This window comes from Burkholderia sp. DN3021 (assembly GCF_049805555.1).
GTDB lineage: Bacteria > Pseudomonadota > Gammaproteobacteria > Burkholderiales > Burkholderiaceae > Burkholderia > Burkholderia pyrrocinia_C.
Genome location: NZ_JBNCAB010000039.1, coordinates 1 through 57062 on the forward strand (window position 1 = coordinate 1; position 57062 = coordinate 57062).

General features: G+C 67.3%; 51 protein-coding genes and 1 tRNA gene (1 of these 52 running past the window's edge). 22 read left to right on the forward strand and 30 right to left on the reverse strand.

Annotated elements, in window-relative coordinates; genetic code table 11:
- From ACPUER_RS19700 to nagE, 7 genes are all read left to right on the forward strand, one after another.
- Positions 1-1055 (forward strand): Y-family DNA polymerase (locus ACPUER_RS19700; RefSeq protein WP_425131916.1); only part of this gene is annotated, 1055 nt, incomplete at its 5' end.
- Positions 1056-1061: 6 nt separating this feature from the next.
- Entirely contained in the window at positions 1062-4268 is a 3207-nt protein-coding gene (locus ACPUER_RS19705) for an error-prone DNA polymerase (RefSeq protein WP_425131917.1), read from the forward strand.
- A 327-nt stretch (positions 4269-4595) separates the two neighbouring features.
- On the forward strand, positions 4596-5330 hold the full coding sequence (locus ACPUER_RS19710) for a GntR family transcriptional regulator (RefSeq protein WP_425131918.1): 735 nt from the start codon (positions 4596-4598) through the stop codon (positions 5328-5330).
- 98 nt (positions 5331-5428) lie between these two features.
- On the forward strand, positions 5429-6532 hold the full coding sequence (gene nagA, locus ACPUER_RS19715; RefSeq protein WP_175963633.1) for an N-acetylglucosamine-6-phosphate deacetylase: 1104 nt from the start codon (positions 5429-5431) through the stop codon (positions 6530-6532).
- Positions 6525-7541, forward strand: coding sequence for an SIS domain-containing protein (locus ACPUER_RS19720; protein ID WP_175963664.1), 1017 nt, complete (start codon positions 6525-6527; stop codon positions 7539-7541). Before nagA ends, ACPUER_RS19720 begins: the two co-directional genes overlap by 8 nt.
- 15 nt (positions 7542-7556) lie before the next feature.
- Complete coding sequence (ptsP, locus tag ACPUER_RS19725) at positions 7557-10139, forward strand: phosphoenolpyruvate--protein phosphotransferase (protein WP_310135245.1); 2583 nt, start codon at positions 7557-7559, stop codon at positions 10137-10139.
- An 87-nt stretch (positions 10140-10226) separates the two neighbouring features.
- Entirely contained in the window at positions 10227-11990 is a 1764-nt protein-coding gene (gene nagE, locus ACPUER_RS19730; protein WP_175963635.1) for an N-acetylglucosamine-specific PTS transporter subunit IIBC, read from the forward strand.
- A 143-nt stretch (positions 11991-12133) separates the two neighbouring features.
- Here nagE and ACPUER_RS19735 read toward each other — a convergent pair whose 3' ends face one another.
- The 5 genes from ACPUER_RS19735 to cydP all read right to left on the reverse strand — a co-directional run bounded on the left by ACPUER_RS19735 (position 12134) and on the right by cydP (position 18383).
- On the reverse strand, positions 12134-14617 hold the full coding sequence (locus ACPUER_RS19735) for a family 20 glycosylhydrolase (RefSeq protein WP_425131919.1): 2484 nt from the start codon (positions 14615-14617) through the stop codon (positions 12134-12136).
- 572 nt (positions 14618-15189) lie between these two features.
- On the reverse strand, positions 15190-15312 hold the full coding sequence (gene cydX, locus ACPUER_RS19740; protein WP_124862559.1) for a cytochrome bd-I oxidase subunit CydX: 123 nt from the start codon (positions 15310-15312) through the stop codon (positions 15190-15192).
- A gap of 54 nt (positions 15313-15366) precedes the next feature.
- Positions 15367-16503 (reverse strand): cytochrome d ubiquinol oxidase subunit II, encoded by a 1137-nt coding sequence (cydB, locus tag ACPUER_RS19745; RefSeq protein WP_175963637.1) that lies wholly within the window; start codon positions 16501-16503, stop codon positions 15367-15369.
- A 31-nt stretch (positions 16504-16534) separates the two neighbouring features.
- Positions 16535-18115: a cytochrome ubiquinol oxidase subunit I gene (locus tag ACPUER_RS19750; protein WP_175963638.1), complete on the reverse strand. Its 1581-nt coding sequence runs from the start codon at positions 18113-18115 to the stop codon at positions 16535-16537.
- Positions 18105-18383 carry a cytochrome oxidase putative small subunit CydP gene (cydP, locus tag ACPUER_RS19755; RefSeq protein ID WP_425131920.1) on the reverse strand — a complete coding sequence of 93 codons (279 nt, stop codon included), beginning with the start codon at positions 18381-18383 and terminating at the stop codon, positions 18105-18107. Before cydP ends, ACPUER_RS19750 begins: the two co-directional genes overlap by 11 nt.
- Positions 18384-18601: 218 nt before the next feature.
- Here cydP and ACPUER_RS19760 point away from each other — a divergent pair, with 218 nt between their 5' ends.
- A complete protein-coding gene (locus ACPUER_RS19760) occupies positions 18602-18739 on the forward strand; it encodes a hypothetical protein (protein WP_175963639.1) in 138 nt (45 codons plus the stop codon).
- 20 nt (positions 18740-18759) lie between these two features.
- On the opposite strand, the gene rpoH is transcribed toward ACPUER_RS19760, so the two are convergent.
- Entirely contained in the window at positions 18760-19695 is a 936-nt protein-coding gene (gene rpoH / locus ACPUER_RS19765) for an RNA polymerase sigma factor RpoH (protein WP_175963640.1), read from the reverse strand.
- 360 nt (positions 19696-20055) lie between these two features.
- Between rpoH and ACPUER_RS19770 the strand changes: the two genes are divergently transcribed.
- Both ACPUER_RS19770 and ACPUER_RS19775 read left to right on the forward strand, forming a co-directional pair.
- Positions 20056-20625, forward strand: coding sequence for an acyloxyacyl hydrolase (locus ACPUER_RS19770; RefSeq protein WP_072444709.1), 570 nt, complete (start codon positions 20056-20058; stop codon positions 20623-20625).
- A 45-nt stretch (positions 20626-20670) separates the two neighbouring features.
- A complete protein-coding gene (locus ACPUER_RS19775; protein WP_425131921.1) occupies positions 20671-21054 on the forward strand; it encodes a nuclear transport factor 2 family protein in 384 nt (127 codons plus the stop codon).
- A gap of 131 nt (positions 21055-21185) precedes the next feature.
- Here the strand turns inward: ACPUER_RS19775 and leuA are convergent, their stop codons facing one another.
- Complete coding sequence (gene leuA / locus ACPUER_RS19780) at positions 21186-22835, reverse strand: 2-isopropylmalate synthase (RefSeq protein WP_425131922.1); 1650 nt, start codon at positions 22833-22835, stop codon at positions 21186-21188.
- A 380-nt stretch (positions 22836-23215) separates the two neighbouring features.
- The gene (gene ybiB / locus ACPUER_RS19785; RefSeq protein WP_175963642.1) at positions 23216-24190 is read right to left on the reverse strand and encodes a DNA-binding protein YbiB; all 975 of its coding nucleotides are present in this window, start codon (positions 24188-24190) and stop codon (positions 23216-23218) included.
- Between the two features lie 193 nt (positions 24191-24383).
- Here ybiB and maiA point away from each other — a divergent pair, with 193 nt between their 5' ends.
- Positions 24384-25028 (forward strand): maleylacetoacetate isomerase, encoded by a 645-nt coding sequence (maiA, locus tag ACPUER_RS19790; protein WP_072444701.1) that lies wholly within the window; start codon positions 24384-24386, stop codon positions 25026-25028.
- Between the two features lie 71 nt (positions 25029-25099).
- Here maiA and ftsY read toward each other — a convergent pair whose 3' ends face one another.
- On the reverse strand, positions 25100-26254 hold the full coding sequence (ftsY, locus tag ACPUER_RS19795) for a signal recognition particle-docking protein FtsY (protein WP_175963643.1): 1155 nt from the start codon (positions 26252-26254) through the stop codon (positions 25100-25102).
- A 215-nt stretch (positions 26255-26469) separates the two neighbouring features.
- On the opposite strand from ftsY, the gene rsmD reads away from it, so the two are divergent.
- From rsmD to ACPUER_RS19810, 3 genes are all read left to right on the forward strand, one after another.
- Positions 26470-27084: a 16S rRNA (guanine(966)-N(2))-methyltransferase RsmD gene (gene rsmD, locus ACPUER_RS19800; protein WP_175963644.1), complete on the forward strand. Its 615-nt coding sequence runs from the start codon at positions 26470-26472 to the stop codon at positions 27082-27084.
- Positions 27085-27195: 111 nt separating this feature from the next.
- Positions 27196-27693 carry a pantetheine-phosphate adenylyltransferase gene (coaD, locus tag ACPUER_RS19805; RefSeq protein ID WP_031403077.1) on the forward strand — a complete coding sequence of 166 codons (498 nt, stop codon included), beginning with the start codon at positions 27196-27198 and terminating at the stop codon, positions 27691-27693.
- A gap of 59 nt (positions 27694-27752) precedes the next feature.
- Positions 27753-28019, forward strand: coding sequence for a YfhL family 4Fe-4S dicluster ferredoxin (locus ACPUER_RS19810; RefSeq protein WP_034179073.1), 267 nt, complete (start codon positions 27753-27755; stop codon positions 28017-28019).
- Positions 28020-28100: 81 nt separating this feature from the next.
- On the opposite strand, the gene hisC is transcribed toward ACPUER_RS19810, so the two are convergent.
- The 8 genes from hisC to ACPUER_RS19850 all read right to left on the reverse strand — a co-directional run bounded on the left by hisC (position 28101) and on the right by ACPUER_RS19850 (position 35260).
- The gene (gene hisC / locus ACPUER_RS19815; RefSeq protein WP_204424579.1) at positions 28101-29168 is read right to left on the reverse strand and encodes a histidinol-phosphate transaminase; all 1068 of its coding nucleotides are present in this window, start codon (positions 29166-29168) and stop codon (positions 28101-28103) included.
- Positions 29169-29286: 118 nt separating this feature from the next.
- Positions 29287-29886 (reverse strand): aminoacyl-tRNA hydrolase, encoded by a 600-nt coding sequence (gene pth / locus ACPUER_RS19820; protein ID WP_175963646.1) that lies wholly within the window; start codon positions 29884-29886, stop codon positions 29287-29289.
- A 120-nt stretch (positions 29887-30006) separates the two neighbouring features.
- Entirely contained in the window at positions 30007-30615 is a 609-nt protein-coding gene (locus ACPUER_RS19825; RefSeq protein WP_175963647.1) for a 50S ribosomal protein L25/general stress protein Ctc, read from the reverse strand.
- A 160-nt stretch (positions 30616-30775) separates the two neighbouring features.
- Complete coding sequence (locus ACPUER_RS19830) at positions 30776-31732, reverse strand: ribose-phosphate pyrophosphokinase (protein WP_034179069.1); 957 nt, start codon at positions 31730-31732, stop codon at positions 30776-30778.
- 44 nt (positions 31733-31776) lie between these two features.
- Positions 31777-31853: transfer RNA gene (locus ACPUER_RS19835), tRNA-Gln, on the reverse strand.
- A gap of 55 nt (positions 31854-31908) precedes the next feature.
- Positions 31909-32790, reverse strand: a complete 882-nt coding sequence (ispE, locus tag ACPUER_RS19840) for a 4-(cytidine 5'-diphospho)-2-C-methyl-D-erythritol kinase (RefSeq protein ID WP_034179068.1) — start codon at positions 32788-32790, stop codon at positions 31909-31911.
- Between the two features lie 26 nt (positions 32791-32816).
- Positions 32817-33437: a lipoprotein insertase outer membrane protein LolB gene (gene lolB / locus ACPUER_RS19845; protein ID WP_072444691.1), complete on the reverse strand. Its 621-nt coding sequence runs from the start codon at positions 33435-33437 to the stop codon at positions 32817-32819.
- Entirely contained in the window at positions 33437-35260 is a 1824-nt protein-coding gene (locus ACPUER_RS19850) for a tetratricopeptide repeat protein (RefSeq protein WP_425131923.1), read from the reverse strand. The genes lolB and ACPUER_RS19850 overlap by 1 nt, the downstream gene beginning before the upstream one ends.
- A gap of 367 nt (positions 35261-35627) precedes the next feature.
- Here ACPUER_RS19850 and mutM point away from each other — a divergent pair, with 367 nt between their 5' ends.
- Positions 35628-36455 (forward strand): bifunctional DNA-formamidopyrimidine glycosylase/DNA-(apurinic or apyrimidinic site) lyase, encoded by an 828-nt coding sequence (gene mutM / locus ACPUER_RS19855; protein ID WP_034179065.1) that lies wholly within the window; start codon positions 35628-35630, stop codon positions 36453-36455.
- 24 nt (positions 36456-36479) lie between these two features.
- Positions 36480-37586: an A/G-specific adenine glycosylase gene (mutY, locus tag ACPUER_RS19860; RefSeq protein ID WP_425131924.1), complete on the forward strand. Its 1107-nt coding sequence runs from the start codon at positions 36480-36482 to the stop codon at positions 37584-37586.
- A gap of 89 nt (positions 37587-37675) precedes the next feature.
- On the opposite strand, the gene ACPUER_RS19865 is transcribed toward mutY, so the two are convergent.
- The 11 genes from ACPUER_RS19865 to kdsD all read right to left on the reverse strand — a co-directional run bounded on the left by ACPUER_RS19865 (position 37676) and on the right by kdsD (position 46914).
- On the reverse strand, positions 37676-38311 hold the full coding sequence (locus ACPUER_RS19865; protein WP_111016078.1) for an LON peptidase substrate-binding domain-containing protein: 636 nt from the start codon (positions 38309-38311) through the stop codon (positions 37676-37678).
- Positions 38312-38338: 27 nt separating this feature from the next.
- On the reverse strand, positions 38339-39247 hold the full coding sequence (gene rapZ / locus ACPUER_RS19870) for an RNase adapter RapZ (protein ID WP_425131925.1): 909 nt from the start codon (positions 39245-39247) through the stop codon (positions 38339-38341).
- 75 nt (positions 39248-39322) lie between these two features.
- Entirely contained in the window at positions 39323-40291 is a 969-nt protein-coding gene (gene hprK, locus ACPUER_RS19875; RefSeq protein ID WP_006483133.1) for an HPr(Ser) kinase/phosphatase, read from the reverse strand.
- A 129-nt stretch (positions 40292-40420) separates the two neighbouring features.
- Positions 40421-40933, reverse strand: coding sequence for a PTS sugar transporter subunit IIA (locus tag ACPUER_RS19880; protein WP_034195643.1), 513 nt, complete (start codon positions 40931-40933; stop codon positions 40421-40423).
- Positions 40934-41129: 196 nt separating this feature from the next.
- The gene (gene hpf / locus ACPUER_RS19885) at positions 41130-41489 is read right to left on the reverse strand and encodes a ribosome hibernation-promoting factor, HPF/YfiA family (protein ID WP_006477786.1); all 360 of its coding nucleotides are present in this window, start codon (positions 41487-41489) and stop codon (positions 41130-41132) included.
- A gap of 159 nt (positions 41490-41648) precedes the next feature.
- Positions 41649-43157, reverse strand: coding sequence for an RNA polymerase factor sigma-54 (locus ACPUER_RS19890; protein WP_175963651.1), 1509 nt, complete (start codon positions 43155-43157; stop codon positions 41649-41651).
- A 160-nt stretch (positions 43158-43317) separates the two neighbouring features.
- Positions 43318-44094, reverse strand: coding sequence for an LPS export ABC transporter ATP-binding protein (gene lptB / locus ACPUER_RS19895; protein ID WP_034179059.1), 777 nt, complete (start codon positions 44092-44094; stop codon positions 43318-43320).
- Positions 44091-44756, reverse strand: a complete 666-nt coding sequence (lptA, locus tag ACPUER_RS19900) for a lipopolysaccharide transport periplasmic protein LptA (RefSeq protein ID WP_111016082.1) — start codon at positions 44754-44756, stop codon at positions 44091-44093. Before lptA ends, lptB begins: the two co-directional genes overlap by 4 nt.
- Positions 44757-44776: 20 nt before the next feature.
- Positions 44777-45391, reverse strand: a complete 615-nt coding sequence (gene lptC / locus ACPUER_RS19905) for an LPS export ABC transporter periplasmic protein LptC (RefSeq protein ID WP_175963652.1) — start codon at positions 45389-45391, stop codon at positions 44777-44779.
- A 3-nt stretch (positions 45392-45394) separates the two neighbouring features.
- On the reverse strand, positions 45395-45931 hold the full coding sequence (locus ACPUER_RS19910; RefSeq protein ID WP_072444673.1) for a KdsC family phosphatase: 537 nt from the start codon (positions 45929-45931) through the stop codon (positions 45395-45397).
- The gene (gene kdsD, locus ACPUER_RS19915) at positions 45931-46914 is read right to left on the reverse strand and encodes an arabinose 5-phosphate isomerase KdsD (protein WP_175963653.1); all 984 of its coding nucleotides are present in this window, start codon (positions 46912-46914) and stop codon (positions 45931-45933) included. Before kdsD ends, ACPUER_RS19910 begins: the two co-directional genes overlap by 1 nt.
- Positions 46915-47040: 126 nt before the next feature.
- Here kdsD and ACPUER_RS19920 point away from each other — a divergent pair, with 126 nt between their 5' ends.
- From ACPUER_RS19920 to purU, 5 genes are all read left to right on the forward strand, one after another.
- Positions 47041-49047 (forward strand): monovalent cation:proton antiporter family protein, encoded by a 2007-nt coding sequence (locus ACPUER_RS19920; protein ID WP_111017820.1) that lies wholly within the window; start codon positions 47041-47043, stop codon positions 49045-49047.
- A gap of 77 nt (positions 49048-49124) precedes the next feature.
- Positions 49125-49691, forward strand: coding sequence for an adenine phosphoribosyltransferase (locus tag ACPUER_RS19925; RefSeq protein WP_175963654.1), 567 nt, complete (start codon positions 49125-49127; stop codon positions 49689-49691).
- A 26-nt stretch (positions 49692-49717) separates the two neighbouring features.
- Positions 49718-50332: a LysE family translocator gene (locus ACPUER_RS19930; protein WP_204424573.1), complete on the forward strand. Its 615-nt coding sequence runs from the start codon at positions 49718-49720 to the stop codon at positions 50330-50332.
- A gap of 5 nt (positions 50333-50337) precedes the next feature.
- Positions 50338-51192: an NUDIX hydrolase gene (locus ACPUER_RS19935; RefSeq protein ID WP_175963656.1), complete on the forward strand. Its 855-nt coding sequence runs from the start codon at positions 50338-50340 to the stop codon at positions 51190-51192.
- Positions 51193-51266: 74 nt separating this feature from the next.
- Complete coding sequence (gene purU, locus ACPUER_RS19940; protein WP_034179051.1) at positions 51267-52151, forward strand: formyltetrahydrofolate deformylase; 885 nt, start codon at positions 51267-51269, stop codon at positions 52149-52151.
- A 128-nt stretch (positions 52152-52279) separates the two neighbouring features.
- Here purU and ACPUER_RS19945 read toward each other — a convergent pair whose 3' ends face one another.
- Together ACPUER_RS19945 and uvrA are read right to left on the reverse strand one after the other, a co-directional pair.
- Entirely contained in the window at positions 52280-53362 is a 1083-nt protein-coding gene (locus ACPUER_RS19945) for an AI-2E family transporter (protein WP_175963657.1), read from the reverse strand.
- A 250-nt stretch (positions 53363-53612) separates the two neighbouring features.
- The gene (uvrA, locus tag ACPUER_RS19950; RefSeq protein WP_072444665.1) at positions 53613-56498 is read right to left on the reverse strand and encodes an excinuclease ABC subunit UvrA; all 2886 of its coding nucleotides are present in this window, start codon (positions 56496-56498) and stop codon (positions 53613-53615) included.
- Between the two features lie 264 nt (positions 56499-56762).
- Here uvrA and ACPUER_RS19955 point away from each other — a divergent pair, with 264 nt between their 5' ends.
- Positions 56763-57062 carry the beginning of an MFS transporter gene (locus ACPUER_RS19955; RefSeq protein WP_175963658.1) on the forward strand. Its footprint extends 888 nt past the window's final position, so the window shows 300 of its 1188 coding nt (coding positions 1-300); the start codon lies at positions 56763-56765; its stop codon lies beyond the right edge, outside the window.

Below are 57062 nucleotides of genomic sequence, written 5' to 3' on the forward strand. Positions count from 1 at the left end.
GCGCGTGGCTGCTCGCGCGCACGTCGGCGCGCGCGCGCATCCGGCGCCGCGTCGCCGGCCACGCGTCGCTCGTCCGCTCGCTCGACGGGCTGCCCTGTGTGCTGCTGCCCGATGCGCGCCCGTATGCGGGCTGGTTCGACGGCCTCGGTTGCCGCACGCTCGCCGATCTGCGCCGCCTGCCGCGCGCGGGGCTGCAGCGCCGCTGCGGTCCCGCGCTGCTGGCCGCGCTCGATCGTGCATACGGCGAAGCGGTCGAGCCGCTTGCGTGGATGGCGGTGCCGCCCGTGTTCGACGTGCGGCTCGAATTGCCGGAGCGCGTCGAATACGCGGAAGCCGTGCTGTTCGCCGCGCGCCGGCTCGTCGTGCAGCTCTGCGGCTGGCTGGCCGCGCGGCAACTGTCGCTGGCCGCGATGACGTTCGATCTCGAGCACGAGCGCGGCCGCCAGGCCGTGCCGCCGACGCCGCTCGAACTCGCGTTCGCCGCGCCCGTACGCGACGAGGCGCACTTCATGCGGCTGCTCGGCGAGCGGCTCGCGCGCGTCGAGTTGCCGGCCGCGGTGATCGCGGTGCGCCTGAAGGCCACGCGCGTCGAATCGGTCGCGCCGCCGGCCGACGATCTGTTTCCCGAGCCGGGCGGCACGCGCGAGACGCGCGCGCGGCTGTTCGAGTTGCTGGTCGCGCGGCTCGGCGCGGAGAACGTGCTGCGCGCGGCGCCCGTCGCCGATCACCGGCCCGAAGCCGCGAACCGCTGGCTGCCGTTCGATGCGCAGGCCGGCAAGCCGGCCGCTGGTCCGCCGGCCGTGCCGCCGCGTCCCGCGTGGCTGCTGGCCGAGCCGCTGCCGTTGCTGATGCGCGGGGAGCGGCCGGTATTTCATACGCCGCTCAGGATGATGTCGTCGGCGGAACGGATCGAGGCCGGGTGGTTCGATGGTCAATTGGCCGCGCGCGATTACTACGTTGCGCAGGGCGAAGAGGGGGCGTGCTACTGGGTATTCAGGGAGCGGACGAGCAGTCGGTCGGCTCCGCACTGGTTTCTGCACGGCCTGTTCGGGTGAGCGGTGATGGCTGCGCAATACCAGTTTCTTCCCGACTACGCGGAGTTGTTCTGCCGCTCGAACTTTTCGTTCCTGCATGGCGCGTCGCATGCGGAGGAACTGGTCGAGCGCGCGTTCGAGCTCGGCTATCGCGGGATCGCGATCACCGACGAATGCTCGCTCGCAGGCGCGCCGCGCATGCATGTCGAGGCGAAGGCGAAAGGGCTGCCGCTCGTCATCGGTTCGTATTTCGAAGTCACACCGGATGAAGTCGCACCTGGCCACGATCCGGGCCCCGGCGCGTTCGGACTCGTGCTGCTCGCGCAGAACCGCGAGGGTTACGGCAACCTGTCCGAGCTGATTTCGTGGCGGCGGATGGCATCGCCGAAGGGCACGTATCGACTGACGTCGAGGATGCTGTCGGTGCCGCCCGAGGCGTTTGCACACTTGCGCGGAATGCCCGACTGCTTCGCGATTCTCGTGCCCGCGTATCCGGTGCGTGCGGACGTACTCGATGCGCAGGTCGCATGGTTTCGCGCGACATTCGGCGAGCGTGCGCGGCTGGGGCTCGTGCAGTTGCAGCGCGCGCTGGACGGTGCGCAACGCGAGGAGATTCGTGCGGCCGGCGCGCGGCGTGGGGTGCGCATCGTTGCGCTTGGCGACGTGACGATGCACCGGCGGTCATGCAAGCCGCTGCAGGACGTGATGACGGCGATCCGGATCGGGATGCCGGTCTCGGAATGCGGCTATGCGCTCGCGCCGAACGCGGAGCAGCATCTGCGCAGGCGACAGCGAATCGCAGAACTGTTCTCGCCGGACGAGATCGCGCAGACGTGCGCGATTCTCGATGCGTGTCATTTCGAACTCGATTCGCTGCGCTACGAGTATCCCGACGAGATCGTGCCGAAGGGGCTCACGCCGACGAGCTATCTGGAGCAGGAAACCAGGGCAGGGGCGGCCGGGCGCTATCCGCAGGGTATTCCGGAGAAAGTGGCGAAGCAGATCCGGTATGAACTCGACCTGATCGCGAAGCTGAACTACGAACCGTTCTTCCTGACCGTCTACGACATCGTCAAATACGCGCGCAGCCAGAACATCCTGTGCCAGGGCCGGGGCTCGGCCGCGAACTCGGTCGTCTGTTACTGCCTCGGCATCACCGAAGTGAATCCCGATCAGAGCACGATGCTGTTCGAGCGTTTCATCAGCGAGGAACGCGGCGAGCCGCCCGACATCGACGTCGACTTCGAGCATCAGCGTCGGGAAGAAGTGATCCAGCATATCTACGAAAAATACGGACACGATCGCGCCGCGCTCGCCGCCGCCGTATCGACGTATCGCCCGCGCGGCGTGCTGCGCGAAACCGGCAAGGCGCTCGGCGTCGATCCGATGCTGGTCGATCGCGTTGCGAAAGGGCACCGCTGGTTCGACGGCAGCCGCGATCTGCTGCAGAAGTTCGCGACGACCGGGCTCGATCCCGAAACGCCGCTGATTCGCGCATGGGCCGAACTGGCGGGGCGATTGCTCAATTTTCCGCGCCACCTGTCGCAGCACTCCGGCGGCTTCGTGATCAGCCGCGGCAAGCTCACGCGGCTCGTGCCGGTCGAGAACGCGGCGATGGACGGGCGGCGCGTGATCCAGTGGGATAAAGACGATCTCGAGGCGCTCGGACTGATGAAGGTCGACGTGCTGGCACTCGGCATGCTGTCGGCGCTGCATCGCGCATTCGACATGCGCACCGCGTGGCGCGGGCCGCCGGAGCCGGGCGGCGAGCCATTCACGCTGAAACACATTCCGCAGGATGATGAAGCGACCTACGACATGATCTGCCGCGCCGACACGGTCGGCGTGTTCCAGATCGAATCGCGCGCGCAGATGTCGATGCTGCCGCGCCTGCGGCCGCGCAATTATTACGATCTGGTGATCGAGGTGGCGATCGTGCGGCCGGGGCCGATTCAGGGCGGAGCGGTGCATCCCTATCTGAAGCGGAGGCAGGGCATCGAAAAGGTCAGTTACCCGAAGGAAGATCTGAAGCCCGCGCTCGAACGCACGCAGGGTGTGCCGATCTTCCAGGAGCAGGTGATGCAGGTCGCGATGATCGCGGCCGGCTTCACGCCCGGCGAAGCCGACCAGTTGCGTCGCGCGATGGCCGCGTGGAAGCGCAAGGGCAATCTGGAGCAATATCACCGCAAGATCGTCGACGGGATGCGCGAGCGCGACTATCCGCCCGAATTCGCCGAACAGATCTTCGAGCAGATCAAGGGCTTCGGCGATTACGGTTTCCCCGAAAGCCACGCGGCGAGCTTCGCGAAGCTCGCCTACGCCAGCAGCTGGCTCAAATGCCACGAACCGGCGATCTTTCTCGCCGCATTGCTGAACAGCCAGCCGATGGGTTTCTACCCGCCGTCGCAACTCGTGCAGGACGCGAAGCGCCACGGCGTGCAGGTCCTGCCGGTCGATGTCACGCAAAGCGACTGGGAAGCATCGCTCGAAGCGCTGCCCGGCCAGCCGCCGCCGCCGCACGGCCAGCCTGCCGTGCGGCTCGGCCTGTCGCTCGTGCGCGGCCTCGGCGAAGCCGCCGCGCGCCGCATCGAAGCCGCACGCGCGGCGGGTCCGTTCGAGAACGTCGACACCCTTGCGCGTCGCGCGCAGCTCGAACGCCGCGACCTCGAAGCGCTCGCCGCCGCGAACGCGCTCGCGACGCTCGCCGGCCATCGCCGCGATGCACTGTGGCAGGCCGTCGCCGCGGCGCCGGAGCGCGACCTGCTCGCCGCCGCGCCGATCGACGAAGCGGAGAAGCCCGTGCTCGGCGCGCCGTCGGAGGCCGACGACATCCTCGCCGACTATCACACCACCGGCCTCACGCTGAACCGCCATCCGGTCGCGCTGCTGCGGCCCGCGCTGCGCGCGCAGCGGCTGTCGTCCGCGGCCGAACTGCGCGACCGACCTGACGGCCGGCTCGCACGCGCGTGCGGGCTCGTGACCGCGCGGCAGATGCCAGGCACCGCGAAAGGCGTGATGTTCATGACGCTCGAGGACGAAACGGGTTGCGTGAACGTGATCGTCCGGCCCGAACTGCTCGCGCGGCAGCGCCGCGAAACCCTCGATTCGCGGCTGCTCGCAGCGTCCGGCGTGTGGCAGGTCGTGAGCGACGTGAGGCACCTCGTCGCGCAGCATTTCGAGGATCTGACGCCGCTGCTCGGCGGCCTGCGCACGTCGAGTCGCGAATTCCACTGACTCCCCCGACGCGTGCCGCCCGCCTGCGCGGCGCTTCGCCCCACGATGCATACCAGTCGGCTCAACTGGTTCTATCCCGGTCTCATATTCGCACCCGAAACCTGGCTGAACCGGGCACTGGAACTGTCCCCTTGCATACCACATCGGGTAAATCCCTATCCCGTACAGCATTGTAAACAAAGGCTTTCCCGGCACTAAAACGCTTGCGCGGCAAGGCTTTCGGCGATTTTCACGCCGCTAATACCAGTTCGTTGACTGGTATTATGGTGGTTATATAATGCGTTCACTTTCGACGGCCCGAGGTCGTCGTCCGACACCCGGAGGCACATGGAAACCGGCTGGTCCGAACTGGCGCCCGATCCCCTCAGCGACACGCCGCTCTACCTGCAGCTCGCCCGCAACCTGGCGAGCGCGATTCACGGCGGCGCGTGGCGGGCCGGCGAGGCGCTGCCGTCGGAGCGGCTGCTGTCGGTGTCGGTCGGCGTATCGCGGATCACGGCCCGCCGCGCACTCGCGCTGCTGGTCGAACAGGGGCTGATCACGCGGGCGCGCGGTGCGGGCAGCTTCATCACGCCGCGCGTCGCCGATCCGCTGTCGCGTCTCGTCGGCTTCACCGCGAAGATGCAGCAGCGCGGCTTCATGCCCGATTCGGTGTGGCTGTCGCGCAGGCTGCGTGCCGCGAGCCGCGACGAGATCGTGCATCTCGGCCCCGCGCCGGGCGCGACGGTTGCTCGGCTCGAACGGCTGCGCCGCGCGGACGGCATCGTGATGGCCGTCGAGCATTCGACGCTGCCGGCCGCGGTGGTGCCCGATCCGCAGGCGCTCGGCGCATCGCTGTACGAATACCTGGAAGCGCGCGGCATGGTTGTCGTGCGCGCGCTGCAGCACTTTCGCGCGGTGAACGCGACGCGCGAGATCGCGAAATGGATGGCGGTGAAGCCGGGCGCGGCGCTGCTCGTGATCACGCGCATCGGCTACGGTGCCGACCAGCGCGCGATCGAAGTGACCGAATCGTATTGCCGCGACGACTACTACGACTTCGTCGCCGAACTGAAACGCTGACGCGCGCGACTGCCCGCGCGCGACATGCGCGAAGCAACGACACGGATTTGCAAATCACGACGCGGATGCCCGCGTCACCAGATCATCAAGAGAACGTCATGCTGACTGGAAACATCCTCACCCCCGCCGGCTGGATTCACGGTTCGCTCGATAGCGAGAACGGCCGCATCACCACGCTCGACGGGACGCCCGCCGATCCCGCGAAGAACGACGCGCCGTACATCCTGCCCGGCTTCATCGACCTGCACGTGCACGGCGGCGGCGGCGCCGACGTGATGGAAGGCGGCGACGCGATCGAGACGATCGCCCGCACGCACGCGCAATTCGGCACGACGAGCCTGCTCGCGACGACGATGACCGCGCCGCGCGACGAACTGATGAAGGTCGTCGGCAATCTCGGCAGCGTCGCGCGCACCCGCACGCCGGGCGGCGCGCGCGTGCTCGGCGTGCACCTCGAAGGGCCGTACATCAACCCGGGCAAGCTCGGCGCGCAGCCCGACGCGGCCGTGTCGGCCGTGCTCGACGAAGTGCTGAAGTACCTGTCGATCGCGCCGATCCGCGTCGTCACGCTCGCGCCGGAAATCGCCGGCCACATCGAGATCATCGGCGAGATGGCCGCGCGCGGCGTGCGCGTGCAGCTCGGCCACTCGCTCGCGACCTACGACGATGCCGTCGCCGCGCTCAAGCACGGCGCATGCGGCTTCACGCACCTGTTCAACGCGATGTCGCCGCTGCATCACCGCAACCCGGGCCTGGTGGGCGCGGCGCTTGCGCATGCCGAATACGCGGAAATCATTCCCGACCTGCTGCACGTGCACCCGGGCGCGATTCGTGCTGCGCTGCGCGCGATCCCGCGCCTGTACGTCGTGACCGACAGCACGTCCGCAACCGGCATGCCCGACGGCGAATACCGGCTCGGCAGCCAGCACGTGACGAAGTGCCTCGGCGGCGTGCGGCTCGCCGACGGCACGCTCGCCGGCAGCACGCTGACGATGGACCAGGCGCTGCGCAACCTCGTGTCGCTCGGCCTGCCGATCGCCGACGTGTCGAACCGGATGTCGCGCTATGCGGCCGACTACCTCGGCGTCGCCGATCGCGGCCGCCTCGAGCGCGGCGCATGGGCCGACCTCGCGGTGTTCGATCGCGACCTGAACCTCACCGCGACCTATGTCGAAGGAGAATCGATTGTCGAATATGCTTAAGGAAGCGCGCGAGTCCGCCCAGGTCGTCGCCGCGCAAATCGCCGACACCACGCGCGTCGAAGCGCTCGCCGGCCAATTGCTCGATCACCCGCCGGCCGTCGCGCTGACGGTCGCGCGCGGCAGCTCGGATCACGCCGCGAGCTATTTCGCGAGCCTGACGATGAGCCGCCTCGGCGTGCCGGTCGCGTCGCTGCCGATGTCGGTCGCGACGCTGCAGCAGGCGCCGCTGAAGGTGCAGGATCAACTCGCGATCGCATTCTCCCAGTCGGGCAAGAGCCCCGACCTCGTCAACACGATGGCCGCGCTGCGCGAAGCCGGCGCGCGCACCGTCGCCGCCGTGAACGTGCTGCCGTCGCCGCTCGCCGATGCGTGCGAGCACCAGTTGCCGCTGCTCGCCGGCCCCGAACTGTCGGTCGCCGCGACGAAGAGCTATATCGCGATGCTGTCGCTGTCCGCGCAGATCGTCGCTTACTGGCAGCGCGACGCCGCGCTGATGACCGCGCTGCGCGGCTTGCCCGACGTGCTCGCGCAGGCCGGCCGGCTCGACTGGTCGCAGGCCGTTGCCGCGCTCGCGGGCGTCGAGCGGATGATCGTCATCGGCCGCGGCCTCGGTCTCGCGATCGCGCAGGAAGCCGCGCTGAAGCTGAAGGAAACGTCCGGCATCCAGGCCGAGGCGTTCTCGAGCGCCGAAGTCCGTCACGGGCCGATGGAGCTGATCGACCGCGACTATCCGCTGCTCGTGTTCGCGCCGCCGGGGCCCGAACAGGCCGGCCTGCTGCAGCTCGCGCAAGACATGCGTGCACGCGGTGCCGCCGTGCTGCTCGCGGCGCCCGCCGGCACGCCCGGCGTATCGGGCACGGTGCTGCCGCTCGCGCAATCCGCCCATCCGGCGCTCGACCCGATCGCCGCCATTCTTTCGTTCTACGTGATGGCGGCGGATCTTGCCGTCGCGCGCGGCCGCAATCCCGACACGCCGCGCCACCTGAACAAAGTCACCGAAACGCACTGATAGCCGAGACCGCCGATGAGACGCGCCGAGGAGTCCCAGTTGAAGAGTCCCACCCACGATCAGATCGTCCTGCTTGCCCCGCTGACGGGGCCGATCGTTCCGCTGGCCGACGTGCCCGATCCGGTGTTCTCCGGCGGGATGTTCGGCGACGGCATCGGCATCGACCCGCTCGCGGGCAGGCTCGTCGCGCCGTGCGCGGGCATCGTGTCGCATCTCGCGCGCACGGGCCACGCGGTGACGATCACGACGCCGCAAGGCGCGGAAGTGCTGCTGCACATCGGCATCGACACCGTCGAGCTGAACGGGCAGGGCTTCGCCGCGCACGTCGAGGCCGGCGCGCGCGTCGAGGCGGGCGATCTGCTGATCGAGTTCGACCAGGACGCGGTCGCGCGCAGCGCGCATTCGCTCGTGTCGGTGATCGCGATCGCGAACTCCGACGCGTTCGAGGTCGTCGACCGTGCGAGCGGTTTCGCGACGGCCGGCGAGACGCCGCTGCTCGCGCTGCGCGGCAAGGGCGAAGCCGCCGCGCAGGCGGCGCAGGCCGGCGCGGCGGCGCACAACGAAGTGCGCCGCGAAATCGTGCTGGCGCAGCCGGGCGGCCTGCATGCGCGGCCGGCCGCGCGTGCGCGTGAAGCCGTGCGCGGGCTCGACGCGACCGTCGACGTGCTGTTCGACGGCCGCAAGGCTTCGATCGCGAGCGTCGTCGGCCTGCTCGGCCTCGGCGCCGGCGAAGGCGCGACGGTCGAACTGGTCGGCCGCGGCGCGCACGCACAGCAGGCCGTCGATGCGGTCGAGCACGAACTGCTGCGCGAAGCGCACGGCGAGGTCGAGGAAAAGCCGGCACGGCTGAGGTCGCCCGCGCCGCAGACGGTCGCGCGCAACGTCGGCGCGCCGATTGACCCGAACTCGCTCGCGGGCGTGTGTGCGGCCCCCGGCATCGCGGTCGGCACGCTGGTGCGTCTCGACGATGCGGAAATCGTGCCGCCCGAGCAGGCAGCCGGCACGCCGGCCACGGAAAGCCGCCAGCTCGACCAGGCACTGAAGGCAGTCGATGCCGAACTCGACGAAACGGTGCGCAGCGCATCGGCGCGCGGCGCGGTCGGCGAAGCGGGCATCTTCGCGGTGCATCGCGTGCTGCTGGAGGACCCGACGCTGATCGACGCGGCACGCGACCTGATCAGCCTCGGCAAGGGCGCGGGCTTCGCATGGCGCGCGACGATCCGCACGCAGATCGACACGCTGTCGAAGCTCGACGACGCGCTGCTCGCCGAACGCGCAGCCGACCTGCGCGACATCGAGAAGCGCGTGCTGCGCGCGCTCGGCCACACGAACGGCGCGGCGCGTGCGCTGCCCGACGAGGCCGTGCTCGCGGCCGAGGAATTCACGCCGTCGGACCTGTCGTCGCTCGATCGCCAGCGCGTGACCGCGCTCGTGATGGCGCGCGGCGGTGCGACGTCGCACGCGGCGATCATCGCGCGGCAGCTCGGCATCCCTGCGCTGGTCGCGGTCGGCGATGCGCTGTATGCGATTCCGGACGGCACGCAGGTCGTCGTCGATGCGAGCGCGGGCCGTCTCGAACACGCGCCGACCGCGCTCGACGTCGAACGCGCGCGGCACGAGCGCCAGCGCCTGGACGGCGTGCGCGAAGCGAACCGGCAGCTGGCAGGCGTTGCCGCCGTGACGGCCGACGGCCGCGCGATCGAGGTGGCCGCGAACATCGCGACGCTCGACGACGCGAACACCGCGGTCGACAACGGCGCGGACGCGGTCGGCCTGCTGCGCACCGAACTGATGTTCATCCATCGCCAGGCCGCGCCGACGGTCGTCGAACACCAGCAGAGCTACCAGTCGATCGTCGACGCACTGCAGGGCCGCACGGCGATCATCCGCACGCTCGACGTCGGCGCCGACAAGGAAGTCGACTACCTGACGCTGCCGCCCGAGCCGAACCCGGCGCTCGGCCTGCGCGGCATCCGCCTCGCGCAGGTGCGCCCGGATCTGCTCGACGATCAGTTGCAGGGCCTGCTCGCGGTGAAGCCGTTCGGCGCGGTGCGCATCCTGCTGCCGATGGTCACCGACGCGGGCGAGATCGTGCGGCTCAGAAAGCGCATCGACGAGTTCGCGCGCGCGCAGGGCCGCACCGAGCCGATCGAGGTCGGCGTGATGATCGAGGTGCCGTCGGCCGCACTGCTGGCCGACCAGCTCGCGCAACACGCGGATTTCCTGTCGATCGGCACCAACGACCTGACGCAGTACACGCTCGCGATGGACCGCTGCCAGGCCGATCTGGCCGCGCAATCCGACGGCCTGCATCCGGCCGTGCTGCGCCTGATCGACATCGCGGTGCGCGGCGCCGCGAAGCACGGCAAGTGGGTCGGCGTGTGCGGCGCGCTCGGCGGCGATCCGCTCGCGGTGCCGATTCTGGTCGGCCTCGGCGTGACCGAACTGTCGGTCGACCCGGTAGCGGTGCCGGGCATCAAGGCGCGTGTGCGCCGTCTCGATTACCAGTTGTGCCGTCAGCGCGCGCAGGATCTGCTCGCGCTCGATTCGGCGCAGGCGGTAAGGGCAGCAAGCCGCGAGGTCTGGCCGCTCGACTGAACGTCGAAGGCAGGCTCGCGACCCGTTTCACTACGAAAGCAATTAGGTCAACGACGATTCATGACGAGACAAGGATTGGAGGACTGAATGAACGGGAATCCGTTTCTGAAAATACAGGGCCTGGGCCGGGCGCTGATGCTGCCGATCGCGGTATTGCCGGTCGCCGGCATCCTGCTGCGGCTCGGCCAGCCGGACGTGTTCAACATCAAGATGATCGCCGACGCCGGCGGTGCGATCTTCGACAACCTGCCGCTGCTGTTCGCGATCGGCGTGGCGGTCGGCTTTGCGAAGGACAACAACGGCGTCGCTGCGCTTGCGGGTGCGATCGGCTACCTGATCGAAACCGCGATCATGAAGGACATCGATCCCAAGCTGAACATGGGCGTGCTGTCCGGGATCATCGCGGGTGTGGTCGCGGGCTTGCTGTACAACCGCTTCAAGGACATCAAGCTGCCGGACTACCTCGCGTTCTTCGGCGGCAAACGGTTCGTGCCGATCATCACGGGGCTGGTCTGCGTGATACTCGGCATCGTGTTCGGGTACGTGTGGCAGCCGGTCCAGCATGCGATCGACGCGGCCGGCCAGTGGCTGACGACGGCGGGCGCGATCGGTGCGTTCGTGTTCGGCTTCCTGAACCGCCTGCTGCTCGTCACGGGCCTGCACCACATCATCAACTCGCTCGCGTGGTTCGTGTTCGGCAACTTCACGCCGCCCGCCGGCGGCGACATCGTGCACGGCGACCTGCACCGCTTCTTCGCGGGCGACCCGACCGCGGGCACCTTCATGGCTGGCTTCTTCCCGATCATGATGTTCGGCCTGCCGGCTGCGTGTCTGGCCATGCTGCACGAAGCGCCGAAGGAGCGCCGCGCGATGGTCGGCGGCCTGCTGTTCTCGATGGCGCTGACGTCGTTCCTGACCGGCGTGACCGAGCCGATCGAGTTCAGCTTCATGTTCCTCGCGCCGGTGCTGTACGTGATCCACGCGGTGCTGACGGGGCTGTCGCTCGCGATCTGCCAGATCCTCGGCGTGAAGCTCGGCTTCACGTTCTCGGCCGGTGCGATCGACTACGTGCTGAACTACGGGCTGTCGACGAAGGGCTGGATCGCGATTCCGCTCGGCATCGCATACGGCGCCGCGTACTACGGGCTGTTCCGCTTCTTCATCCGCAAGTTCAGCATGGCGACGCCGGGCCGTGAGCCGGCATCGGCCGACGCGGCGGCGGAATCGTACGCATCGGGCGGCTTCGTCGCGCCGGCCGCGGGCGCCGCATCGGCTGCACCGCGCGCGCAGCGCTACATCGCCGCGCTCGGCGGGGCGGGCAACCTGACGGTCGTCGACGCATGCACGACGCGCCTGCGCCTGACCGTCGTCGATCCGGAGCAGGTATCGGAGCCGGAACTGAAGTCGATCGGCGCGCGCGGCGTGCTCAAGCGCGGCGGCAACAGCGTGCAGGTGATCATCGGGCCCGAGGCCGACCTCATTGCCGACGAGATGCGTACCGCGATCGGCAGCGGTGCGACCGGCGCGGCGTCGACGGCGACGGCCGCCGCGGCGCAGCCCGTCACGGGCGCGGCCGCCGGCCCGCTCGATCCGGAGCCGGCACGCTGGCTCGCGGTATTCGGCGGGGCGACCAACGTCGCGTCGCTCGACGCGGTCGCGACCACGCGCCTGCGCGTCGTCGTGCGCGATCCGTCGGCGGTCGATCGCGATCGTCTCGGCGCGCTCGACGTCGCGTGGGTGTCGCTCGACACGTTCCACATCGTCTGCGGCAACGCGGCGGCACGCTATGCCGAACAGCTCGGCGCCCGCCTGCCGCCGGCGGCAGGCGGGGCGGCAGCGCAACCGGCATGACGCAATAAGGCCGGCAGGACCCGCGCTGCGGGTTCGGGCCGGTCGGCAGAAACGAAAACGGCTTGCGATGCGTCGCAAGCCGTTTTGCTTTGGTGGGGCGATTGCGCGATGCGTTCGTCCGCATCGCTCAACCGCTCAACCGTTCACGGGTTCGTCAGCGTGAAGGTCGGCTTCCGGAAGCCGATGCCCGCGCGGTCGAGCTTCGGCAATTCGCGTTGCGTGAGCAGCGTCGCGAAGCCGGCCCAGTCGCGCTGCAGCGCGGCCGTGTCGACGTGATGCGTATCGCCGCGCTTGTAGCGCACGCCGGCCGCGTACGGCAGCTCCCAGTCGGCCCGGTGCCACGCGCGCTCGGCGAGCGCGAGCAGCCGCGGGTAGGCCATGTATTCGAGGAAGGTGTCGTTGCGCATCACCTCGCCCCACGCCTGCCCCTGCATGCCTTCGACACGCGGCGCGGGGCCCGAGCCCGTTACCTCGAACGCGTTGCCGCCACGGTCGCCCATCACCTCGGCGTTCTGCGGCAGGTTCTCCGGCGCGAGCGAGAACACCTTGTACTCGTCCGTCGCGTGCGAGCCCCAGTAGTAGCCGCGCTCGCGCGGGTTGAGCGTGTACGGGAAGTCGAAGTACAGGTAGTCGGGCAGCGCCAGCACCGTCAGGTAGCCCTTGCCGCTCAGGTCGCGCGCGCTGTCCGACGCGCCCCAGAAGATCGTGTCCCACAGCGACACCATCACGTGGCGCGTGCCGAAGTCCTGCGGCCCGTTCGCATGCTTGATGCCGTCCTGCCACGCGGCCATCGTGTCGATCCCGTTCGCGTTGACGGCCGCGCTCACCTGTTGCGCGAAACGCGTCGGCAGTTCGTCGATCGACTTGATCTCGCCGCGCTGGAGCAGCGCCGTGCATGCGGGCGAACGCGCCCACGGCTTGTCCTGCGCGGCGAGATCGATGCGGCCCTTGTTCGGGTCGGTGCCGTTCAGCGGCTGAAAGCCCGCGCCGAGCAGGATGTTCTTCGCCTCGTCGCCGCCATAGTGCCAGGTGTGCAGCGGCGCCTGCGCGTCCGCATGCATCGCCGCGATCTCGCGGATCACCTTCGACGCGAAATTGAGCGCGCCCGGCACGCACGGGTTCAGGTCGCTGCGGCGGTCGTAGAACTGCACCGTCAGCAGGTTCGACGTGTCCTGCGGATCGAGCAGCCGGTATGCGTTCGCTTCCTGCTCGCGGCCGGCCGCATGCAGCCGACGGTAGCGCGCCTCCATCGTCACGACGGCCGCGCGCGCGTGCGCGGGCATGTCGATCTCCGGAATGATCTCGACGAAACGCGCGGCCGCGTAGCGCACGAGCGCCACGTAGTCGTCGCGCGTCAGGTAGCCGCCGCCCGAGCGGTTGTCCGGGCCGGAGCCGAGCTGCGGCAGCAGGCAGCGCGTCTCGCTCGGGTCGTGGCAGCGGCGCGAGCCGATCTCGGTCAGCTCGGGCAGGCCGGGGATCTCGATGCGCCAGCCTTCGTCGTCGGACAGATGCAGGTGCAGGCGGTTGAGCTTGTATGCGCTCATCTGGTCGATCAGGCGGCGCAGCGTCGCCGGGTGCTTGAAGTTGCGCGCGAGGTCGACGTGCATCCCGCGATGCGTGAAGCGCGGCGCATCCTCGACGAGCATCGCCGGGATCGGGCCGCCGCCGGCCGGCGCGAGCGAGAAGAGCGTCTGCACGCCGTAGTAGAGGCCCGCGCGATCGTAGGCTTCGATGAACACGCCGCGCGGCCCGATCGCGAGCCGGTAGCCGCCCGGCGTCGCGATGTCGGCCGGCAGCCGGCGCGGCGCGACGGCACCCCACACGGGCACGCGTGCGCCGTCGAGGCCGAGCGTCGTCGCGCGCTCGCGCAGCGCCGCGACCTGCGCGTCCGGCAGGTTCGGCAACGCGAACTCGACGCCGCGCAGGTCGAGCGTGCCGGGCAGCGGCTGCTCGCGCTTCACGCTCGGCAGCGCCCGGCTCGCGTCGGGCCGGGCGGCTACCGGCGGCGCATTGCCGGTCGAGTTGTTCTGCGCGTCGGCCGGCAGCGATTCGACGTAGCGCAGCTCGTCGTCGGTGTCGTTGTAGCGCAGCACGGCGGGCGGCGCGCCGTCGACGACGACGTACGGGCGCGGAATCACGTCGCTGTAGCGCAGCAGCCAGTATTCGGCGACGAACGGCAGCTCGATGCGCTCGCCCGGCGCAAGCCGCACCGAGCCCGGCTGCGGCGTCAGCTCGTACAGGTCGCCCGTGAGCCGCCGCAGCGCGAAGCCCGGACGATCGATCCGCAGCAGGCGGCGGATGCTGTGCAGGTAGAGCTTCCAGCCGCCGTCGGCGATCGCCTGGTGGCCGCGGTTCTGCAGGATCAGGCGGCCCGTCGCGCAGGCCGCGCCGTCGGCGCCGAGATCGGCGCACGGCACGCCGGCCGCGGCTGCGTGGTTGTTGTCGACGGCGACGCGCAACGCGAGGCCGTTCGACAGCAGCGTCGCGAGACTGGCCGCTTGCGCGGTGGGCTGCGCGATGCCTGCGGTTGCGCCGGCCGCGGTCGACGCCGGCTGGGCGCCGATCGCGGCCGGCGACAGCGCTGCGATCAGCGCGCCGGCAAAGAGGGATGACAAGGTGTGCTTCATTCGAACTCCTGAGAAAAAAGGGGGCGTAGCGGCGTCGTGGGGTGACGTCGCTGCGATCGGGTCTTTCAGTGGAGCTGCGGGAGATGCCAGCGTGCGGGGCGATGCGGCCGCACCGCGCGCATTCGGCACGCGGGGGCGTGCGTTACGGAACGGGAGGCGGGCAGGCGTGCCGATCGGATCGGCGGGGCGGCGTACGCGCGTTCATCGGCGGCGCGCGGCAACGGCCGCAATGGCGAAGCGGCCGCGGTCGGCTATGTTCGTCCGGCCGCGCACGCTGGCGACGACAGGCGCCGCCGAACGGCAACCGGCCGCCGCCCGGCGACACGATGCGCAGGCGCGCGCCATAAACGGGATTCGCATGTCTCCCCCACCCAGAAGGATTCGGCTTGTCAGCGGCCGTGTCCAACGATCTTATGAAACCTTTTATTGGTATTCAAGTGGTATCAATCTGGCGCTAAATTGGCATCGGCGTGCGGTGCCTGTCCGGTCGGCAGGGACGAAAAAAAACCTCGCGCGAAGCGAGGTTCGTTCCGGACGGCGGCGGCGCGATCCGCCGCGCAGCATGTCACGCGTCAGTCGCGGCGCGCGCGCGCGGGCGCTTCCTGCGTCTTCTGCCGTGCTTCGAGCCACATCGCATTGACGATGCCGAACGACAGCGCGACGCCGATACCGAGAATCCAGCTGAAATACCACATGATCCGACTCCTTGCGAAACGGTGGACGGGGGCGCCTGCGCGCCCCGGCCCGGTTCAATACATCGAGTGATTGTTCTCTTCGAGCGTCTGGCGCGTGACCTTGCCGCGCATCACGCGATACACCCAGCCCGTGTAGATCAGGACGATCGGCAGGAACACGATCACCGCGAACAGCATCACCTGCAGCGTCTTGTGGCTCGACGTCGAATCCCACACGGTCAGGCTGCTGCGCGGGTCGAGCGACGACGGCATGATGAACGGGAACATCGAGAAGCCGGCGGTCAGGATCACGCCGACGATCATCAGGCCCGTGCATAAGAACGCCGTCTTCTCCTGCTTCGAGCCGGCGAGCAGCAGCGCCAGCAGGCCGCCCGCGATCCCGACGACCGGCGCCGCGATCATCCACGGAAACTCGCCGTAGTTCGCGAGCCACAGGCCCGAGCCGGCGGCGACGTCCTTGAGCAGCGGGTTCGCGACCGTGTCGGTCGGCGCGGCGTTCGTGATGTGGAAGCCGCCGATATACGACGCGATCAGCACGCCGGCCAGCACGAACAGCACGACTGCGAGGAACGACGCCACACGCAGCGCGATCGATGCGCGGCGCGCGATCACGCCGTCGGTCTTCATCTTGATGAACGCGGCGCCGTGCGCGACGAGCATCGTGAGGCTGACGAGCCCGCACAGCAGCGCGAACGGGTTCAGCAGCGCCCAGAAGCTGCCGTAATAGGTCACGCGCAGGTCGCTGTCGAACTTGAACGGCACGCCCTGCAGCAGGTTGCCGAACGCGACGCCGAACACGAGCGCCGGCACGAAGCCGCCGGCGAACAGGCCCCAGTCCCAGCCCGCGCGCCAGCGCGGGTCCGGCCGCTTGCTGCGGTAGTCGAAGCCCACCGGCCGGAAGAACAGCGCGAACAGCACGAGCAGCATCGCGAAGTAGAAGCCGGAGAACGACGCGGCATAGACGAGCGGCCAGGCCGCGAACATCGCGCCGCCGGCCGTGATCAGCCACACCTGGTTGCCTTCCCACGTCGCGCCGACCGTGTTGACGATGATGCGGCGCTCCTCGTCGGTCTTGCCGAGGAACGGCAGCAGCGCGGTCGCGCCCATGTCGAAGCCGTCGGTGACGGCGAAGCCGATCAGCAGCACGCCGACGAGCAGCCACCAGATCAGCTTGAGAGTTGCATAGTCCATAGCGATTCCTTGTTCCGTTTCGGGTGCGTGCTCAGGCCGGGGCGCGCTCGCTGGCGGCCGCGAGTTCGTGGTGATAGCGGCCGGTATGCAGCGACGACGGGCCGAGGCGCGCGTACTTGAACATCAGCTTGATCTCGATGACGAACAGCGCGGTGTAGAACAGGATGAAGCCCGCGAGACTCAGGTACAGGTCGGTCGGTGTCAGGCTCGACGCGGACAGGTGCGTCGGCAGCACGCCCGCGATCGTCCACGGCTGGCGGCCGAGCTCGGCGACGATCCAGCCGAATTCGATCGCGATCCACGGCAGCGGGATCGCCCACACCGCATAGCGCAGGAACCAGCGGCGGTTGTCCTGCAGCAGTTCGCGGCGCGCGCAGAACCAGAACGCGGCAACGAACGTCGCGACGAACAGGAAGCCGAGGGCCACCATGATCCGGAACGAGAAGAACACGGGCGCGACCGGCGGGATCGTCTTCTTCGCGGCGGCCTTGATCTGCTCGGGCGTCGCGTCGGTCACGTTCGGCGTGAACTGCTTGAGCATCAGCCCGTAGCCGAGATACTGCTTGTGCTGGTCGAACAGTTCGCGCGTCGCGGCGCTCGTGTCGCCCTGCTTGATCTTCTGCAGCGCGCCGTACGCGATCATCCCGCTCTGGATGTGCTCCTCGCTGCGCTTCGCGAGATCGCGCAGGCCGATCACCGGTTCGTCGATCGAGCGCGTCGCGATCAGGCCGAGCGCATACGGGATCTTGATCGCGTAGTCGGTACGCTGTTCTTCCTGGTTCGGAATGCCGATCAGCGTGAACGATGCGGGCGCCGGCTGCGTTTCCCATTCGGATTCGATCGCGGCGAGCTTCATCTTCTGCACTTCGCCGGTCGTATAGCCCGATTCGTCGCCGAGCACGATCACGCAGAGCGTCGCCGCGAGGCCGAAGCCGGCAGCGACCGCGAACGAGCGCAGCGCGAAGTCGATGTCGCGCTTCTTCAGCAGGTACCACGACGACACGCCGAGCACGAACATCGCGGCCGACACGTAGCCGGCCGACACCGTGTGCACGAACTTCACCTGCGCGACCGGGTTGAACAGCACGTCGAACAGGTTCGTCATTTCCATCCGCATCGTCTGGTAGTTGAACTCGGCGCCGACCGGGTTGTTCATCCAGCCGTTCGCGACGAGGATCCACAGTGCGGACAGGTTCGAGCCCAGCGCGACAAGGAACGTGACCATCAGGTGCTTGACCTTCGACAGGCGGTTCCAGCCGAAGAAGAACAGGCCGACGAACGTCGATTCGAGGAAGAACGCCATCAGGCCTTCGACCGCGAGCGGCACGCCGAAGATGTCGCCGACATAGTGCGAGTAGTACGACCAGTTCGTGCCGAACTGGAATTCGAGCGTGATGCCGGTCGTCACGCCCATCGCGAAGTTGATGCCGAACAGCTTGCCCCAGAACTGGGTCATGTCCTTGTAGACCTGCTTGCCGGTCATCACGTAGACGGCCTCCATGATGACGAGCAGCCAGGACAGGCCGAGCGTCAGCGGCACGAACAGGAAGTGGTAGAGCGCCGTGATGCCGAACTGCAGGCGTGATAGATCGACGACTTCACTACTTATCATGGTGGTCTCCCTCGGTGGGTGCAGGCGCCGGTACCGAGAGCAGCTTCTCGGCGACGGCGGCAGGCGGAAGCGACATGTGCTCGGCCTGCGGATGATTGAAGAATGCGTATTTGAGCGACATCAGGAGGATCAGCTTGACGATCAGCACCAGGGTGATGTCGCGGGTGAGGGTCGGTCCGCGAGCCCACGCGGCGATGCGCGCACGCCAGCCGATCGTGCCGGCCGGCCGCTGGGGAGGCGGCGCAGGCTCTTTATTGATCGAGATCAAGGCGATTATCCTGAATCGATTTAGGTCGGATTGGGGGCGACTTTACGTCGGATTTATGACGGCCGTGAAAGCTGTTTTAATCCTTTTGCGCCTGACATGCCAATTTTAAGATGGCGGCTTTCCGATGCCGAGTGCTGCGCTGCGGCAGACCGTCGCTAACTGCGGGCTGAAACTTGAGGCAGATCAAGGTTGTGCGGAAGGGGTCCGAAAACGGCCTAATGCCTGATGAATCAGGTCAATTGATCGGCGAAGAAACGGGCGGTAAAGCGGATGAAACGCAGCGGGAAAAGCGGAAAAGCAGCAGGAAAAAGCAGACGAAAAAAAACCGCTGCCGGTCGGGCAGCGGTTTTCGATGAAGCGCTCTGAATCGCCGGATTTATGCGTATTCGGCGAGGGCGGTGCGCATCTTTTTCATTGCGCTCGCTTCGATCTGGCGGATGCGTTCCGCGGACACGCCGAACTCGGCGGCGAGATCGTGCAGCGTCGAGCCGCCCGAGCCGTCGTCGTCGACGTGCAGCCAGCGCGCCTCGATGATGCGACGGCTGCGCGCGTCGAGCGCGTCGAGCGCCTGCGCGATGCCGTCCGTCTGCAGCGTGTCGCGCTGACGCGCTGCAAGCACGGCGGTCGGCTCGTTGTGCGAGTCGGCCAGGTAGGCGATCGGCGCGTACGACTCCTCGCCGTCTTCCACCTGCCCTTCGAGTGCGATGTCGCCGCCCGACAGGCGCGTTTCCATCTCGGTCACGTCTTCGCGCTTGACGTTGAGCTCCTGCGCGAGGCCGTCGATTTCCTCGGGCGTCATCGCCTGCATGCTCTTCTTGTGGCTGCGCAGGTTGAAGAACAGCTTGCGCTGCGCCTTCGTCGTCGCGACCTTCACCATGCGCCAGTTGCGCAGGATGTACTCGTGGATCTCGGCCTTGATCCAGTGGATCGCGTACGACACGAGGCGCACGTTCTGGGCCGGATCGAAGCGCTTCACGGCCTTCATCAGGCCGATGTTGCCTTCCTGGATCAGGTCGCCGTGCGGCAGGCCGTAGCCGAGATAGTTGCGCGCGATCGACACGACGAGACGCAGGTGCGACAGCACGAGGCGACGCGCCGAGTCGAGGTTGTTGTTTTCGCGGAATTCGGTTGCGTACTGGCGTTCCTCTTCGGCCGTCAGCAGAGGAATGCGATTGACGGCCTGGATATACGCGTCGATGTTGCCAAGCTGGCCCGGCAACATCGATTGAGCTGCGAGCGCCAGCGAGCCTGCCGATTCGGCCTTGGCCGGCGTCGGGCTCAGGATATTCGGAAGGGTCAGGGCGTTGCTCACTAAAAACTCCTTTGGAATCAGGGACAAACCCCGGGTCTCGGATGAGATTCCGGGGCCAATCTTAGCACTCCCGTAAACCGAGTGCTAATTCCTTAGAGCGGGCGTGGGCATCTGAGTTCCCGATTTTTCTATCGAGATAGTTGAGTCGATAGTCTAAATTGCGACCAAGGCGGCGGATCGAAGTTCCGTAAACCCTTGTTTCTGATAGGAATCAGTAGACGATTTCGATTTTTGTCGTTTTGGAAGGAAGCCATTTCGCTTCGTGATGCCGATCCGAAAAGTCCTTTACCATACCATTCAGTTCGCTCGGGCCAGGCCGTCGCGGCAGGCTCCATTCAACCCACAAAGTTGGAGTGTCAGATGAACAATAAGAAGAATCGCCGGCCCCGCAGCCGGCTTGCGCTGCATGCGATGCTGGCGGCGTCACTTCTGGGCGGATCGGGTGCGGCGTTCGCGGATCGATGGGGTATCCAGGCGGGCGGCGGGTTTTCGGATCGTCACGGGATCGACAAGGCCGATCTCGGCGTGGTGTGGGATCCGGGCTGGAACTGGTGGGAAATCGGCGGCTGGCACTTCGCGTTCGTGATGGAAGGCCACGTCGGCTACTGGCACACGGGCGGCAATGTCCACGGCAGCATCGGCGAATTCGGCGGGACGCCGATGTTCCGCTTCATCAAGAGTGCGGGCCAGGTGCGCCCGTTCGTCGAGGCCGGCGCCGGTATCCGGTTCCTGACTTCCCCGACGATCTCCAACAATCTTTCGCTCGCGACGTCGTTCCAGTTCGTGGATGTCGTCGGCGTCGGCGCACAGTTCGGAGAACGGCAACAGTATCAGGTCGGTTACCGTTTTCAACATGTGTCTAACGCGGGTATCAAAGAGCCGAATCCTGGTATAAATTTCCACCAGTTCTACGTGCAGTACAACTTCTGATCCGCATGCCCGCGCACGGCGTGCGCGTTGCCGAGGAGTCAGGCGATGGCGAAGGTGGTCGATGCGATCCGCGCGCTCGAGCGCGATCGGTTCCGGGCGATGGTGGACGGGGACGGCGAGACGCTCGACGCGCTGCTGTCGGACAAGGTGTTCTTCGTGCACACCAACGGCAAACGTGAAACCAAGCAGCAGTTCATCGACGCCATCGTCGCCGGCCGCCGCCGCTATCGTCAGATCGAAATCCAGTCGCAGGACGTGCTGCCCGTCGGCGGCGAAACCTGCGTCGTCACCGGGCGCGCTTTGATCGAGATGGAAACGAACAACGGCGGCCTGGTCTTCCCGATTGCCTATACGTCCGTCCACACCGAGGAGCAGGGCCGCTGGTGCCTGCTCGCATGGCAGGCGACGCGGTGCGCGACCGAGACATGAGCGCGCGTGGCGCTCCTTTTCATGTCCCCACCGAAGCGGCCTGATGGGCCGCTTTTTGCTGGCCCGTGCGGCGCGGATCGCGCGGCGCACGGGCGGTCACGCCCTGCTCGCTGACTGTCGAACCCTGAGCGTCAGGCCGCCGCGCGGCGATCCGTGCAATGCCATGCCGAACGGTTGATTGCGCTGACGATTGCATCGAGCGCGGCGCTTGCCGCATCGGCGTGCAGGCCGACCCCGTGCCGCAGCGGCGCATCGCCGACCCGGCAGCCGACCGATACCGCGATCCGGCCGTCCGTCGTGCGCGCATGTTTGTACGACGCGATGTCGATCGCAGCGCCGGCGGCCGCCGCGAATGCCGCGGCGAAATGTCGCACGGCATCTTCGGGCGTCGCGTCGGCCGCTGCCGGCGCTGCCGCGATCTCGCGGCTCTGCCAGCGCGCACCGCTGCCATGCCGCGCGGCCGGGCCGTCGGTCTCGAAGAATTCGCGGGCGAACAGCGCGCAGATCGCGTCGCCCGTCACTTCCTCGCCGGACGCGTCGGCGAGCGTCTGCACCGCATGGCTGAATTCGATCTGCACGCGGCGCGTCGGCGTGAAGCCCATCCCGCGTTCGAGCAGGAACGTCGCGCCGCCCTTGCCGGACTGGCTGTTCACGCGGATCACCGCGTCGTAGCTGCGGCCGAGGTCGGCCGGGTCGATCGGCAGGTACGGCACTTCCCAGACCGCGTCGGGGCGCTGCTGCGCGAAACCCTTGCGGATCGCGTCCTGGTGCGAGCCCGAGAACGCGGTGAACACGAGGTCGCCCGCGTACGGATGGCGCGGATGCACGGGAATCTGGTTGCAGCGTTCGACGACGCGGCGCATCGCGTCGATGTCGGAGAAGTCGAGGCCCGGGTCGATGCCTTGCGTGTAGAGGTTCAGTGCGAGCGTGACGAGATCGACGTTGCCGGTGCGCTCGCCGTTGCCGAACAGGCAGCCCTCGATGCGGTCGGCGCCCGCGAGCAGCGCGAGTTCGGCCGCCGCGACCGCGGTGCCGCGATCGTTGTGCGGATGCACGGACAGCACGATGCTGTCGCGATATGCGAGGTTGCGGTCCATCCATTCGATCTGGTCGGCGAACACGTTCGGGCTCGCGGCCTCGACGGTGGCCGGCAGGTTGACGATCATCTTGTGGTCGCGGGTCGGCCGCCAGGTTTGCGCGACCGCGTCGCAGATCTCGCGCGCGAACGTCAGCTCGGTCATGCTGAAGGTTTCCGGCGAGTACTGGAAGGTCCAGTGCGTGTCGGGGCGCGCGGCGGCGTGTTCCTTGATGATGCGCGTGCCGTCGACCGCGAGCGCCTTCACGTCGTTCTTCGACATCCCGAACACGATGCGGCGGAACGACGGGCAGACCGCGTTGTACAGGTGCACGATCGCGCGCGGCACGCCTTCGAGCGCGTCGAACGTGCGGGCGATCAGGTCTTCGCGCGACTGCACGAGCACCTCGATCGTCACGTCGTCGGGAATCCGCTTGTCGTCGATCAGCTTGCGGACGAAATCGAAGTCGGTTTGCGACGCCGACGGAAAACCGACTTCGATCTCCTTGAAACCGATCGCGACCAGCATCTCGAAGAACTCGAGCTTCTGCTCGATGCTCATCGGCTCGATCAGCGACTGGTTGCCGTCGCGCAGGTCGGTGCTCATCCAGACGGGCGCGCGCTCGATGGTGCGGGTCGGCCAGCGGCGGCCATTGATGCGGACGGGCTCGAACGGACGGTACTTGTCTTGCGGATTGCGCTTCATCTTCTGGACCTCGGGTCTCAAGTCGCGAGCGAAGACGGGCGGCAGGGGCGACGGTTGGCGCTGCCTCGCACCGCGGCGCGCGATCGCGCTGCGGATGCGGATGATCTTCGCGAATCGACCGACGGATAGACGGACGAATGCTGACGACTTCGGGTTGTAAAAACTGCGAGAGGGGTACGGCGAGGAACTGCTGGGAGGGACCGTGCGGACAGCACACGGCGCTACGACAGCCTTAGGCTAGTCGTAGCGATAGCGGCCGCGCTAGGCGGCCGGAGGTAATTCGGAGGGTGTTCGGAAAGGAACGCATGACGGCAACTCTATGCCAGGATGCGCTCGCGTGTCAAATGGTCGGGGGCGCGGGGCGGGTCGTTGCCGCGCCGTCAGCGCGCGATGCGGGTGATCTGCACGATCGTCGCGACCTGCCGCGCGACCGTGTCGGGCACCGGCACCTCGCCGCGCAACACGGCGTCCGTCCACGCGGCCGTCGTCGCCGCATCGCGCGATTCGGGCAGCGCGACGGGCGGCGTATCGGTCGACGAACGTTCGGCCTCGATCAGCGTGTCGCATACGCCGTCATGCAGCCAGTCGACCTGCACCTGGCGCCGCGTATCGGCGACGGCCTCGCCCTCGGTGCCGCGCGCGAGCAGCGCGCCGCCGAGCGCGGCGTCCGGATGGTCGCGGAACAATTGCGCGAGGCTGTCGCGGTACGGCGGATGCGTGTAGTTGACGAGCCGCAGGCCGGCCGGCGCGAACGGCTGCAGGATCTTCACGAGCGTATGCGTCGAGTTGCGCACGCCGAGCACGCTGCGCATCGACAGCAGGTGCGCGATGCGCGGCGCCAGCGCTTCGATCGGCGCGAACGCGACGCGGCGCTCGGCGAGCATGTCCTCGATCGCATCGTGCGACGTCGACGGCGCGAGCGACAGCGCCGAGAAAATCTCCGCGCTCGTCACGCGGCCCGGATCGCGCTCGACGCCGTGCACGAGCACCGGCACGCCTTCGCGTGCGAGCAGCAGCGCGAGCAGCGGCACGAGGTTCGGCTGCTTGCGCGCGCCGTTGTAGCTCGGGATCGACACGGGGCGGAACGCGGCGTCCTGCACGTGCACGGGCTCGAACGACGCCTGCGCGGCGGCGAGCATCGCAGCCAGCTCGTCGGACGTTTCGCCCTTCAGCCGATAGGCGATCAGGATCGCGCCGAGTTCGACGTCCGACACACGCGCGTCGAGCATCGCGCGATAGAGCTCGAACGTGTCCTCGGCGGACAGTGCGCGCGCGCCGTGCGGGCCGCGGCCGATCTCCTTGATGAAGCGGGCGCAACGGAACGGAACGGCGGCGGGATCGTGGGAAGCGGTCATCGGGACGTGGGGCGGGCGGCCGGCATCGGGCCGCGCGGTGAGCGTAAGGAATGCCCCGAGTATCGCACGGGTGCGGCCGGCGCAAGCGCGGCCGCGCATCGCGCCGCGCTACACTCTGGTTACCGGCGGTGGGCGCGCCGGCTGCGCCGCGCCTGTGCCGTTGCCGGCCGAATACGACTACGAGAGACATCCCATGAAGCTCTACAGCTATTTCCGCAGTTCTGCGTCGTACCGCGTGCGGATCGCCCTGAACCTGAAGCAGCTGCCGTTCGACTATGTCCCCGTGCACATGCTGCGCAACGGTGGCGAGCAACTGAAGGACGAGTACCGTGCACTGAATCCGGACGCGGTCGTGCCGACGCTGACCGACGGCGACGCGACGCTGCAGCAGTCGCTCGCGATCATCGAATATCTCGAAGAAACCCATCCGGAGCCCGCGTTGCTGCCGAAGCAGCCGGTCGACCGCGCGTACGTGCGCGCGGTCGCGCTGCAGATCGCGTGCGAAATCCATCCGCTCAACAACCTGCGCGTGCTGAAGTACCTGAAGCACACGCTGCAGGTACCCGAAGAGGCGAAGAACGCGTGGTACCGGCACTGGATCGAGGCGGGCTTCGAAACGCTCGAGACGCGCCTCGCGAACGATCCGCGCACCGGCAAGCTGTGCTTCGGCGACACGCCGACGCTCGCCGACCTGTGCCTCGTGCCGCAGGTGTTCAACGCGAACCGCTTCTCGATCGACACGACGCGTTATCCGACGATTCAACGGATCGTCGACCATGCATCGACGCTCGACGCGTTCAAGGCCGCCGAGCCCGGCGCGCAACCCGACGCCGAATGAGCGCGGCGCCCCCCGGGCGCGCATGAAAAAGGGCGCCCGAAGGCGCCCTGGGCGATGCGGGCCGGCGGCGTTCAGCCGAGCAGCGCGTCCGCGAATTCCACGGCGCTGAACGGCTGCAGGTCCTCGACCTTCTCGCCGACGCCGATGAAGTAGACGGGCACCGGGCGCTGCCGCGCGATCGCGGCGAGAATCCCGCCCTTCGCAGTGCCGTCGAGCTTCGTGACGATGAGTCCCGTGAGGCCGAGCGCGTCGTCGAATGCCTTCACTTGCGTGAGCGCGTTCTGGCCGGTGTTCGCGTCGATCACCAGCAGCACTTCGTGCGGCGAGCCGTCGTGCGCCTTCGAGATCACGCGCTTCACCTTCTTCAGCTCTTCCATCAGGTGGAGCTGCGTCGGCAGGCGGCCGGCCGTGTCGGCCATCATCACGTCGATCTTGCGTGCGCGCGCGGCGCTGACCGCGTCGAAGATCACCGCGGCCGGATCGCCGCTTTCCTGCTGCACGACCGTCACGTTGTTGCGCTCGCCCCAGACCGCCAGCTGTTCGCGCGCCGCCGCGCGGAACGTGTCGCCCGCGGCCAGCAGCACCGACTGGTCGAAGCTCTGCAGATGCTTCGCGAGCTTGCCGATGCTGGTGGTCTTGCCCGCGCCGTTCACGCCGGTGATCATCATCACGAGCGGCTGTGCGCGGCCGAGCATCAGCGATTTCTCGAGCGGCTTCAGCAGCTCGACGAGCAGGTCGTGCAGCGCACTCTTCACCTGCTGCGGGTCGGTCAGCCGGCCGGTGCGCACCTTTTCGCGCAGCGCGTCGAGCAGGTACTCGGTCGCGTCGACGCCCGCGTCGGACATCAGCAGCGCGGTTTCGAGTTCCTCGTACAGATCCTCGTCGATCTTCGTGTTGACGAATACGCCGGTGATGCTGTTGCCCGTTTTCGCGAGCCCCGTTTTCAGGCGCGCAAGCCACGATTGCTTCGCGGATGCGTCCTGCAGCGGCGGCGGGACGATCTCGACCGTCTCGACGACTTCGTCGCGGCCGTCGTTGGTCGGCGTGACCGTCATCACGACGGCCGGCGCGGCCGGTTGCACGGGCGCCTGCGGCACGTCGGCCGGGGGCGGAGCCTCGAGCGCGGGCGCATCGGACGGCTCGTCCGTTTGCTGCGCGTCGGCCGATTGCGATTCCGCGGGATCGGGCTCCTGCGTTTTCTTGAATCGTTTGAAGAAGCTGAACATGGTCTGACGTCGGGAAGAGGGGGGCCGCCGCCAGGAGCGGGGCGCCGGACGGGCCGTTCTGCGTTCGCGCGGGCGCGGCGCACGGCGGCCGAAACCGTGCATTTTATCAGTGCGGCGTGGCGCTCGCGTCAGTGCGCGACGCCGCTGTGGTAACGTGCGCCTGTTTGGCGGTGCGCCCTGGCGCGCGCCCGGTCCCTCCGTTGCCTATATTCCGTATGTCCCGTTCCTCTCCCGGCCGCCCGGCGGCCCCTCCTGGCCGCGGCAAGCCGCACACGATCCGCATCATAGGCGGCGACTGGAAACGTACCCCGCTCGCGGTGCTCGATCTCGACGGCCTGCGGCCGACGCCCGATCGCGTGCGCGAGACGCTGTTCAACTGGCTCGGCCAGGATCTCGAAGGCCGGCGCTGCCTCGACCTGTTCGCGGGCACCGGCGCGCTCGGCTTCGAGGCCGCGTCGCGCGGCGCGGCGAGCGTCGTGATGGTCGAACGCCATCCGCGCGCCGCGCAGCAACTGCGTGCGATCAAGGACAAGCTCGGCGCCCGCACGGTCGAAGTCGCCGAAGCCGATGCGCTGCGGCTCGCGGCCGGGCTCGCGCCGGGTGCGTTCGACGTCGTGTTTCTCGATCCGCCGTTCGGCGATTCCGCTGTGCTCGAGCGCGCGATCGCGCTGTCGGCGCCGCTTGTCGCGGCGGACGGTGCGCTGTACGTCGAGACGGGGGCGGAACTCGATCCGGCCGCGCACGACGTGCTCGCGGGCTGGCAGGTCGTGAAGCACGGCAAGGCCGGTGCGGTTCACTATCATTTGCTGCGGCGCGAAAATGATGAATAATGCGCGTTCGATACGAGGCGGCGCGCCGCAAAGGCGACGCATGCCCATCTCGGCAGTGGCGTGCGCATCGCACCGCTGCCATCCCGTTTGCGTGATGACAGGAGGAGCGACATGGTAGTCGCCGTGTATCCCGGTACGTTCGATCCGCTGACGCGCGGGCACGAAGACCTCGTGCGGCGTGCGTCGAGCATTTTTGATACGCTGGTGGTTGGTGTCGCCGACAGTCGCGCGAAAAAGCCGTTCTTCTCGCTCGAAGAACGTCTGACGATTGCGAACGAGGTGCTCGGCCATTATCCGAACGTGAAGGTGATGAGTTTCACCGGTCTCCTGAAGGACTTTGTCCGCACCAACAACGCGCGCGTGATCGTGCGCGGCCTGCGCGCCGTGTCCGATTTCGAATATGAGTTCCAGATGGCGGGGATGAACCGCTATCTGCTGCCCGACGTCGAGACGATGTTCATGACGCCGTCCGATCAGTACCAGTTCATCTCGGGAACGATCGTGCGCGAAATCGCGCAGTTGGGCGGCGATGTCAGCAAGTTCGTGTTTCCGTCCGTCGAGAAGTGGCTGACCGAGAAAGTCGCCGCGATGGGAGGCCCTGCCGCGTAACGCGGCGCCGGCCGGTTTCGTTGCGAATCCGGCCGCCGGCCTGAAGAAGTGAGATCAGTATGGCTTTGATGATTACCGACGAGTGCATCAATTGCGACGTGTGCGAGCCCGAGTGCCCGAACGGCGCGATTTCGATGGGCCCGGATATCTACGTGATCGACCCGAACAAGTGCACCGAGTGCGTCGGCCATTTCGACGAACCGCAGTGCCAGCAGGTGTGTCCGGTCGAATGCATTCCGCGCGATCCGCAGCATGACGAATCGCACGCGCAATTGATGGAGAAGTATCACGCGTTGATCGCCGGGAAGGGCGACGACGCGTCGTGACCCTGCGGTGACGCGCGCGCTTTGGTTTATCGGCGCACGCGTCACGCGTCCCGAGCGGCGCCGTCCGGCGCCGGTTCTTCCTTAGGCAAGCAGCTCGCGCAGCGCCGCGACGAGCGCATCGCATTCGGCGTCGGTGCCGACGGTGATGCGCAGATGCTGGTCGATTCGCGGCAGCCGGAAGTGCCGCACGAAAATTTCCCGTTCCTTCAGCTTTGCCGCGATCGCGCCCGCATCGTGCGCGGGATGGCGCGCGAACACGAAGTTCGCGGCCGACGGCACGACGTCGAAGCCGAGCGCGTCGAGCGCGTGTGTGAGCCGCGTCCGGCTGTCGATCACGCGCCGGCAGGTCGCGTCGAAATAGTCGGTGTCCTCGTACGCGGCCTGCGCGGCAACCTGCGCGAGCCGGTCGAGCGGATAGGAGTTGAAGCTGTCCTTCACGCGGTTCAGCGCGTCGATCAGTGCCGCGTCGCCGAACGCGAAGCCGACGCGCATGCCCGCGAGCGAGCGCGCCTTCGACGTCGTGTGCACGACAAGCAGGTTCGGATGGCGGTCGATCAGCGTAATCGCGGACTGCGCGCCGAAATCGACATAGGCCTCGTCGATCACGACGACCGACGACGGATTCGCGGCCGCGATCCGCTCGACATCCGCGAGCGGCAGCGCGCGCCCGGTCGGCGCATTCGGGTTCGGAAACAGCACGCCGCCGGCGTCGTCGAGATAGTCGTCGACGCGGATCGAGAAGTCGTCCGCGAGCGGCACGATCGTGGTCTGTACGCCGTACAGGCGAGCGTAGGTCGGATAGAAGCTGTACGTGATGTCGGGAAACCGCAGCGGCCGGTCGTGCTTCAGCAGCGCCTGGAACGTGTGCGCGAGCACCTCGTCGGAGCCGTTGCCGACGAACACCTGTTCGGGCTTGATGCGATGATGGGCCGCGACCGTCTCGCGCAGCGCGCGCGCGACCGGATCCGGATAGCGGCGCAGCGTGTCGCCGGTCTCGCCGAGTTCGCGTGCGATCGCCGCGACGACGCGCGGCGACGGCGGATAGGGATTCTCGTTGGTGTTCAGCTTGACGGGGTGCGCGAGCGCGGGCTGTTCGCCCGGCACATAAGGCACGAGTTGCTGAACGACGTCGCTCCAGTAACGGCTCACCGCTTGGCTCCTGTCGGGCAAAACGACGAGATTACCGCATGTGCGCGTCAAGGTGGGGAGGGCGGTGCCGCCCGGCGATGCCGGACAGCCCGATGCACCGGGCCGGTGCGATGCGCGGTCAGTTGCGATGCAGCTGCATCGTCGCGCGGTCGAGTTCGCCCTTGACGACCATCGGCATCACGGCGAGCGCGCGTTCGATCGACGCGTCGATCACGTCCTGTTCCTCGCGGCGCGGCGGCTTCAGCACGAAGTTCGCGACGTCGGGCTTCGCGCCGGCGCGCGCGCTTTCCGGAATCAGGTCGCGCGGATGGCCGATGCCGATCCGCAGCCGCCAGTAATGCTGCGTCGACAGGTGCGCGGAGATGTCCTTGAGGCCGTTGTGGCCGCCGCTGCCGCCGCCGAGCTTCAGCTTCACGGTGCCGGGCGGCAGGTCGAGCTCGTCGTGCGCGACGAGAATCTGGTCGGGCAGGATCTTGAAGAATTGCGCGAGCGCGACGACCGACTGGCCAGAGCGGTTCATGTAGGTCTGCGGCTCGAGCAGGTGCACTTCCTCGCCGTGCAGGCGCGCTTTCGCGTAGAAGCCGTGGAAGCGGCGCTCGTCGCGCAGCGTCGTGCCTGTCTCGCGGGCGAGCTGGTCGATCAGCCAGAAGCCGGCGTTGTGGCGCGTCGCGGTGTATTCCGCCCCGGGATTGCCGAGGCCGACGATCAGTTTGATCATGACGTTTCGAAGGCGGCGGCTGCCGCTAGGGCGCAGAAAAAGAAAAACCCGCCGGGCAAGCCGCGGCGGGTTGCGTCGACCGTTTCGTGAAACGGATCGATCGGGCGCGTAGGCAGCCGCTTAGGCAGCCGGCGTTTCGCCTTCGCCTGCTGCGTCCGACACGGCACCAGCCGGGACCGTCGCCGATGCGACAACCGGGTTTTCCGCATCGATGTGCGCGACCAGCGCGACGCCCTTCGGCAGCGCGATGTCCTTCGCGTGCAGCGACTGACCGGCTTCGATCTTCGACAGGTCGACTTCGAGGAACTCCGGCAGGGCAGCCGGCAGGCACTCGACTTCGATTTCCGTCGCGACGTGCGAAACGACCGCGCTCGACAGCTTCACGGCCGGGCTGACTTCGGCGTTCAGGAAGTGCAGCGGCACCTTCGTGTGCAGCTTCTTCTTCGCGTCAACGCGCTGGAAGTCCACGTGCAGCACCAGTTGCTTGAACGGGTGGTATTGCACGTCGCGCAGCAGAACCTGCTGCGACTGGCCGGCCACTTCGAGGTCGAGGATCGACGAGTGGAAGGCTTCCTTCTTCAGGGCGTGCCACAGGGCGTTGTGATCGAGTTCGATCTTTTGCGGGGCTGCTTCGCCACCGTAAACGATACCCGTGGTCTTACCGGCGTTGCGCAGGCGGCGGCTCGCACCCGTACCTTGCTGTTGGCGCTCGAAAGCGACGACTTTCATGTGATTCTCCAATGGCTGCCCGCGACCAGGCAGTAAAACGGGGCCGTCAAACGGCGGCCCCCGATGAAACGGCGGGGTTTCGTCTATCCCGTCCGATTGTGCAAAAAGCGAAGCGTTGCCGCTTCGCTTTCTGCGCATGCTTTGTTGTGTCGACTCGCGATCAGGATTCCGCGAACAGCGACATCACCGAATCGCCGCGGCGGATCCGAGAGAACGTCTCGGCCAGCAGGCTCGCGCTCGTCAGCGAGCGGATCTTCGAGCATGCCAGCGATTCGGCCGACAGCGGGATCGTATCGGTGACGACCAGCTCGTCGAGTGCCGATGCGGCGATGCGGTCGGCGGCGCCGCCCGACAGCACGGGGTGCGTCGCGTACGCGAACACCTGCTTCGCACCGCGGTCCTTCAGCACTTGCGCGGCCTTGCAGAGCGTGCCGGCCGTATCGACCATGTCGTCCATGATCACGCAGGTGCGGCCTTCGACTTCACCGATGATGTTCATCACTTCGGCGACGTTCGCCTTCGGACGACGCTTGTCGATGATCGCGAGATCGCAGTTGAGCTGCTTCGCGAGTGCCCGGGCACGCACCACGCCGCCGACGTCCGGCGACACGACGAGCAGATCCGAGTAGTTCTGCTTGCGCAGGTCGCCCAGCAGGATCGGCGTTGCGTAGATGTTGTCGACCGGGATGTCGAAGAAGCCTTGAATCTGGTCGGCGTGCAGATCCATCGTGATGATCCGCTCGACGCCGGCGATTTCCAGCATGTTCGCGACGACCTTCGCCGAGATCGCGACGCGCGCCGAACGCGGGCGGCGATCCTGACGGGCGTAGCCGAAGTAGGGGATGGCTGCGGTGATCCGGCCGGCCGATGCGCGCTTGAGCGCGTCGACCATGATCATCAGTTCCATCAGGTTGTCGTTCGCCGGCGCGCACGTGGATTGCAGGACGAAGACGTCCTTGCCACGCACGTTTTCCTGGATCTCGACCTGGATCTCGCCGTCGGAGAAACGGCTGACCATTGCTTTGCCGAGGGGAATTCCAAGAATGTTGACGACTTCCTGGGCGAGCGCGGGATTCGCGTTGCCAGTAAAAACCATCAGGCCGTCATGGCTGCTCATCGTGCACCTGCTTCAGGCTTAGGCGGGAAATGCGGGAAAATTTTTGGCAGGGGAGGAAGGACTCGAACCCTCGCATGCCGGAATCAAAATCCGGTGCCTTGACCAACTTGGCGACTCCCCTACACTTAACTGATAACTTCACCGGACTCGTGTAGGCCATCCGGCAAAGTAAAACTTCATGACGCGAAAGCGAAGAGCGGATGCTCGTTCAGGCTCTCGGCAACTGCGCCGTTCCAACTGGCGGGCAGCTTGGCTTTCGCCGCTTCTGCCTCGTGTTTGCTGCGAAACGCTGCAAACACGCTTGCTCCGGAGCCGGTCATCCTCGCGGGGGTCACATCATACAACCATTTGACCACCTGCGCAACTTCCGCGTACTTACTTGTCACAACTTGCTGCATGTCGTTCCGGCCGAAGCTGTCTGGCCATCCCGCATCGCTGTTTTGCTGTGCAAGAAAGTCAGCAATTGTGACGGGCTTCGAATCTCTTGTCAACAACTCATCTGAAAATATTTCAGCGGTCGGGACATGAACGCGTGGCGTCACAACCAAGAACCAGCGAGTCGGCAATTCTACCTCAGCTAATTCTTCTCCGATACCCTCTGCGAACGCATTTTTTCCAAAAATAAAAAACGGGACGTCTGCGCCGAGTTTCACCGCGAGCGACTGGAGTTCCGTGCGCGGCAGGTCGAGTTGCCACAGGCGGTTCAGCGCGAGCAGCGTCGTCGCCGCGTCGGAGCTGCCGCCGCCGAGGCCGGCACCCATCGGCAGGCACTTGTCGATCTCGATGTCGACGCCTGACGCGGTGCCGGTGTGCGCCTTCAGCAGGTTGGCTGCGCGCACGACGAGATCGCTTTCCTCGGGCACGCCGGGCACGTCGGTGACACGCGCGACGCGGCCGTCGTCGCGCAGCGTGAAGTGCAGCGTGTCGCCCCAGTTCAGCAGCTGGAACACGCTCTGCAGATCGTGATAGCCGTTCGGGCGGCGGCCGGTGATGTGCAGGAACAGGTTGAGTTTCGCGGGCGCAAGGCAGTTGCGCAGCGAGCGGGTCGAATCGGTCATGCGTTTGTTGGGCTAGGCGCGCGTACTCACTGATCGAGCACGAGCTTGATGTCGAGCGGCGGCGTCGCGCGCACGAGGTTGACGCGTTTGACGCCCGTGGCCGGGGCGTCCGCGTAGGCAAGGTAGTCGATCGTCCAGCCGTCCTGGCGGATCTGCTTGACGTGCGAGTCGTCGGCCGGATCGCGTACCGTCTCCGCCGGCGTCGCGGGCGCGGGCGTCGGCAGCAGCCAGTAGCGCAGGCCCGCGAGCGGCAGGGCGAAGCCGAGCGTTCGCTGCATCAGGTCGCCGACGTCGGCCGCATATTGCGTCGGACGGTTCGGCAGCTCGAGCGACGCCGCCTGCGGCGTCGATTTCACGACCGCGAGCGTCTGGCCGAGCGGGCTGCGCAGCTCAAGCGACACGTCGTTGCCGTGCTCCTGCCAGTCGAAGTTGCCGTACACGTTCTGCTGCTTGCCGAGACGGTCGTCGTACTGCACGGCGAAGCGGCCATGGTAAGCGTGCGTCGCGGCGGTCTGCAGCGCCGCGCCCGTCGGCGCGCTTGCCGACGGCGGCGTGCTCGCGCAGCCGGCGAGCGCGAGCGCCGCGCCGGCTGCGGCCAGCGTGCGCTGCGCGCGGGAGAACAGGGAAAGCATCGGGAACATCTGCATCAGAGGCCGTTGATCTGCAGGCGCTTCAGCGTCTGCACGAGCGTTTCGTTGTCGGGCTCGAGTTTCTGCGCGGCACGCCACGCGGAACGCGCGTCGTCCTGCGCGCCGCTCTTCCACAGCACTTCGCCGAGGTGCGCGCCGATTTCGGCGTTCGGCTGCAGTTCGTACGCATGCCGCAGGACCTTCGTAGCGCCGGCCGTGTCGCCCATCCGGTACTTCACCCAGCCGAGGCTATCCATGATGTAGGCATCGTTCGGCGCGAGCGTCATCGCCTTGTCGATCAGCTTGCTGGCTTCGGGCAGGCGCTGGTTGCGGTCGGCAAGCGAATAGCCGAGCGCGTTGTACGCCTGCGGGTTGTCGGGCTGCGTGCGGATCAGCTCGCGCAGCTGCTTTTCCATCGTCGTGTAGTGGCCGGTTTTTTCGGCCGCCATCGCGTAGTCGTAGCGCAGGTCGGGATCGTCCGGGAAGTCCTGGACCGCCTGCCCGAGCCGTGCCTCGGCTTCCGGATAGCGCTTCGCGGTGAACAGGATCGACGCGTCGGTGCGCGCGACCACGGCCGCGTCGCGCGGATCCGTGATCGGCAGGTCGTCGAGCACCTTGCGCGCCTCGTCGGTCTTGCCCTGTTTCTGCAGCAGCTGCGCGCGCGTGATCTGCGCGGGGAGATAGTGCTGGCTCGTCTGGTCGACCTTGTCGAGCCATTGCGACGCCTGCGCATCGTTGTTCTGGTCGATCGCGATCTGCGCGAGGTAGATGTAGCCCTGGCCGACGTCGAGGTTCGACTGCTTGTCGCCGAGCTGCACGTACTGCTTCAGGTAGGCGGTCGCTTCGTCGAGTTTCTTCTGCTGAATCTTGATCAGCGCGAGCGCCATCAGCGGCGTCGGATCCTTCGAGTCGAGCTTGCGCATCGTCTCGAACTGCTTCTGCGCGTCGTCGAGGCGATCGTCGGCGAGATAGAGCTGCGACAGCGCAAGCCGCGCGTCGCGCGACTTCGGATTCTGCTGAACATATTTCTCGAACGACGCGATGCCCGCCGCGCGTTCCGCCGGCCCCATCTGCGACAGCATCAGGGCCGCCGGCAGGTAGTCGGGGCGGAGCTGCAGCGCCCGCTTCAGCGATTGCGCGGCGCCGTCCTTGTCGTCGACGGCGAGCTGCTGCCGCGCGATCGCGAGCTGCGCCTCGGGCCGGTTCATGTCGTTCTTCAGCATGTCCTTCAGCACCGCGAGGCCGCCGACGCGATCGGAGCCGCGCACGAGCAGCGCCTGCAGCGCGAGGATCGCGGGCCCGCGCGTCTCGCCGGTTGCGCGGGCCAGCTCGCGCGCGAGCATCGGCTGCGCGTCGGCCGGCTTGCCGGCGAGCACCAGCAGCGCGGCGTCGACCTGCGACGCCCGATTCGAATCCGGTGCGTACTGGCGCCACAGGTTCGCGGCGGACAGCGCGTCGGCCGGGCTCTGTGCACCGAGCGCGATCTCGGTCGCACGCTGCGCCATGCGCGGATCGCGCGTGTCGCGGGCGAGCGCGAGGTAGGTCTGGTACGCCGGCGCCGGCTGGTTGCGCTGGAGCGCGACTTCGGCGGCGAGCACCTGGTAGACGATCTGGCTCGTCAGCGGGACACCGGGGAGATTCTTCTGCTCATCCGGCATCACATGCTCGAACGCGCCCTGCGGCTCCGCGTCGTCCGATGCCGGATCCTGCGCGTGAGCCGGGAAGGCGGTGAGGGTCCAGGCGGCAAACAGCGCGGCGCCGAGTGCACGACGGACCGGGAAGGCGCGCGCGCCGCGCGCGGCGGCGGGGCGCTTCTGAAGCAGCTTCGAGGGCAGAGTCATGGAAATCCGTTCGATGTTTCAACCGATTGTAACGCGCTCGCTACAATACACGCACGATCGTGATAGGGTCTGTTTACATATGGAACGCACATGCGAATGCCCGAAATCGCCCGCATGGCAAGAAGCGAGGAGTGCCGTTTGGCGAGCCAAACAAGCGACGAGCGACGCCGCCATGCGGGCGATTTCGGGCATTCCCGTGACATGAATTTTTTAATTTGGGGTTGCCACGAGAACGGCCGCTCGCCGCGTTGTGCTCCTTGCGAATACGTCAGTATTCGCGGCGTCGCGCGCCTCGCGAGCGGCCGTTCTCGTGGCAACGCATGCGCGTTCCATATGTAAACAGACCCTAGTCTCAGACCCGCTTAACATGCCAGAGTTGCCAGAAGTCGAAGTCACGCGCCGGGGCATCGAGCCCTTTGTCGCGGGCCGCCGCGTCGAGCGTGTCGACGTCCGTACCGCGATGCTGCGCTGGCCCGTGCCGGCGGGGCTCGCCGAGCAGTTGCGCGCGCGCGAGGTGCTCGCGGTCGAACGTCGCGGCAAATACCTGCTGTTCGAGGTCGACGCGGGCTGGTTCATCGTCCATCTCGGCATGACGGGCACGCTGCGCGTGCTGCCCGCGGCCGGCGTGCCCGTTGCCGCGAAGCACGACCACATCGACTGGATCTTCGACGAATTCGTACTGCGGTTCCGCGATCCGCGCCGCTTCGGCGCCGTGCTGTGGCACCCGCGCGAAGCGGGCGACGTGCACGCGCATCCGCTTCTCGCGAGCCTCGGCGTCGAGCCGTTCTCGCCGGCGTTCACCGGCGCGCTGCTGCATGCGCGCACGCGCGGCCGCACGGTGTCGGTCAAGCAGGCGCTGCTCGCGGGCGACATGGTCGTCGGCGTCGGCAACATCTATGCGTCGGAGAGCCTGTTTCGCGCCGGCATCCGGCCGACGACGGCCGCCGGCAAGGTGTCGCTGCCGCGCTACGAGCGGCTGGCCGACGCGGTGCGTGCGACGCTCGCCGATGCGATCGAGCGCGGCGGCAGTACGCTGCGCGATTTTGTCGGCAGCAACGGCGAAAGCGGCTATTTCCAGCTCGACTGCTTCGTCTACGACCGTGCCGGCCAGCCTTGCCGCGTATGCGGCACGCCGATCCGCCAGATCGTGCAGGGCCAGCGGTCGACCTATTTCTGTGCGACCTGCCAGCGTTGAAACCTTTTTCCGCGATTAGATAACTTGAAGCCGCCCCGCATCGCCCCCGCTCCGTTCCCCGTCACACCGCTGCACCGCACGTTCGCCACGCGCCTGATCGCGTGGCAGCGCGAGCATGGCCGCCACGACCTGCCGTGGCAGAACACCCGCGATCCGTACCGAATCTGGCTGTCGGAAATCATGCTGCAACAGACCCAGGTGTCGACCGTCATCCCGTATTACGCGCGCTTTCTCGAACGCTGCCCCGACGTCGCCGCGCTCGCGGCCGCGCCGGTCGACGACGTGATGGCGCTGTGGGCGGGGCTCGGCTACTACTCGCGCGCGCGCAACCTGCACCGCTGCGCGCAGGCCGTCGTCGCCGAGCACGGCGGCGCGTTTCCGGCGACGCCCGACGCGCTGGCCGAACTGCCGGGCATCGGCCGCTCGACGGCCGCGGCGATCGCGTCGTTCGCGTACGGCGCGCGCGCGACGATCCTCGACGGCAACGTGAAGCGCGTGCTCGCGCGGGTGTTCGGCGTCGAGGGCTTTCCGGGAGAGAAGCGCGTCGAGAACGACATGTGGGCGCTCGCCGAATCGCTGTTGCCCGACGCCGCCAATGCGGCGGACGTCAGCGCCTATACGCAGGGGCTGATGGATCTCGGCGCGACGCTGTGCGTGCGCGGCAAGCCCGATTGCGCGCGTTGCCCGTTCGCGGGCGACTGCGTCGCGCAATCGACGGGCCGGCAGCGCGAACTGCCGGCCGCGCGGCCGAAGAAGGCCGTGCCGACGCGCAAGACCTGGATGCTCGTGCTGCGCGACGGCGACGCCGTGCTGCTCGAGCGGCGGCCGCCGGCCGGCATCTGGGGCGGCTTGTGGAGCCTGCCGCAAGCCGACGGCGATGCGGCACTCGCGGAGCTTGCGCAGGGCTTCGGCGGCGGCGGCCCGGTGCCGCTTGCGCCGTTCACGCATACGTTCACGCATTTCCGGCTCGAGATCGAGCCGCGGCTGAGCGACATGGCCGACGGCCGCGGCCTGCCGTCGCAGGCACGGGACGCGGAGACCGCGTGGGTGCCGCTGAGCCGGCTCGATGCGTACGGCGTGCCGGCGCCCGTGCGCAAGCTGCTCGATGCACTGAGCGGGCCGCTGCTGTAACGAAGGGGAACGGGCGCGGGCCGCGCGCTCGAGAAAACGCCGGGCCGCCCCGGGTTTTCCGCACCGAAGGAAGTCCCGTCCGGAGGCGCCTACAGCCAGCCGTGCCGGTCGAGCACGTGGTGCACGGCGTCGATGCGTGCGCCGACGTCCGGAAATTCCATCAGCTTTTGCCGCGCGCGCAGGTCGAGCGGCAGCAGTTCCGCGAGGCGGTTCGACACCCAGCTCGGATCGTCGAGGCGGAACGGTTCGCCGAACGGCAGCTTGCCCGGCTCGGATTTCTTCAGCGCGTCGATGATGCGCTCCAGCACCTCGGCGCACGAGCCGAACTGCGCGAGCGCCTGCTCGCCTTCGAGCGGGATGTCGTCGGGCAGCGGCTCCGCGATGCCGACCAGCAGCCCGTTGCCTTCGACGCGATACGACAGCAGTTCGAAACGCTGCGTGCCGACCGCCTGCAGATACAGCATCCCGAATTCGCCGGTATCGCACTCGGTGATGCGCGCCATGCAGCCGATGGTTTCGGGCACCGACACGGCGCCGTCCTGTGCGACTTCGGGCCCGCTCTTCAGCAGGCACACGCCGAACGGCGCGTCGTCGCGCAGGCACGCGCGGGACATGTCGAGGTAGCGTGCCTCGAACACCTTGAGCGGGAGCAAGCCTCCCGGAAACAGCACCGTGTGCAGCGGAAACAGCGGCAGGTCGATCAGGGTGGTCGATAGGGAGGACATGGCGCGCGGGCGTTGGGGCGGGTGTCGCTAGGGTCGGTCGACCTCGGAGACGAGCCGCGACGACGCGTCGACATCCACTGGCGCGTCACGATGCCGCACGATCACGTTCGCCTCGTGCGCGAGGCGCGCGGCGAGCGCTTCCGCGATGAACACCGAGCGATGCTGGCCGCCGGTGCAGCCGATGGCGACGGTCAGGTAGCTGCGGTTGTCATCGCGGAAGTGCGGCAGCCATTTCAACAGGAACGCATGGATGTCGTCGATCATCTGGTGGACGATCGGCAGTGCGTCGAGAAAGGCGATGACCGGCTGGTCGAGCCCGGTGAGCGGGCGCAACTCGTGGTCGTAGTACGGATTCGGCAGCGCGCGCACGTCGAACATCAGGTCGGCGTCGAGCGGTACGCCGCGCTTGAAGCCGAACGACTCGAACATCACCATCAGGTCGTTGTTCTTCTGCTCGATGAAGCGCTTGACCCACGTGCGCAGCACGTTCGCGCGCAGCGTGCTCGTATCGATCTGGTGGCCGAACTCGGCGAGCGGCGCGACGAGGTCGCGTTCGCGCTCGATCGCTTCCTCGAGCGACGACAGCAGGCCGACGTCTGCATCGTGCGACAGCGAGCCGGAGAGCGGATGGCGGCGGCGCGTTTCGGAGAAGCGCTGGATCAGCGCCTGGGTGCTTGCGTTGAGGAACAGCACGCGCACGTCGTGATCGCGCGACAGCTCGCGGATCAGGCCGGGCATTTCGTCGAGCGATGCGCTCGAGCGCGCGTCGATCGCAACCGCGAGCCGGCGCTGGCCGTCCTGGGCGAGGTAGCGGGCGAGTTCGGGGAGCACATGCGGCGGCAGGTTGTCGACGCAGTAATAGCCTGCGTCTTCGAGCGCGTTCAGCGCGACGGATTTGCCTGAGCCGGAGATGCCGGTGATAAGGACGATGCGCATGGGAAGCAGAGAATCCTGACGTTTCATCATAGCACTGGCTCGACGCGTCGGCGTTGCGCAGCCGGCGCGTGCGGGTTACACCAGTTTGCCGGGGAACTGACTGTCGGGATCTTGCATCGCGAGTCGTTGCCGATCCATGAAATCGCGCAACGTGTCGATTCCGCGCAACTGCAGGATCGTGTTCCGGACGGCGGCCTCGACGAGCACCGCAAGGTTGCGGCCGGCCGCAACCTGGATCGTGACCTTGCTGATCGGCAAACCGAGCACGTCGACGGTCTGGCTTTCGAGCGGCAGGCGCTGGAATTCGCCGTCGGGGCGCCGCACGAGCTGGACGATCAGCTTCAGCTTCATTTTCCGCCGCACGGCGGTTTCGCCGAAGATCGTCTTGATGTCGAGCAGGCCGAGGCCGCGCACTTCGAGCAGGTTTTGCAGCAGCGGCGGGCACCGCCCTTCGACGAAATCGGGGCCAAGACGGACGAAGTCGACCGCGTCGTCGGCGACGAGGCCGTGGCCGCGGCTGATCAGTTCGAGGCCGAGTTCGCTTTTGCCGAGGCCCGAATCGCCGGTCAGCAGCACGCCCATCCCGAGGATGTCGAGGAATACGCCGTGCAGCGTCGCGCGCGGCGCGAGGATGCGGGACATGTAGAGCCGCAGGCTGTCGATCACCGCGGCGGCCGACATCGGCGTCGTGAACAGCGGGGTCGACGAGCGCGTGCAGCGCAGCACGAGTTCGGGCGGCGCCGCGGCGCCGCCGGCGACGACGAGGAACGGCGGTTCGAGTGCGATCAGCTCGGCCATGTGGCGCGAGCGGTCTTCGTCGGTCTGGCGCTGGTAGTAGTCGATTTCGGCTTCGCCCAGCACCTGGATCCGGTTCGGGTGGATCAGGTTCAGGTGGCCGACGAGGTCGGCGCTCGACGTCGCGTTGCCGACCGTGTCGGCCGAAAAGCCGCGTTCCCAGCCTTCATGCCCCGTCAGCCAGCTCAGTTTCAGCGTGGCCGCGTTGTCGTCGAAGATGCTCTGGGCGTTGATGCTGGACGTATCCATGACTCTCGTCACTCCAATGGGCCGGTGCATGCGCGCGGCGACGGACGTCGCCATGCCGGGCCGGCGCCGGGCGGCCCTGGACGGCGGCGCGTGCCGCCTCGTACGGGAAAATATTCCGCCCGGATCAACTCAAGGTTGCCACTGAGTGAGCAGGCGATGCAACTCGGCGATATCCGTTTCGTTGTGCAGACGCTCACGCGCGTCGCGATCGGACAGCAGTTGCGCGATTTCCGACAGGATTTCGAGATGCTGCTGGGTGGCTTGCTCGGGGACGAGCAGGAAAATCAGGAGGCCGACCGGCTGGCCGTCGGGCGCTTCGAACGGGATCGCATCGGCGAGCCGGACGAACGCGGCGAGAGGGTGCTTGAGACCCTTGATGCGCCCGTGCGGAATCGCGACGCCTTCGCCGAGCCCGGTCGAGCCGAGGCGCTCGCGCGCGAACAGGTTGTCCGTGACGGTGCTGCGGGCGATGCCGTTCTGATTCTCGAACATCAGCCCGGCTTGTTCGAACACGCGTTTCTTGCTGGTGACCGAGAGGTCGATGACGACGTTCTCTATGGGCAGGATTTTGGCTAGGCGATTCATGTTGGCAGGCGATTGGGCGGCCTGGGGTCTCCTTGCGGCGGCAGACTGATTTTCCATGTTCGGCGATATCAAGGCATCTGGTATCGGCAACCTGCAACGCAGCTACCGCACCCAACGCCCCCCGGCGATAACCGGGACATTATAGAGCACAGCCGCGTGCGTGGCGCAGCATGGACGGACCGGTCGCACCACGGGCGCGGAGTCGCAAAAAAAACGCCCGGCGAACCGGGCGGCGTGCGTGTTGCGGTGACGGTTATTGCGGCGGCAGTTCGATCTGGTCGATCGACGGTTGAAGCTTGATCGGGTCGTGCGCGTGCGTTTGCAGGCGCTCCATGTGCTTGACGACCTGGCGATCCAGCTTGTCGATCAGCAGATCGATCGCGGCGTACAGGTTGCCGTTCGCGCTTTCGACGAAGATGTCTTTGCCCTTCAGGTGCAGATTGATTTCCGCGCGCTGCTGCTTGTCCTTTTCCTTGTGGTTGTCGACCGAGAGGATCACAGTGCCATCGATCACCTGATCGCTATGCCGTAGCACCCTGTCCAGCTTGGTGATCACGTATTCGCGAATTGCAGGCGTGACTTCGAGATGATGTCCACTGATCTTCAGGTTCATAGTGCTTCTCCAAGCGAGTGACCACCCGGCCGCATCGAGGCGGCGCTCCGGCCGACTTGCCCGTGCCGCACGGAGGCGGTGTATCGCGGACAGGTCGCCCGGCCTGTTCCCCGTGTGCGCGGTGGCCGGAACACGCCTGCCGCCGGGCAGGCAGCAGGCCTAAAGAGACTTGCGCAGATTCACTGCCGGGATCTTGAGGGCTTCGCGATATTTGGCAACCGTGCGGCGCGCGACCACGAAACCCTGTTCTGCCAGCAGCTCGGCAATGCGGCTGTCCGAAAGTGGCGATTTTGGGTCTTCAGCTCCTATCAGTTGCTTGATGAGGGCTCGGATGGCTGTCGACGAGGCGGCGCCACCGGTGTCGGTCGAAACGTGAGATCCGAAGAAGTACTTAAATTCAAGCGTCCCGAACGGGGTCAGCATGTACTTCCCGGTTGTCACACGGCTGACAGTCGACTCGTGTAGGCCCAGCGTATCAGCTATTTCCCGCAAAACCAAGGGGCGCATGGCAATTTCACCGTGCGCAAAGAAATTCTTCTGACGCTCGACAATAGCCTGTGCGACACGCAGGATCGTGTCGAAACGCTGCTGGATGTTTTTGATCAGCCAGCGTGCTTCCTGAAGCTGCTGTTTCAGCGAACCGGTCGACGGATCGCCGCGGCTGTTGCGCAGGATGTTCGCGTAGAGGTTGTTGATCCGCAGGCGCGGCACGACCTCCGGATTGAGCTCCGCGAGCCATCCCTGGCCGGCCTTCTTCACGATGATGTCGGGCACGACGTAGTCGGCCTCGGCCTTGCCGTACGCGGCGCCGGGGAACGGCTCGAGCGAGCGGATCAGTGCGTGCGCGTCGCGCAGCGCGTCGTCGCTCGCCTTCAGGTGCTTGCGCAATCGCGTGAAGTCGCGTGCGGCGAGCAGCTCCAGATGCTGCGACACGATCTCGAGCGCGAGGGTGCGCGTCGGGGACGGATCGAGGCGCAGCAGCTGCAGCTTCAGGCATTCGGATGCCGAGCGGGCGCCGACCCCGGCCGGGTCGAAGCTGTGCAGCAGCGCGAGCGCCGCGTTCAGTTCGTCGCAGTCGATCTCCAGCTCGGGCGGCAGGTCGGCGAGCACTTCGTCGAGCGTGGCGGTCAGGTAGCCGTCGTCGTCGAGCGACTCGATCAGGAACATCACGAGCGCGCGATCGCGCGGGCCGGCCTGCGTGACGCGCAACTGTGCGGACAGGTGGTCGCGCAGCGACGTCGCGGCTTCCTGCACCTGCAGCGGCGGGAGGTCGTCGTCGTCGGACGCGCCGCTCGAGCGGCCGAATTCGTCGAGATTCCATTGCGGGCCGTCGTTGCCGTCACCGGACGCGTAACCGTCGTATTCGTCCGCGCCGGCCGGTTCGTCGCGCTCCGCGCGATCGCCCGACGTGCTGCTGCTGCTGTTTGCCGGGGCCGGCTCGGTGTTCTGGCCGGAAGGTGTCTGCGCGATCAGCGATCCGTCCGCCGCGACGCGCAGCGGACTCACGATCCAGTCGTCGTCGTTCTCGAGCAACGGATTCTGCGCGACTGCCATCGCGACTTCCTGCTGCAATTCGAGCGTCGACAACTGCAGGAGCCGGATCGACTGCTGTAGCTGCGGCGTCAGCGCCAGATGTTGCGACAGGCGGAGTTGAAGGCTGGCTTTCATGGCAAGGAGGGAGTCATACCGGCAGTTTGCCACGACCCAGGCGCGTTGAGCCATCCGCGATTACGCGCGGCGCGCCGCCCGGCCGCGGGCATGGCCGCGAAGCGGGGCGCGGCCCCGCGCGGCGATGCCGGGCGGGGTGCAGCCAGCCACGAGGAGGAAGTTACATGCGGAAGTGTTCGCCGAGATACACGCGGCGCACGCTTTCGTTTTCGATGATGTCGCTCGGCGCGCCGGCGGCGAGCACCGAGCCGTCGCTGATGATATAGGCGTGGTCGCAGATGCCGAGCGTTTCGCGGACGTTGTGATCGGTAATCAGCACGCCGATGTTGCGCTGCTTCAGGAACTTGACGATCTTCTGGATCTCGAGCACCGCGATCGGGTCGACGCCGGCGAACGGTTCGTCGAGCAGGATGAAGTTCGGGTTGGTCGCGAGCGCGCGCGCGATTTCGACCCGGCGTCGTTCGCCGCCCGACAGCGACAGCGCCGGGTTCTCGCGCAGGTGGCCGATCTGCAGCTCGTCGAGCAGTGCTTCGCTGCGCGACGAGATCGCGTCCTTCGACAGCCGCTTGCCGTCTTCGCCGTATTGCAGCTCGAGCACCGCGCGGATGTTTTCCTCGACGGTCAGCTTGCGGAACACGGACGCTTCCTGCGGCAGGTACGACAGGCCGAGCGACGCGCGCTTGTGGATCGGCAGCAGGCTGATCGAGCTGCCGTTCAGCGAGATCTCGCCAGCGTCGAGCGGCACGAGGCCGACGATCATGTAGAACGACGTGGTCTTGCCGGCGCCGTTCGGGCCGAGCAGGCCGACGACTTCGCCGCTCTTCACGTCGAGCGACACGTCCTTGACGACCGTGCGCGAGCCGTAGCGCTTCTTCAGGTTGCGGACGACGAGCGAACTCGTGGTGCCGGCCGGCTGGCGGTTCGGTAGCGCGTTCATTGGCCCGGCGCTCCCTGGATCGTGGTCGACGGCGACAGCTTCGCCGGCGCGCCGGTCAGCGGCGCGGGGCCGCCGTTCTTCGGCGACAGCATCGCGCGCACGCGGCCGTTCGGGTTGCCGGGCGCGGCGACGTCCTTGCCGCCCTTCGCGGTGTAGAAGTCGCGCTGGCCGTCGTACGTGATCACGCTGCCGTGCACGGTGTCCGCGACGGTCGACGTGCCCTGCAGGCGGCGTACGGTCGCGGCGGTCGTCAGCGTGGTCAGGTCCTGTTTGCCGTCGTAGTCGATGCGCTCGGCGTCGCCGTCGATGTATTCGTCGAGGCCTTCGCGCTTCTGGCGGAACGTCGCGTGCTTCTTGCCGCTGCCGAACGACGTCGCGTACTGATAGCCTTCCGGATCCTGGCGCACTTCGACGCGATCGCCCTTGATGATGATCGTGCCCTTCGTGATCACGACGTTGCCGGTCGCGACCGTGACCTGCTTCAGGTCGTCATAGGTCAGGTTGTCGGCCTCGACGTTGATCGGTTTGTTCTGGTCGGCCTTCTCGGCATGGGCGAGCGGCGCCAGCCCGATCAGCGGGAGCGCCACGAGCGTCGCGGCGAGCGCGGCGCGGACGGCGCGCGCAGCGCCGCCGGAAATCTGTCGAGGGAACGGTTCGTTCATGCAGTCACGTGAGGGAAGCGTCACTTGGGTTGACCTTTCGAGCCGCCGGACGTGTCCGCCGCGGCGATCGTGCCGCGCACGTTGCCGTAAAGCTCGATGACCCGGGTGACGTTGTTGTACTTCATGCCGTCGGTCGCGTTGACGAGCGACAGGCCGCGCTGAAGTTTAACCGGCTTTTCGGTCTGGATCACATCGTCATTGACGAAGATCCGGAAATGCTGGGAATCGGCCTGCATTTGCGGATCGCCGCCGCCGGCCGCGCGCAGGATGCGCGCGTCGTCGTACAAATCGACGATCGACACGTCGCCGTTGACGGTGCCGCGTTTCGCGGTGGTCGTCACGACCGGCTTGCCGGGCTGGAATGCGCGCATGGCCGGATCGGCCAGGTCGCTGTTTTCGGTGTCTTCGTAATGGACCAGCTTCGCGGCCGTCAGCCGGTACTGCGTCGTGCCGGACTGGTCGAGCTCGGTGACCGAGAAGTTGTCCGCGAAATAGTCGGGCGTATGGCGCTTCGGCTGCGCGGTGCCCTCGCCGGGCGGCGGCAGCGTCGCCTGCAGCAGCCACCACGTGATGCCCGCGAGCGCGGCGACCGCGGCGAGCGGCAGCATCTGGGTCCAGCGGAAATGCGTATTCATCCGTCAGGCTCCGCAGGCGGCTGCGAGCAGCGCGTCATAGCGGCGCTGAGCGCGCAGGATCGCGTCGCAGACTTCGCGCACGGCGCCGTGGCCGCCGCGGGCCTCGGCCACCCAGTGCGCGCGGGCGATCACGTCGGGGTGCGCGTTCGCGGGCGCGGTCGCGAAGCCGCAGCGCAGCATCACCGGCAGGTCGGGCCAGTCGTCGCCCATGTAGCCGCACGCGTCGGCGGTGAGGCCGAGCGATGCGATCAGGTCGGCGAACACCGCGAGCTTGTTCTCGACGCCCTGGAACAGGTGCGCGATCTTCATTTCCTTCGCGCGCGCCGCGACGATCTCCGAGCGGCGGCCCGTGATGATCGCGGTCGCGATGCCGGCTTCGCCGAGCAGCTTCACGCCGTGGCCGTCGAGCGAGTTGAACGACTTCATCGCGTCGCCGGCCGCGGTAAACAGCAGGCCGCCGTCGGTCAGCACGCCGTCGACGTCGAAAATCATCAGCTTCACGCGGCTCGCGCGTTCGGCCGCAGTCAGCGCTGCGCTCATCAGATCACCTTCTTCGAAAACAGGTCGTGCATGTTCAGCGCGCCGATCAGCGCGCCGTCGGCATCGACCACCAGCATCTGGTTGATCCGGTGGCGCTCCATCAGTTCCACGGCCTCGACCGCCAGGTGATCCGGCCCGATCGTGCGCGGGTTGCGCGTCATCACGTCGGTGATCGGCAGCGTGCGGAAGTCGCCGTCGCGCGCGAGCACGCGGCGCAGGTCGCCGTCCGTGAAGATGCCCGCGACCTTGCCGTCGGCGTCGACCACGGCCGTCATGCCCAGGCGCTTCGCGGTGATCTGGAACAGCGCGTCCGACAGCGTCGCGTCGAGCCCGACGGACGGGACGTCGTCGCCCGAGCGCATCACGTCGCGCACGTAGGTGAGCAGGCGCCGGCCGAGCGCGCCGCCCGGGTGCGAGCGCGCGAAATCTTCCGAACCGAAGCCGCGCGCGTCGAGCACCGCGACGGCGAGCGCGTCGCCGAGCGCGAGCGCGGCGGTCGTGCTCGCGGTGGGCGCGAGGTTCAGCGGGCATGCTTCCTTCGAGACCGCGGCGTTCAGGTTCACGTCGGCGAGCGTGCCGAGGCTCGACTCCGCGCGGCCCGTGATCGCGATCAGCTTCGCGCCGATCCGCTTGACGAGCGGCAGGATCGCGACGAGTTCTTCCGATTCGCCGGAATAGGAGATGCCGATGAAGACGTCATCGGAGGTGACCATCCCGAGGTCGCCGTGGCTGGCCTCGGCAGGATGGACGAAGAAGGCCGGCGTGCCGGTGCTGGCCAGCGTTGCCGCGATCTTGCGGGCAATATGCCCCGATTTGCCGATACCGGACACCACCACGCGGCCGCGGCAGCCGAGCAGCAGCGCGACGGCCTGGACGAAGTCGCCGTCGAGCTGGTCGCGCAGCGCGCGCACGGCGTCCGCCTCGATGTCGAGCACGTCGCGGGCGAGCGCGAGCGCCCGATCATCATTGATTTTCGCTATCATGCGCGGAGTATAGCAAAGGCGTTTGTTCGCCGCGCCGGGCCTTCGGACTCGTCCGATGTCGCCTATCCCACGCTACGCCATCGCGCCCGCTTCGCGGTGGCCCCGACGAACGAGGACGCTTCGCCCGTGATTTCCCCGCTCGAAATGACGCTCATGCTGCTGCTGGCTTCGGTGGTGGGCGTCGTCGTATTCCGCTCGCTGAACCTCCCGCCGATGCTCGGCTACCTGACCGTCGGCATCCTGGTTGGCCCGCACGCGCTCGGGATCGCGGCGGATCTCGAGCGCGCCGAGCATCTCGCGGAATTCGGCGTGGTGTTCCTGATGTTCTCGATCGGCCTCGAATTCTCGCTTGCGAAACTGAGGTCGATGCAGCGGCTCGTGTTCGGCCTCGGGCTGCTGCAGGTCGTCGCGACGCTTTTGCTCGCGCTGTTGCTCGGCGCGTTGTTCGAGCGCTGGGTGCACATCACGTGGCAGGGCGCCGTCGCGCTCGGCGGCGCGCTCGCGATGTCGTCGACGGCGATCGTGTCGAAGATGCTTGCCGAACGTCTCGAGATCGAGACCGAGCACGGCCGCAACATTTTCGGCGTGCTGCTGTTCCAGGATCTCGCGGTCGTGCCGCTGCTGATCGTGATCGCCGCGTTCGGCGCCGAATCGTCGAAGGATCTCGCGCTGACGCTCGGCTTCGCGGCGGTCAAGATCGTGATCGCGCTCACGCTGCTGCTGGTGATCGGCCAGCGCTTCATGACGCGCTGGCTCAACGTCGTCGCGCGGCGCCGCTCGCAGGAGCTGTTCGTGCTGAACCTGCTGCTCGTCACGCTCGGCGCCGCGTTCATCACCGACAAGTTCGGCCTGTCGCTCGCGCTCGGCGCGTTCATCGCGGGGATGCTGATCTCCGAGACGCCGTTCCGCCATCAGGTGGAGGAGGACATCAAGCCGTTCCGCGACGTGCTGCTCGGCCTGTTCTTCGTGACGACCGGGATGCTGCTCGATCCGCGCGTGATCTGGGAGCATCCGTTGCTCGTGCTCGGCTTCTTCGTCGGGCAGATCCTGTTCAAGGGGACGATGATCGCCGGGCTTGCGCGGTTGTTCGGCGCGACGCCCGGCGTCGCGATGCGCACGGGCATCGGCCTCGCGCAGGCCGGCGAATTCGGCTTCGTGCTGCTGAACCTGATCCTCGACCGGCATCTGGTCGATTCGACGCTGCTGCAGGCGATCCTTGCGTCGATGCTGCTGTCGATGCTCGCCGCGCCGTTCCTGATCCAGAACGCCGACCGGATCGTGATGCGGCTGTCGTCGACCGAATGGATGCAGCAGTCGCTGCAGATGACGCGGATCGCGACGCAAAGCCTGAAGCAGCGCGGCCACGTGATCATCTGCGGCTACGGCCGCGCGGGCCAGAACCTGGCGCGCATGCTCGAACAGGAAGGCATTTCGTATGTCGCGCTCGACCTCGACCCGGACCGCGTGAGCGCGGCCGCGGCAGCCGGCGAATCGGTCGTGTTCGGCGACGCGGCGCGCCGCGAGTCGCTGCTCGCGGCCGGTATCCACCGAGCGGCGGCGGTGGCGATCACCTATGCGAACACGCCGTCCGCGCTGCGCGTGCTGCACCACGTGCACGAGCTCGAGCCGACGCTGCCCGCGATCGTGCGCACCGTCGACGATGCCGATCTCGAGAAGCTGCTCGCGGCCGGCGCGACCGAGGTGATTCCGGAGATCGTCGAGGGCAGCCTGATGCTCGCGTCGCATACGCTGGTGCTGGTCGGCGTGCCGATGCGCAAGGTCGTGCGGCGCGTCGAGGAAATGCGCGACGAGCGCTACAGCCTGCTGCGCGGCTATTTCCGCGGCGCGGACGACGCGGACGACGACGACCACGAGCAGGTGCGGCTACAATCGGTGCCGGTCGATGCGCGCGCGGACGCGGTCGGGCGCTCGCTGGAGGAACTCGGGCTGTATGCGCTCGGGCTGGAAGTCACGGCGATCCGTCGGCACGGCATCCGCGGCGTCGAACCCGATCCGCAGACCAAGCTGCGCGCGAGCGACATCGTCGTGCTGCGCGGGCTGCCCGAGGCGCTCGCGCTCGCGGAGGAGCGGCTGTCGCGCCATCGGCGCGATCCGCCGGCCGCGGCCGCGTGAGCGCCGCTTCAATAACCTGACCCGTATTTTTCGAAACGGTGCCCGATCTTCGCGCACCGTTTTTTTCGGAGAGTTTCATGCCGCATTCGTCGTCGGGCGCGCCGCTCGATCCGGTCGCCTTCATCCACAGCCAGATCCGCACGGTGCCCGACTGGCCGCAGCCGGGCGTGATGTTCCGCGACATCACGACGCTGCTGCAGAGCCCGAAGGCGCTGCGCATCCTCGTCGACCTGTTCGTCGAGCGCTATGTCGATGCGAAGCTCGACTACGTCGCGGGCCTCGATGCGCGCGGCTTCATCATCGCGCCGATCGTCGCGTACGAGCTGAGCGTCGGCTTCGTGCCGATCCGCAAGGTCGGCAAGCTGCCGTACAAGACGCGCTCGGAATCGTACGACCTCGAATACGGCAGCGCGACGGTCGAGATCCACGAGGATGCGTGCCGCCCCGGCGACCGCGTGATCATCATGGACGACCTGATCGCGACCGGCGGCACGATGATGGCGGGGCGCAACCTGCTGCAGCGGCTCGGCGCGGTGGTCGTCGAAGGCGCGGCGATCATCGACCTGCCCGATCTCGGCGGCTCGGCGCTGCTGCGCGACGCGGGACTGCCCGTCTATACCGTTACCGAATTCGCCGGCCACTGAACGCCGGCTTACACCGCGAGGTCACGATGCCCAACTTCATGCTGTTTCTCGCCACGTCGATCGCGATTACGTTCGCGCCGGGTCCCGACAACCTGCAGGTGCTCGCGCGCGGCATCTCGCAGGGCCGCGCGGCCGGCTTCGTCGCCGCGCTCGGCTTCACGGCCGGGATCCTGTTCCACACGACGCTGGCGGCGCTCGGCGTCGCGGCCGTGCTGCGTTCGTCGCCGGTCGCGTTCGAGATCCTGAAGCTCGCGGGCGCCGCGTACCTCGTGTGGATCGGCATCAAGGCGCTGCGCAGCCAGGGCCTCGCGAATGCGCACGCGCGCCCGCCGCAGCCGCTCGGCACGATCTTCCGGCAGAGCGTGATCGGCAACCTGATGAACCCGAAGGTCACGCTGTTCTTCGTCGTGTTCCTGCCGCAGTTCGTCGATCCGCACGGCGCGCAGAGCGTGACGCTGCAGATGTTCGAACTCGGCGCGCTGTTCATGCTGCAGACGGCCGCGATCTTCTCGCTGTTCGGCGTCGGCGCCGGAATGATCGGCGCATGGCTGAAGCGCCGCCCGAAGGCCGGCGTGTGGCTCGACCGGATCGCCGGCGCGACGTTCATCGCGATCGGCATCCGCGTCGCCCTGAAGGACTGACGGCAATGACGTTTCCGTGCATCGCGGCCGCGCGCCGCTTCGATCCGGCCGCGCACCTGCGCTTCGAGATCGCCGGCCAGGCGGTCGGCTGGGTGCGCCGCCAGGATGTCGCGAAGCTTGCGCGCTGGCCCGACGTGTTCGAACTGACCGGCGAGCGCGTCGTGCTGTCGGCGCGCTACGACTCGGTCGACGCGCGCAGCATGGCGCTGGCGAGCGCGATCGGCGCGCTCGCGGCCGAAGGCGCGATTCCCGGCTGGCGCGACGAGATCTACGCGATCCGCAATCGCTTCGACGATGCGCCGCTGGCGTATATCGAGCGCGCCGCGTCGCGGTTTTTCGGGACGCAGACTTATGCGGTGCATCTGAACGGCATCGTAGAATATGCGGCTGCGCCAGCCGCGGCCGTGCCGCAGATGTGGCTCGGCCGCCGCAGCGCGACCAAGGCAACCGACCCCGGCATGCTCGACAACGTCGTCGCGGGCGGCATCGGCTGGGGCCTGGGCGTTCACGAGACGCTTGCGAAAGAGTGCTGGGAAGAAGCCGGCATTCCGGCCGAACTCGCGGCGCGCGCGATCGCGGGCCGCGCGGTGCAGGTGCTGTGCTCGCTGCCGGAAGGCACGCAGTCCGAACTGATCTTCGTGTACGACCTGCCGCTGCCGCACGACTTCGCGCCGCGCAACCAGGACGGCGAAGTGGCCGAGCATCTGCTGGCCGGCGTACCCGAGGTGATTGGCTGGCTGCGCGAAGGCCGCGCGACGATGGACGCGAGCCTCGCGACGCTCGACACGCTGCTGCGCCATCGCTGGCTGACGGCGCAAGAGGCGGCAGGCATCGACGCGCTGTTCGCACCGGCCGCGTGACGCGCGCCGCGACGCGCAGTCCGGCGGCGCGAACGGGCAATTTGACGAATACGGAAACAAAGGGAGTAGCGGTCATGCCGACCGATCACAGCTTTATCTTGAAACTGTCGTGCCCCGACCGGCACGGCATCGTCCACGCGGTCTCGGGCTTCCTGTTCGAGCGCAGCAACAACATCCTCGATTCGGCGCAGTTCGGCGACAGCCGCACCAGCGAATTCTTCATGCGTGTGCACTTCGAGCAGGACGGCAACGGCACGGATGCCGCGTCGGCGCTCGACACGCTTCGCAAGGAATTCGCGCCGCTCGCCGAGCAGTTCTCGATGCGCTGGGAACTGCACGATGCGGCCGTGAAGCCGCGCGTCGTGATCATGGTGTCGAAGATCGGCCACTGCCTGAACGACCTGCTGTTCCGCTATCGCACCGGCCAGCTGCCGATCGAGATCCCGGCGATCGTGTCGAACCACAAGGAGTTCTACCAGCTCGCCGCGAGCTACAACATCCCGTTCCATCACTTCCCGCTGATCGGCGGTTCGTCCGATGCGGCGAAGGCCGCGCAGGAAGCGCGCGTGCTGGAAGTGATCGACGAGCACCAGGCCGATCTCGTCGTGCTTGCGCGCTACATGCAGATCCTGTCGCCGAACATGTGCCAGCAGCTCGCCGGGCGCGCGATCAACATCCACCACTCGTTCCTGCCGAGCTTCAAGGGCGCGAAGCCGTACTACCAGGCGTTCGACCGCGGCGTGAAGCTGATCGGCGCGACCGCGCACTACGTGACGACCGATCTCGACGAAGGCCCGATCATCGAGCAGGAAGTCGAGCGCGTCGACCACAGCATGACGCCCGACCAGTTGACCGCGATCGGCCGCGACGTCGAGTGCGTGACGCTCGCGCGCGCGGTGAAGTGGCACGTCGAGCACCGGATCGTGCTGAACGGGACGAAGACGGTCGTGTTCCGCTGATCTGAATCGGCCGGCCCCCGGTTGGCCGGCCGCCGGAGCGCCGGCCGCCGATCGGCAGCCCCCGGAAACAAAAACGCCGCGCCTCCTTTACGGGGCGCGGCGTTTTTTTGTCGCCTGAGACGCGGGTTTCAGATCAGCCGCAGCAGGTACAGCTCGCGTTTCAGGTACGCATAGAAGATCGGCGCGGCGATCACGCCCGGCAGCCCGAACGCGGCCTCCATGATCAGCATCGCGAGCAGCAGCTCCCACGCGCGCGACTCGATCTGGCCGCCGATGATCTTCGCGTTCAGGAAGTATTCGAGCTTGTGGATGACGACGAGGAACACGAGCGACGCGATCGCGGTGCCCATGCTGACCGATAGCGATACGGCGACGATCAGCGTGTTCGAGATCAGGTTGCCGATCACCGGCAGCAGGCCGACGATGAACGTGACGAGCACGAGCGTCTTCGACAGCGGCAGCCGCTCGTGGAAGATCGGCAGCGCGACGAGCAGGTAGATGCCCGTGAACGTCGCGTTGATCGCCGAGATCTTGATCTGCGCGAACACGATCCGGCGGAACGCGTCGGAGAAGCGCGACACGCGCGTGACGAGCGCGGTCGACAGCGGCCGGCGCACCTTGCCGTGCTCGACGCCGATCGCGATCATCGCGCCGATGATCATCCCGAACAGCACGTGGCCGAAGCCGCGCGCGACGCTCTTGCCGCTCTGCTGGAGCTGGTCCATGTGCGAGTGCATCAGCAAGGCCGCCTTGGTCTTCATCTGCTCGACGTCGACCGGCAGCAGGTTCGCGATCCACGCCGGCGTGCGCGCGCGGGTTTGCTCGACAATCTGCATCAACTGGCCGAGCAGGCTCTGCAGGTTCGGCACCGTGTGCTCGAAATGCTCGATGATGCCGATCGTCAGGCCCGTGAGCCCGCCGACGATCACGATCGCCAGCAGCACGACGGCGACCCAGCGCGCGCGCATGCTCGTCGTGTGGCGTTCGATCACGGGCGCGATCGTGTGGATCAGCTGGTAGACGAGCAGGCCGGCCAGCAGCCCGCCGAGCAGCTTGAGCTCGAGAACGAGCCACATCATGACGATCGTGAGGAAATAGCTGCCGATCTCGAGTGCCGACAGCTTCGGCAGGCTGAAGTCGCTCGTCAGCCGCACGCTGCGCAGGTGCGGCTCGCGGCTCTGCGCATCGCGCGACTCTTGTTGCTTCTCCATCGTGGATTCCTGTCGTTCGTGTGTCATGCCGCACAGCGCGCGGCAGAGCCGGGTTCGCCCGGCGTCGCACCGGATTGGTGTGGAAGGCGAACCTTACGACCGTAAAGTATAGCTGCCATTATGGTCCGCAAACGGGCCGTTTGGCGCGTGGTGTAAACGCAGAAGGGAAAACGAGGGGGCTGCGCGCCGCGGAAGGACGCGCGCGGCCGGGCGGCCGCGCGCGGGAAGGGCCGGGAGGGCCGAAAGCGCGTCAGCCGGCCGCGACTTTGCGGGTCGGGCGCTTGAGCAGCGGCGCGAGGTACTTGCCGGTGAAGCTCGCCTTCGTCTTCGCGACCTGTTCGGGCGTGCCCTGCGCGATGATCTGGCCGCCGCCGGCGCCGCCTTCGGGGCCGAGGTCGATCACCCAGTCGGCCGTCTTGATCACGTCGAGGTTGTGCTCGATGATCACGACCGTGTTGCCCTGGTCGCGCAGCCGGTGGATCACCTCGAGCAGCAGCGCGATGTCGTGGAAGTGCAGGCCGGTGGTCGGCTCGTCGAGGATGTACAGCGTGCGGCCGGTGTCGCGCTTCGACAGCTCCAGCGACAGCTTCACGCGCTGCGCCTCGCCGCCCGACAGCGTCGTGGCCGACTGGCCGAGGCGGATGTAGCCGAGGCCGACGTCGAGCAGCGTCTTCAGCTTGCGCGCGATGACCGGCACCGCGCTGAAGAACTCGTACGCATGCTCGACCGTCATGTCGAGCACTTCGCTGATGTTCTTGCCCTTGTACTGCACTTCGAGCGTTTCGCGGTTGTAGCGCTTGCCGTGGCACACGTCGCACGGCACGTAGACGTCCGGCAGGAAGTGCATCTCGACCTTCAGCACGCCGTCGCCCTGGCACGATTCGCAGCGGCCGCCCTTCACGTTGAACGAGAAGCGGCCCGGATCGTAGCCGCGCTCCTTCGAGGTCGGCACGCCCGAGAACAGCTCGCGGATCGGCGTGAACAGGCCCGTATACGTGGCCGGGTTCGAGCGCGGCGTGCGGCCGATCGGCGACTGGTCGACGTTGATCACCTTGTCGAAGTGCTCGAGGCCCTCGATCGCCTCGTGCGGCGCCGGCTCGGCCGACGAGCCGTACAGGTGGCGCGCGACCGCGTGGTACAGCGTGTCGTTGATCAGCGTCGACTTGCCGGAGCCCGACACGCCGGTGATGCAGGTCAGCAGGCCGACCGGCAGCTCGAGATCGACGTGCTTCAGGTTGTTGCCGTGCGCGTCGACGATGCGCAGCATCCGCTCGGCGTCGGGTGCGATCCGCTCGTCCGGATACTCGATCGTGCGCTTGCCGAGCAGGTACTGGCCCGTCAGCGACTGCGGGTTCGACTGCACCTGCTTCGGCGTGCCTTCGGCCACCACCACGCCGCCGTGCTCGCCCGCGCCGGGGCCCATGTCGACGACGTAGTCGGCCGTGCGGATCATGTCCTCGTCGTGCTCGACGACGATCACCGAGTTGCCGAGGTCGCGCAGGTGCTTGAGCGTGCCGATCAGGCGGTCGTTGTCGCGCTGGTGCAGGCCGATCGACGGCTCGTCGAGCACGTACATCACGCCCGTGAGGCCCGAGCCGATCTGCGACGCGAGCCGGATCCGCTGCGCCTCGCCGCCCGACAGCGTCTCGGCGCTGCGCTCGAGCGACAGGTAGTCGAGGCCGACGTTGTTCAGGAACGTCAGGCGCGCGACGATTTCCTTGATCACCTTGTCGGCGATCTCGCGCTTCGCGCCTTCGAGCGTCAGCCCGTCGAAATAGCCGAGCGCATCGCGCAGCGGCCAGCCGCTGATTTCATAGATGCCGCGCGCGTAGTCGCCCGTGCCGATCCGCACGTGGCGCGCCTCGCGACGCAGGCGCGTGCCTTCGCACGACGGGCACGGCTGGTTGTTCTGGTACTTCGACAGTTCTTCGCGCACCGCGACCGAATCGGTTTCGCGGTAGCGGCGCTCGAGGTTCGGGATGATCCCTTCGAACACGTGCTCGCGGATCGTCGTGCGGCCGCGCTCGTTGATGTACGAGAACGGGATCGTCTGCTTGCCCGAGCCGAACAGCAGCACCTTCCTGATCTTTTCCGGCAGATCCTCGAACGCGGCGTCGATGTCGAATTCGTAGAACGCCGCGAGGCTCTGCAGCATCTGGAAGTAGAACTGGTTGCGGCGGTCCCAGCCCTTCACGGCGCCCGCGGCGAGCGACAGCGACGGGTGCGCGACGACCCGCTTCGGGTCGAAGAACGTGATCTGGCCGAGGCCGTCGCACTCCGGGCACGCGCCCATCGGGTTGTTGAACGAGAACAGGCGCGGCTCCAGCTCCTGCAGCGAGTACGAGCAGATCGGGCACGCGAACTTCGAGCTGAACAGGTGCTCGTGGTCGGTATCCATCTCGAGCGCGATCGCGCGGCCGTCGGCGAGGCGCAGCGCCGTCTCGAACGATTCGGCGAGGCGCTGCTTCATGTCCGGGCGCACCTTCAGGCGATCGACGACGACGTCGATCGTGTGCTTGTCGTTCTTCTTGAGCTTCGGCAGCGACTCGACCTCGTAGATCTTCGCGACGCCTTCGTTCGCGGTGCCGCCGCCCGAGCGCACGCGAAAGCGCACGAAGCCCTGCGCCTGCATCTCCTCGAACAGCTCGACGTGCTCGCCCTTGCGGTTCGCGACGACGGGCGCGAGGATCATCAGCTTGGTTTCCTCGGGCAGCGCGAGCGCGGCGTCGACCATCTGCGACACGCTCTGCGCCTCGAGCGGGATGTCGTGGTCGGGGCAGTACGGCGTGCCGACACGTGCGTACAAAAGTCGCAGGTAGTCGTGGATTTCCGTGACCGTGCCGACGGTCGAACGCGGGTTGTGGGACGTCGCCTTCTGCTCGATCGAGATCGCGGGCGACAGGCCCTCGATCAGGTCGACGTCCGGTTTCTCCATCAACTGCAGGAACTGGCGGGCATAGGCGGACAGGCTTTCGACGTAGCGGCGCTGGCCCTCGGCATAAAGGGTGTCGAACGCAAGCGACGACTTGCCCGACCCTGACAACCCGGTAATCACGATCAGCTTGTGGCGCGGCAGGTCGAGATTGACGTTTTTCAGGTTGTGGGTTCGTGCCCCACGGATACGGATCTGTTCCATGAACCTGGCGAAAATGGAGGGAACCAAACCTGCTACTATAACGGCTTTTCGAGACCGTCGTTTGGGGTCCCCAGCCTTTACAGCAGGTGGCAGCAAGGCGGCGCCTGCGCCGGGGAAAGCGGTCGCGCCGTGCGGTTCCGGCGGCCTGCAGGCCGCCAGCATCCTGCCCCGACGTGTCGCCCGTCAGGCCTCCCGGGCCGCCGGTCCTGATCTTCCGCCGCCCGCTACCGGGCGGACATTCCGATCATTCGAAATTCATTCCCGATGTCCAATCCGTCCGCCACGTCTTCCCGCATGACTGCGCCCGAATTGCGCGCGACCACGTCGCTCGCGGCGATCTTCGCGCTGCGCATGCTCGGCCTGTTCATGATCATGCCGGTGTTCTCGGTCTACGCGAAAACCATCCCGGGCGGCGACAACGTGCTGCTCGTCGGCATCGCGCTCGGGGCCTACGGCGTCACGCAGTCGCTGTTCTACATTTTCTACGGCTGGGCGTCCGACAAGTTCGGCCGCAAGCCGGTGATCGCCGCGGGCCTCGTGATCTTCGCGCTCGGCAGCTTCGTC

Coding starts and splice junctions, on each gene's coding strand:
- ACPUER_RS19705 (WP_425131917.1), top strand. CDS start 1,062: ATGGCTGCGCAATACCAGTTTCTTCCCGACTACGCGGAGTTGTTCTGC.
- ACPUER_RS19710 (WP_425131918.1), top strand. CDS start 4,596: ATGGAAACCGGCTGGTCCGAACTGGCGCCCGATCCCCTCAGCGACACG.
- nagA (WP_175963633.1), top strand. CDS start 5,429: ATGCTGACTGGAAACATCCTCACCCCCGCCGGCTGGATTCACGGTTCG.
- ACPUER_RS19720 (WP_175963664.1), top strand. CDS start 6,525: ATGCTTAAGGAAGCGCGCGAGTCCGCCCAGGTCGTCGCCGCGCAAATC.
- ptsP (WP_310135245.1), top strand. CDS start 7,557: ATGAGACGCGCCGAGGAGTCCCAGTTGAAGAGTCCCACCCACGATCAG.
- nagE (WP_175963635.1), top strand. CDS start 10,227: ATGAACGGGAATCCGTTTCTGAAAATACAGGGCCTGGGCCGGGCGCTG.
- ACPUER_RS19735 (WP_425131919.1), bottom strand. CDS start 14,617: ATGAAGCACACCTTGTCATCCCTCTTTGCCGGCGCGCTGATCGCAGCG.
- cydX (WP_124862559.1), bottom strand. CDS start 15,312: ATGTGGTATTTCAGCTGGATTCTCGGTATCGGCGTCGCGCTGTCGTTC.
- cydB (WP_175963637.1), bottom strand. CDS start 16,503: ATGGACTATGCAACTCTCAAGCTGATCTGGTGGCTGCTCGTCGGCGTG.
- ACPUER_RS19750 (WP_175963638.1), bottom strand. CDS start 18,115: ATGATAAGTAGTGAAGTCGTCGATCTATCACGCCTGCAGTTCGGCATC.
- ACPUER_RS19760 (WP_175963639.1), top strand. CDS start 18,602: ATGCCTGATGAATCAGGTCAATTGATCGGCGAAGAAACGGGCGGTAAA.
- ACPUER_RS19770 (WP_072444709.1), top strand. CDS start 20,056: ATGAACAATAAGAAGAATCGCCGGCCCCGCAGCCGGCTTGCGCTGCAT.
- ACPUER_RS19775 (WP_425131921.1), top strand. CDS start 20,671: ATGGCGAAGGTGGTCGATGCGATCCGCGCGCTCGAGCGCGATCGGTTC.
- leuA (WP_425131922.1), bottom strand. CDS start 22,835: ATGAAGCGCAATCCGCAAGACAAGTACCGTCCGTTCGAGCCCGTCCGC.
- ybiB (WP_175963642.1), bottom strand. CDS start 24,190: ATGACCGCTTCCCACGATCCCGCCGCCGTTCCGTTCCGTTGCGCCCGC.
- maiA (WP_072444701.1), top strand. CDS start 24,384: ATGAAGCTCTACAGCTATTTCCGCAGTTCTGCGTCGTACCGCGTGCGG.
- ftsY (WP_175963643.1), bottom strand. CDS start 26,254: ATGTTCAGCTTCTTCAAACGATTCAAGAAAACGCAGGAGCCCGATCCC.
- rsmD (WP_175963644.1), top strand. CDS start 26,470: ATGTCCCGTTCCTCTCCCGGCCGCCCGGCGGCCCCTCCTGGCCGCGGC.
- coaD (WP_031403077.1), top strand. CDS start 27,196: ATGGTAGTCGCCGTGTATCCCGGTACGTTCGATCCGCTGACGCGCGGG.
- ACPUER_RS19810 (WP_034179073.1), top strand. CDS start 27,753: ATGGCTTTGATGATTACCGACGAGTGCATCAATTGCGACGTGTGCGAG.
- pth (WP_175963646.1), bottom strand. CDS start 29,886: ATGATCAAACTGATCGTCGGCCTCGGCAATCCCGGGGCGGAATACACC.
- ACPUER_RS19825 (WP_175963647.1), bottom strand. CDS start 30,615: ATGAAAGTCGTCGCTTTCGAGCGCCAACAGCAAGGTACGGGTGCGAGC.
- ACPUER_RS19830 (WP_034179069.1), bottom strand. CDS start 31,732: ATGAGCAGCCATGACGGCCTGATGGTTTTTACTGGCAACGCGAATCCC.
- ispE (WP_034179068.1), bottom strand. CDS start 32,790: ATGACCGATTCGACCCGCTCGCTGCGCAACTGCCTTGCGCCCGCGAAA.
- lolB (WP_072444691.1), bottom strand. CDS start 33,437: ATGCAGATGTTCCCGATGCTTTCCCTGTTCTCCCGCGCGCAGCGCACG.
- ACPUER_RS19850 (WP_425131923.1), bottom strand. CDS start 35,260: ATGACTCTGCCCTCGAAGCTGCTTCAGAAGCGCCCCGCCGCCGCGCGC.
- mutM (WP_034179065.1), top strand. CDS start 35,628: ATGCCAGAGTTGCCAGAAGTCGAAGTCACGCGCCGGGGCATCGAGCCC.
- ACPUER_RS19865 (WP_111016078.1), bottom strand. CDS start 38,311: ATGTCCTCCCTATCGACCACCCTGATCGACCTGCCGCTGTTTCCGCTG.
- rapZ (WP_425131925.1), bottom strand. CDS start 39,247: ATGCGCATCGTCCTTATCACCGGCATCTCCGGCTCAGGCAAATCCGTC.
- hprK (WP_006483133.1), bottom strand. CDS start 40,291: ATGGATACGTCCAGCATCAACGCCCAGAGCATCTTCGACGACAACGCG.
- ACPUER_RS19880 (WP_034195643.1), bottom strand. CDS start 40,933: ATGGAAAATCAGTCTGCCGCCGCAAGGAGACCCCAGGCCGCCCAATCG.
- hpf (WP_006477786.1), bottom strand. CDS start 41,489: ATGAACCTGAAGATCAGTGGACATCATCTCGAAGTCACGCCTGCAATT.
- ACPUER_RS19890 (WP_175963651.1), bottom strand. CDS start 43,157: ATGAAAGCCAGCCTTCAACTCCGCCTGTCGCAACATCTGGCGCTGACG.
- lptB (WP_034179059.1), bottom strand. CDS start 44,094: ATGAACGCGCTACCGAACCGCCAGCCGGCCGGCACCACGAGTTCGCTC.
- lptA (WP_111016082.1), bottom strand. CDS start 44,756: ATGAACGAACCGTTCCCTCGACAGATTTCCGGCGGCGCTGCGCGCGCC.
- lptC (WP_175963652.1), bottom strand. CDS start 45,391: ATGAATACGCATTTCCGCTGGACCCAGATGCTGCCGCTCGCCGCGGTC.
- ACPUER_RS19910 (WP_072444673.1), bottom strand. CDS start 45,931: ATGAGCGCAGCGCTGACTGCGGCCGAACGCGCGAGCCGCGTGAAGCTG.
- kdsD (WP_175963653.1), bottom strand. CDS start 46,914: ATGATAGCGAAAATCAATGATGATCGGGCGCTCGCGCTCGCCCGCGAC.
- ACPUER_RS19925 (WP_175963654.1), top strand. CDS start 49,125: ATGCCGCATTCGTCGTCGGGCGCGCCGCTCGATCCGGTCGCCTTCATC.
- ACPUER_RS19930 (WP_204424573.1), top strand. CDS start 49,718: ATGCCCAACTTCATGCTGTTTCTCGCCACGTCGATCGCGATTACGTTC.
- ACPUER_RS19935 (WP_175963656.1), top strand. CDS start 50,338: ATGACGTTTCCGTGCATCGCGGCCGCGCGCCGCTTCGATCCGGCCGCG.
- purU (WP_034179051.1), top strand. CDS start 51,267: ATGCCGACCGATCACAGCTTTATCTTGAAACTGTCGTGCCCCGACCGG.
- ACPUER_RS19945 (WP_175963657.1), bottom strand. CDS start 53,362: ATGGAGAAGCAACAAGAGTCGCGCGATGCGCAGAGCCGCGAGCCGCAC.
- uvrA (WP_072444665.1), bottom strand. CDS start 56,498: ATGGAACAGATCCGTATCCGTGGGGCACGAACCCACAACCTGAAAAAC.